This window comes from Sphingopyxis sp. (genome assembly GCF_050725655.1).
Lineage (GTDB): Bacteria > Pseudomonadota > Alphaproteobacteria > Sphingomonadales > Sphingomonadaceae > Sphingopyxis.
On the sequence record NZ_JBOHHT010000030.1, the window covers coordinates 1 to 46,685 of the forward strand.

The 46,685-nt window shown below is 65.6% G+C and carries 50 protein-coding genes; 35 read left to right on the plus strand and 15 right to left on the minus strand.

What is annotated here, in order from left to right; genetic code table 11:
- Positions 1-169 precede the first annotated feature (169 nt).
- The 6 genes from ACREBX_RS03640 to ACREBX_RS03665 all read right to left on the minus strand — a co-directional run bounded on the left by ACREBX_RS03640 (position 170) and on the right by ACREBX_RS03665 (position 8,386).
- The gene (locus ACREBX_RS03640; RefSeq protein WP_431560392.1) at positions 170-1,468 is read right to left on the minus strand and encodes a DNA-packaging protein; all 1,299 of its coding nucleotides are present in this window, start codon (positions 1,466-1,468) and stop codon (positions 170-172) included.
- A 77-nt stretch (positions 1,469-1,545) separates the two neighbouring features.
- Complete coding sequence (locus tag ACREBX_RS03645; protein ID WP_431560393.1) at positions 1,546-2,118, minus strand: hypothetical protein; 573 nt, start codon at positions 2,116-2,118, stop codon at positions 1,546-1,548.
- A gap of 183 nt (positions 2,119-2,301) precedes the next feature.
- Positions 2,302-3,483 (minus strand): chromate efflux transporter, encoded by a 1,182-nt coding sequence (chrA, locus tag ACREBX_RS03650; protein WP_431560394.1) that lies wholly within the window; start codon positions 3,481-3,483, stop codon positions 2,302-2,304.
- Positions 3,484-3,762: 279 nt separating this feature from the next.
- Positions 3,763-3,957 (minus strand): hypothetical protein, encoded by a 195-nt coding sequence (locus ACREBX_RS03655; RefSeq protein WP_431560395.1) that lies wholly within the window; start codon positions 3,955-3,957, stop codon positions 3,763-3,765.
- 399 nt (positions 3,958-4,356) lie between these two features.
- Positions 4,357-7,251 (minus strand): M16 family metallopeptidase, encoded by a 2,895-nt coding sequence (locus ACREBX_RS03660; protein WP_431560396.1) that lies wholly within the window; start codon positions 7,249-7,251, stop codon positions 4,357-4,359.
- 43 nt (positions 7,252-7,294) lie between these two features.
- The gene (locus ACREBX_RS03665) at positions 7,295-8,386 is read right to left on the minus strand and encodes a GGDEF domain-containing protein (protein ID WP_431560397.1); all 1,092 of its coding nucleotides are present in this window, start codon (positions 8,384-8,386) and stop codon (positions 7,295-7,297) included.
- A gap of 213 nt (positions 8,387-8,599) precedes the next feature.
- Between ACREBX_RS03665 and ACREBX_RS03670 the strand changes: the two genes are divergently transcribed.
- Entirely contained in the window at positions 8,600-10,588 is a 1,989-nt protein-coding gene (locus ACREBX_RS03670; RefSeq protein WP_431560398.1) for a lipoxygenase family protein, read from the plus strand.
- Positions 10,589-10,732: 144 nt separating this feature from the next.
- Here ACREBX_RS03670 and purC read toward each other — a convergent pair whose 3' ends face one another.
- Positions 10,733-11,512, minus strand: coding sequence for a phosphoribosylaminoimidazolesuccinocarboxamide synthase (gene purC / locus ACREBX_RS03675; protein ID WP_431560399.1), 780 nt, complete (start codon positions 11,510-11,512; stop codon positions 10,733-10,735).
- Between the two features lie 209 nt (positions 11,513-11,721).
- Between purC and ACREBX_RS03680 the strand changes: the two genes are divergently transcribed.
- Entirely contained in the window at positions 11,722-12,645 is a 924-nt protein-coding gene (locus tag ACREBX_RS03680; protein ID WP_431560400.1) for a crotonase/enoyl-CoA hydratase family protein, read from the plus strand.
- Between the two features lie 4 nt (positions 12,646-12,649).
- On the opposite strand, the gene ACREBX_RS03685 is transcribed toward ACREBX_RS03680, so the two are convergent.
- Genes ACREBX_RS03685 through ACREBX_RS03695 form a run of 3 tightly spaced genes read right to left on the minus strand, consistent with a single transcriptional unit; the run spans position 12,650 to position 13,632 of the window.
- Positions 12,650-12,865, minus strand: coding sequence for a hypothetical protein (locus tag ACREBX_RS03685; protein ID WP_431560401.1), 216 nt, complete (start codon positions 12,863-12,865; stop codon positions 12,650-12,652).
- 18 nt (positions 12,866-12,883) lie between these two features.
- Positions 12,884-13,309, minus strand: a complete 426-nt coding sequence (locus ACREBX_RS03690; protein ID WP_431560402.1) for an SRPBCC family protein — start codon at positions 13,307-13,309, stop codon at positions 12,884-12,886.
- A complete protein-coding gene (locus ACREBX_RS03695) occupies positions 13,306-13,632 on the minus strand; it encodes an ArsR/SmtB family transcription factor (RefSeq protein WP_248455533.1) in 327 nt (108 codons plus the stop codon). The genes ACREBX_RS03690 and ACREBX_RS03695 overlap by 4 nt, the downstream gene beginning before the upstream one ends.
- 234 nt (positions 13,633-13,866) lie before the next feature.
- Here ACREBX_RS03695 and ACREBX_RS03700 point away from each other — a divergent pair, with 234 nt between their 5' ends.
- Positions 13,867-14,235, plus strand: a complete 369-nt coding sequence (locus ACREBX_RS03700; RefSeq protein ID WP_431560403.1) for a RidA family protein — start codon at positions 13,867-13,869, stop codon at positions 14,233-14,235.
- On the opposite strand, the gene ACREBX_RS03705 is transcribed toward ACREBX_RS03700, so the two are convergent.
- Complete coding sequence (locus ACREBX_RS03705) at positions 14,232-14,648, minus strand: Lrp/AsnC family transcriptional regulator (RefSeq protein WP_431560404.1); 417 nt, start codon at positions 14,646-14,648, stop codon at positions 14,232-14,234. The genes ACREBX_RS03700 and ACREBX_RS03705 overlap by 4 nt on opposite strands.
- 116 nt (positions 14,649-14,764) lie before the next feature.
- Between ACREBX_RS03705 and ACREBX_RS03710 the strand changes: the two genes are divergently transcribed.
- On the plus strand, positions 14,765-15,667 hold the full coding sequence (locus tag ACREBX_RS03710; RefSeq protein ID WP_431560405.1) for a TolB family protein: 903 nt from the start codon (positions 14,765-14,767) through the stop codon (positions 15,665-15,667).
- On the opposite strand, the gene ACREBX_RS03715 is transcribed toward ACREBX_RS03710, so the two are convergent.
- Together ACREBX_RS03715 and ACREBX_RS03720 are read right to left on the minus strand one after the other, a co-directional pair.
- Positions 15,652-17,283, minus strand: a complete 1,632-nt coding sequence (locus ACREBX_RS03715) for an alkaline phosphatase D family protein (RefSeq protein WP_431560406.1) — start codon at positions 17,281-17,283, stop codon at positions 15,652-15,654. The two genes, ACREBX_RS03710 and ACREBX_RS03715, sit on opposite strands and share 16 nt — an antisense overlap.
- Before the next feature lie 57 nt (positions 17,284-17,340).
- Entirely contained in the window at positions 17,341-18,477 is a 1,137-nt protein-coding gene (locus ACREBX_RS03720) for a DUF3667 domain-containing protein (RefSeq protein ID WP_431560407.1), read from the minus strand.
- 79 nt (positions 18,478-18,556) lie between these two features.
- On the opposite strand from ACREBX_RS03720, the gene ACREBX_RS03725 reads away from it, so the two are divergent.
- The 11 genes from ACREBX_RS03725 to ACREBX_RS03775 all read left to right on the plus strand — a co-directional run bounded on the left by ACREBX_RS03725 (position 18,557) and on the right by ACREBX_RS03775 (position 26,379).
- Positions 18,557-19,843, plus strand: a complete 1,287-nt coding sequence (locus ACREBX_RS03725) for a glutamate-5-semialdehyde dehydrogenase (protein ID WP_431560408.1) — start codon at positions 18,557-18,559, stop codon at positions 19,841-19,843.
- A gap of 31 nt (positions 19,844-19,874) precedes the next feature.
- On the plus strand, positions 19,875-20,129 hold the full coding sequence (locus ACREBX_RS03730; protein ID WP_431560409.1) for a CopG family ribbon-helix-helix protein: 255 nt from the start codon (positions 19,875-19,877) through the stop codon (positions 20,127-20,129).
- Positions 20,126-20,413 carry a type II toxin-antitoxin system RelE/ParE family toxin gene (locus ACREBX_RS03735; RefSeq protein WP_431560410.1) on the plus strand — a complete coding sequence of 96 codons (288 nt, stop codon included), beginning with the start codon at positions 20,126-20,128 and terminating at the stop codon, positions 20,411-20,413. The genes ACREBX_RS03730 and ACREBX_RS03735 overlap by 4 nt, the downstream gene beginning before the upstream one ends.
- On the plus strand, positions 20,410-21,063 hold the full coding sequence (locus ACREBX_RS03740; protein ID WP_431560411.1) for a nicotinate-nucleotide adenylyltransferase: 654 nt from the start codon (positions 20,410-20,412) through the stop codon (positions 21,061-21,063). Before ACREBX_RS03735 ends, ACREBX_RS03740 begins: the two co-directional genes overlap by 4 nt.
- A complete protein-coding gene (gene rsfS, locus ACREBX_RS03745) occupies positions 21,060-21,470 on the plus strand; it encodes a ribosome silencing factor (protein ID WP_431560412.1) in 411 nt (136 codons plus the stop codon). Before ACREBX_RS03740 ends, rsfS begins: the two co-directional genes overlap by 4 nt.
- 33 nt (positions 21,471-21,503) lie before the next feature.
- Positions 21,504-21,932 carry a 23S rRNA (pseudouridine(1915)-N(3))-methyltransferase RlmH gene (locus tag ACREBX_RS03750; protein WP_431560413.1) on the plus strand — a complete coding sequence of 143 codons (429 nt, stop codon included), beginning with the start codon at positions 21,504-21,506 and terminating at the stop codon, positions 21,930-21,932.
- Complete coding sequence (locus ACREBX_RS03755; protein ID WP_431560414.1) at positions 21,929-23,143, plus strand: murein hydrolase activator EnvC family protein; 1,215 nt, start codon at positions 21,929-21,931, stop codon at positions 23,141-23,143. Before ACREBX_RS03750 ends, ACREBX_RS03755 begins: the two co-directional genes overlap by 4 nt.
- Positions 23,144-23,278: 135 nt before the next feature.
- Positions 23,279-24,676: a S41 family peptidase gene (locus ACREBX_RS03760; RefSeq protein WP_431560415.1), complete on the plus strand. Its 1,398-nt coding sequence runs from the start codon at positions 23,279-23,281 to the stop codon at positions 24,674-24,676.
- Between the two features lie 12 nt (positions 24,677-24,688).
- A complete protein-coding gene (locus ACREBX_RS03765; protein WP_431560416.1) occupies positions 24,689-25,171 on the plus strand; it encodes a disulfide bond formation protein B in 483 nt (160 codons plus the stop codon).
- Positions 25,168-25,695 carry a demethoxyubiquinone hydroxylase family protein gene (locus tag ACREBX_RS03770; protein WP_431560417.1) on the plus strand — a complete coding sequence of 176 codons (528 nt, stop codon included), beginning with the start codon at positions 25,168-25,170 and terminating at the stop codon, positions 25,693-25,695. The genes ACREBX_RS03765 and ACREBX_RS03770 overlap by 4 nt, the downstream gene beginning before the upstream one ends.
- A gap of 78 nt (positions 25,696-25,773) precedes the next feature.
- On the plus strand, positions 25,774-26,379 hold the full coding sequence (locus ACREBX_RS03775) for a hypothetical protein (protein ID WP_431560418.1): 606 nt from the start codon (positions 25,774-25,776) through the stop codon (positions 26,377-26,379).
- 55 nt (positions 26,380-26,434) lie between these two features.
- Here ACREBX_RS03775 and ACREBX_RS03780 read toward each other — a convergent pair whose 3' ends face one another.
- Positions 26,435-28,372 (minus strand): S9 family peptidase, encoded by a 1,938-nt coding sequence (locus ACREBX_RS03780; RefSeq protein ID WP_431560419.1) that lies wholly within the window; start codon positions 28,370-28,372, stop codon positions 26,435-26,437.
- A 374-nt stretch (positions 28,373-28,746) separates the two neighbouring features.
- Here ACREBX_RS03780 and ACREBX_RS03785 point away from each other — a divergent pair, with 374 nt between their 5' ends.
- The 7 genes from ACREBX_RS03785 (at position 28,747) to rplQ (ending at position 34,026) form a co-directional block, all read left to right on the plus strand.
- A complete protein-coding gene (locus ACREBX_RS03785) occupies positions 28,747-29,067 on the plus strand; it encodes a hypothetical protein (RefSeq protein WP_431560420.1) in 321 nt (106 codons plus the stop codon).
- A gap of 54 nt (positions 29,068-29,121) precedes the next feature.
- Positions 29,122-30,465, plus strand: coding sequence for a TldD/PmbA family protein (locus tag ACREBX_RS03790; protein ID WP_431560421.1), 1,344 nt, complete (start codon positions 29,122-29,124; stop codon positions 30,463-30,465).
- Between the two features lie 11 nt (positions 30,466-30,476).
- The gene (locus ACREBX_RS03795) at positions 30,477-31,268 is read left to right on the plus strand and encodes a 3'(2'),5'-bisphosphate nucleotidase CysQ (RefSeq protein ID WP_431560422.1); all 792 of its coding nucleotides are present in this window, start codon (positions 30,477-30,479) and stop codon (positions 31,266-31,268) included.
- 200 nt (positions 31,269-31,468) lie between these two features.
- A complete protein-coding gene (rpsM, locus tag ACREBX_RS03800; RefSeq protein ID WP_431560423.1) occupies positions 31,469-31,837 on the plus strand; it encodes a 30S ribosomal protein S13 in 369 nt (122 codons plus the stop codon).
- 102 nt (positions 31,838-31,939) lie between these two features.
- Complete coding sequence (gene rpsK, locus ACREBX_RS03805) at positions 31,940-32,329, plus strand: 30S ribosomal protein S11 (protein WP_003040416.1); 390 nt, start codon at positions 31,940-31,942, stop codon at positions 32,327-32,329.
- A gap of 103 nt (positions 32,330-32,432) precedes the next feature.
- A complete protein-coding gene (locus tag ACREBX_RS03810; protein ID WP_431560424.1) occupies positions 32,433-33,491 on the plus strand; it encodes a DNA-directed RNA polymerase subunit alpha in 1,059 nt (352 codons plus the stop codon).
- 112 nt (positions 33,492-33,603) lie between these two features.
- Positions 33,604-34,026: a 50S ribosomal protein L17 gene (gene rplQ / locus ACREBX_RS03815; RefSeq protein WP_431560425.1), complete on the plus strand. Its 423-nt coding sequence runs from the start codon at positions 33,604-33,606 to the stop codon at positions 34,024-34,026.
- Between the two features lie 71 nt (positions 34,027-34,097).
- Here rplQ and ACREBX_RS03820 read toward each other — a convergent pair whose 3' ends face one another.
- Complete coding sequence (locus ACREBX_RS03820; protein WP_431560426.1) at positions 34,098-34,586, minus strand: hypothetical protein; 489 nt, start codon at positions 34,584-34,586, stop codon at positions 34,098-34,100.
- A gap of 112 nt (positions 34,587-34,698) precedes the next feature.
- On the opposite strand from ACREBX_RS03820, the gene ACREBX_RS03825 reads away from it, so the two are divergent.
- The 13 genes from ACREBX_RS03825 to ACREBX_RS03885 all read left to right on the plus strand — a co-directional run bounded on the left by ACREBX_RS03825 (position 34,699) and on the right by ACREBX_RS03885 (position 46,644).
- Positions 34,699-35,283, plus strand: a complete 585-nt coding sequence (locus tag ACREBX_RS03825) for a GbsR/MarR family transcriptional regulator (RefSeq protein ID WP_431560427.1) — start codon at positions 34,699-34,701, stop codon at positions 35,281-35,283.
- Position 35,284: 1 nt separating this feature from the next.
- Positions 35,285-35,944 (plus strand): DUF4166 domain-containing protein, encoded by a 660-nt coding sequence (locus ACREBX_RS03830; RefSeq protein ID WP_431560428.1) that lies wholly within the window; start codon positions 35,285-35,287, stop codon positions 35,942-35,944.
- Positions 35,937-36,344 (plus strand): thiol-disulfide oxidoreductase DCC family protein, encoded by a 408-nt coding sequence (locus tag ACREBX_RS03835; protein ID WP_431560429.1) that lies wholly within the window; start codon positions 35,937-35,939, stop codon positions 36,342-36,344. Before ACREBX_RS03830 ends, ACREBX_RS03835 begins: the two co-directional genes overlap by 8 nt.
- Positions 36,341-37,996, plus strand: a complete 1,656-nt coding sequence (locus tag ACREBX_RS03840; RefSeq protein ID WP_431560430.1) for a DUF4166 domain-containing protein — start codon at positions 36,341-36,343, stop codon at positions 37,994-37,996. Before ACREBX_RS03835 ends, ACREBX_RS03840 begins: the two co-directional genes overlap by 4 nt.
- Before the next feature lie 88 nt (positions 37,997-38,084).
- Positions 38,085-40,244 carry a prolyl oligopeptidase family serine peptidase gene (locus tag ACREBX_RS03845; RefSeq protein ID WP_431560431.1) on the plus strand — a complete coding sequence of 720 codons (2,160 nt, stop codon included), beginning with the start codon at positions 38,085-38,087 and terminating at the stop codon, positions 40,242-40,244.
- Complete coding sequence (locus tag ACREBX_RS03850) at positions 40,244-40,732, plus strand: GAF domain-containing protein (protein WP_431560432.1); 489 nt, start codon at positions 40,244-40,246, stop codon at positions 40,730-40,732. The genes ACREBX_RS03845 and ACREBX_RS03850 overlap by 1 nt, the downstream gene beginning before the upstream one ends.
- Positions 40,733-40,847: 115 nt before the next feature.
- Positions 40,848-41,672 (plus strand): glycine zipper 2TM domain-containing protein, encoded by an 825-nt coding sequence (locus tag ACREBX_RS03855; RefSeq protein WP_431560433.1) that lies wholly within the window; start codon positions 40,848-40,850, stop codon positions 41,670-41,672.
- 195 nt (positions 41,673-41,867) lie between these two features.
- Positions 41,868-42,401: a hypothetical protein gene (locus tag ACREBX_RS03860; RefSeq protein ID WP_431560434.1), complete on the plus strand. Its 534-nt coding sequence runs from the start codon at positions 41,868-41,870 to the stop codon at positions 42,399-42,401.
- 183 nt (positions 42,402-42,584) lie between these two features.
- Positions 42,585-43,145, plus strand: coding sequence for a hypothetical protein (locus ACREBX_RS03865; protein ID WP_431560435.1), 561 nt, complete (start codon positions 42,585-42,587; stop codon positions 43,143-43,145).
- Between the two features lie 133 nt (positions 43,146-43,278).
- Positions 43,279-44,601, plus strand: a complete 1,323-nt coding sequence (locus ACREBX_RS03870) for a M20/M25/M40 family metallo-hydrolase (RefSeq protein ID WP_431560436.1) — start codon at positions 43,279-43,281, stop codon at positions 44,599-44,601.
- Between the two features lie 117 nt (positions 44,602-44,718).
- The gene (locus ACREBX_RS03875; protein WP_431560437.1) at positions 44,719-45,156 is read left to right on the plus strand and encodes a PilZ domain-containing protein; all 438 of its coding nucleotides are present in this window, start codon (positions 44,719-44,721) and stop codon (positions 45,154-45,156) included.
- 214 nt (positions 45,157-45,370) lie between these two features.
- The gene (locus ACREBX_RS03880) at positions 45,371-45,829 is read left to right on the plus strand and encodes a hypothetical protein (RefSeq protein ID WP_431560438.1); all 459 of its coding nucleotides are present in this window, start codon (positions 45,371-45,373) and stop codon (positions 45,827-45,829) included.
- Complete coding sequence (locus ACREBX_RS03885; protein ID WP_431560439.1) at positions 45,829-46,644, plus strand: ferredoxin--NADP reductase; 816 nt, start codon at positions 45,829-45,831, stop codon at positions 46,642-46,644. The genes ACREBX_RS03880 and ACREBX_RS03885 overlap by 1 nt, the downstream gene beginning before the upstream one ends.
- The last annotated feature ends 41 nt before the right edge of the window (positions 46,645-46,685 follow it).

Here is a 46,685-nt window from a genome sequence, read left to right on the forward strand (position 1 = left end):
GGGGACCGCCGAAGGTGGTGGAGGGGGTTGGCGGCCTGAAGCGACGTTGCGGGCGGGCGCCAGCCCCCTCCGTCAGCGCTTCGCGCTGCCACCTCCCCACAAGTGGGGAGGATCGGTACGTCCGCTTCCCACCCCATTCCAGACCTTCGTCGCCTGCGCCGCGCATAAATCAAACCCGCGTCACCCCCGGCTCCCGCCCCTTCCGCATTCCCTCCAGCAACGCCGCCAGCGCCCAGACGCACGCATCGGCCCGATCAGGCGACCGCCCCGGCCCGGCATAACCGCCGCCGATCTGAAGCCCGCAAAGCTGGTCCTCCAGCGCCGGAAACACCGCGCCATGCACCACCTGCCCGCGCTCATAGGCGATCGCCACCGGCTCCGCGCGCCGCGCCTTGCCGACGCTCGCATGCACCGGCACCACCGGCAGCGCGCAATCTGCCTGCGCCAGCGTGCTCGCCACCATATCGCCGCCCATATTGCTCTCGGCCACGACCCGGTCGGCGCCCCAGCGCGCCGCCGCGCTCGCCACCGCCTGCGCCCAGACATGCGGCGGCGGGTTCTCCACGCTCGCGTCCTCGACCACCGCCAGCCGCCCGTCGCGCAGCAAGGCCGCGACCACGATCCCGCACGCATCGCCATGCGCCATCGCCGGCGGATCGACGCCGATCACGACGCGCACCGGCTTGCCGATGCTTTTCGCGCTCACCCGGCACCGCTCGACCAGCGCACGCGTCCACAGCGCGCCCTCGACATCCTCGAGCATCTCGCCGTCCAGCTCCTGCCGCCCCAGCCGCGTCCCGCCATAGCTTTCGAGCATCGCGCTCACGAAAAATTCGGGCAGCCAGGGATTTTCGCCCGTCTTGCCCAGCGTCTCCACCTTTCCCGGCGCCGCCAGCACCCGCTGCATCGCGGCATTGACGCGCGGCGTCGTCGTCACCACGACGCGCGGCCGTTCGCCGAGCCGCATCCCCATCATCAGATTGTCCCACGCCGCCTCGCCTCGCCGCCATTTGGCCAGCTCGTCGCACCAGGCGAAATGATGTTCGGGTCCGCGCAGCTCCTCGCCCGCCTCGGCCGAATAGAGCGTCGCGACCGCCCCGCTCGAAAAGCGTAGCTCGCGCTTGCCCTTCACCCAGCGCGGTTCCTCGCCATGGCGCGCGACCGCGAGCAATCCGCTCGGCCCCTCGATCATCACGCGTTGCCCGTCGACCTGCGTCGCCGCGACCAGCGCGATGCGCGCATCGCCATTGCTCCGCGCAACCTCGCTCACCCATTCGGATCCCGCGCGCGTCTTGCCAAAGCCGCGTCCGGCGCGGATCAGCCAGATGCGCCAGTCGCCCGGCGGCGCACGCTGGCCGTCATTTTCGAACCCGTACCAGCGCCGCTCCAACTCGCGCATCTGTGCCCGGCTCAAATCGCGCAGCACCTGCCGGATGTCCTCGTCGCGCAATCCGGCAAGCTGGCGCATGATCGTGCGCGACCAGGCGCTCAGTCGCTGCGGTGTCCATCGCTTCCCGGTTCGCCCACTAGGGTGCCGCGGCATCCTCAGGCATCCTCGCCCGACACGACATCTCCGGCTCTTGGCAGCGGCAGAGCCGCCTGCCCGCCTGCATCCCCGATCGGCTGCCGACGCTGGCGCTTCACCATGCGGATACGGCGGATCAGGATCGCGTCGACTTCCTGTTGGGTCGCAACTTCGCGCGCCTGCGATCGCCGGCCCTTCGCATGGCCCAACTGGATGCTCGCGCGATGCTTGTTCAGGAAACCGATCGCCTGTTCGACGGTCATTTTTTCGACCGGCTCGGCAGCATCCTCGATCTCGATGGCTCCCGTCGCTTCGAGCGCTCTACGAAGCAGCGCGGTTTCCAGTCGCTCATAGCCGATCTCGAGCGCCGCCTGCCATTGCGCCGCAAATTCCGGATCGCGCCGCCGCAACTGATATCCCGTTGACCCGGACATGCCGACCACGGCCAGCGCGCGTCCGACGTTACAGCTCTGCGCAAGCTCGGCCAGGAACGCCGTGCGCCGCGCCTTGGTCCAGCCGTTCGACCTCGCGCGCTTCACCTGCACAGGGCGATGGCATTGCGGTCCGATCTCATCCTTCTCGCCATCGGTCATGGGCTGCTCCCTCAAAGCCATCGGGCCGGACGCCCCTCCGCATCGGAAGGGGCACCGGCCCGACTCGCAATTCTTCATGATGTGACACTTGTGCCATATCAGCGTGACGATGTCAATAGAAAAGAACCTATTTGGTTATCTGAATCTACGATCGGGCGCGCGCGGCGATCGGGTGACATTCCATCAGAGGTTCAGCGCCCACCCTGCAACTCCGCCCGCCAGCACGAGCGCCGGGGCGGTGAGCTTTCCCTTCCAGCGCCAAACCATCAGGACAGCGGCGGCAAAGAGAAGGCCCGCAGACACAAGGTTCGCGGAGCGTCCCGCCGTCGACCAGCCCAGTTGCAACAGCGTCGCCGCAATCACACCGACAACCGCCGCAGCCACGCCGCCAAGCACGCGGTGGAGTGCCGGATTGTCGACGACCGCCTCCAGCCGTTCGAAGAAAATCATCGAGAAGGCGAAGGCAGGCAGGAACATCCCCGCCGTGATCGCGACCGCGCCGGGCAGGCCCGCCGCGACATATCCCGCAAAGGTCGCAAAGATGACGAGCGGTGCCGGCAGCATGCCCGCGAACGCGACGCCGTCGAGAAAGCTCGCGTCGCTGATCCAGCCGCGCCCGACCGTGTCGGCGCGCACATAGGGGATCGCGGTATACGCGCCGCCAAAGGTCAACAGCCCGCCTTTCAGCCCGGCGATGAACAGCGCGACGATTCCCGCCTCGCTCGCGGCGACACTCGTCTTCGCCGGTAACGCGGCACCCGACACAAGGACGGCAAGCAGAACCGCCGCCACGAATATCGCCGCCGCCGCAACCGGCCGCTTCGCATATGTATAGATCAGCCCCGATGCGATCAGCGGAATCCAGAACGGCACGCCGGCCAGCGTCGCGACAAGCGCCGCGCCCGCGAGCAACCATAGCAGCCTGTCCTCCAGAATATGCGTCCCGATCCGCTGCACCGCGCGCAGGATGATCGCCAGCACGACGACTTGCACGCCCAGGAAGATTGGCGCCATCGCCGGATTGCCGACGATCCAGCCCTTATAGAGCCACGCCGCGCCCAGCATCAGCACAAAGCCGGGCAACATGAAGCCGAGCCCCGCGAGCAGCCCGCCGATCCGCCCGCGCGCGACCATCCCCAGATGGACGCACAGTTCATGCGCCTCCGGCCCCGGCAAGATCTGCATCACCGCGAGCAGCCGGTTGAAACGCACGGGCGAAATCCAGCGCTCCTCCTCGACCAGCGCCTGCTTCACCATCGCGATCTGCGCGACCGGCCCGCCAAAGGCGAGGAAACCGAAACGCAGGAAGCGGAGAAAAAGCCGGAACAGCGAAAGGCTGGGCGGAGAATAGTTATCGGTCGTCATTGCAAGAACGCTCCTTGCCGCAGTCGCGGCTTATGGAGCGGAACTTGGACGGCGCGCCGTCTGAACGGGCGTCCGCATTGCCCGCACCGCCTGTTTTACCGCGTCCGCCTGAAAGGGGAAGATGGACTTTGTTTCAGCGCGACGCATGAACGTCCGCAATGGGGTGGGAAGCGGAAGATTGTCGCCCCTCCACCACCACTTCGCGGCGGCCCCCCTCCCCACGGCTGCCCGCAGGGAAGATCAATGCCCGCAATCGGCCGCTAGCAGCCCTTCCGCCGCTTATTTCTCCACAACCGGCTCCGCAGTCAGGAAACCCTGCTTGCACACCGGGCTGTCATCGCCCGCGAGGCAATCCGGCCAGCGATAGAGTTTCTGGATGCTGAGGGTGGGGCCATCGGATCCGCCGCCGCCCATGCCGATATATTGCTTGCCCGTGACCTCGCCGATGATCGTGACATTGGTGTGCGCCTCCACAAGTTCCGGGTCATAAACGCCGGCCCCGCAGGCGACGAAGGTCTGGTAGGTCGGTTCGGGGTCCAGCGCGGCTCGCCATAATCGCCGCTCCGCGCGAAGAGGATCGTCAGGCAGGGTCCGTCGATGGCATAGACGCCGCCGGCCCAGCGCACGCGCTTGCCGATATGTCGTTCCTCGAGTGCCTCGTCGGGCGTCAGCGGGGCAACCTCCGCCGTCCTCAAGATTTCGATCTCCCGCACGAACTCGGCGTGCCTATCGGTCGCAAATGGCTCCGCCTCCGGAGGCTGGCTCCAGGCGGCGGAGGAGCCCAGCGCAAGCAACGCGCCGAAGAGCGACGCCGTCCCGATGGCGCGCGAACCTGTCGAATTTCCGTTCATGGCGGGCACCTACCGCGGCCCGTTATTTGCCCGCCTTGTCGCTAACCGCCTTGATCACCAGCGCTTTGTCATCGACCAGATAGCGCTTCGCGAGTGCCTGCAACTGCGCCGGCGTCGCCGCCTCGACCTCGCCGACCCCCTTACGGCTGCGGTCGAGGCGATCGGCGTGGCTTGCGGCTTCGGCGACATAGTTCAGCCAATAGCTGTTCTCGCGCCGCGACTTCACCATCGCTTCGAGCAGCGGCTTGCGCGCGCGGTCGAGCAGGTCGGGATCGACGGGCTTGTCGCGCAATTCCTTCGCGATGGCGAAGATCGCGGCGCGCGTCGTCGCGAGATCCTTATAGTCGACATTGCTCGCGGCGAAGAGATGGCCATAGCCGGGAAATTTGTCCGAGAGGCTGGCCGCGGCGCCCGGGCTGTAGCTTTCGCCGAGCTTTTCGCGCAGCTCCTCGGTCAGCATCAGTTGCATCGCGCGCGACAGCAGGGTGAGCTGCATCGCCTCGGCGAGGTCGCTGTCGTCGCGCGCCGGCCAATAAACACGCAGCTCGGCCTGTTCGGCGGGCCCCTTGTGGATCAGCGTACGTTCGCTGCGGTCGGTCGCGAACTGGCGGATACGCGCGTCGGTGCGCGGGTCGAAGGCAGCGCGGCGCTCTGGCAATGCCCCAAAGGTCGCGGCGATCGCATCGATCGCCGCCTGCTCGTTGATGTCGCCGACGACGCCGATCTCGATCGCGCCATGCGCAAAGCTGTCGGCGACGACGGGCTTCAGCTGCGCCCAGTCGAGCGTCATCAGCTTTTCGAGCGGCGGGGTTTGCGAGCGCGGGTCGTCGTTGGCGAGGATGCCGCCGACGTCGCGGCCGAGCACCGCCGCCGGGGTCGCGTCGTTCGCGGCATATTGCTGCGGCAGGACGCGGCGGATCAGCGCGAGGCCGTCGGGGCGATAGCCGGGGTGCGTCAGGAACGCCGCTAGCAGCTTCGCCTGCAGCGCAAAATCCTCGGGCGAGGTCAGCGCGCTGCCGCCGAAGGCATCGGTGCCCGCCCCGAAACTCGGGCTCACCGTCTTGCCCGCGAGCACCGAGCGCAGTTCGTCGACGCTGTGCGCCTCAAGCCCGCCGAGGACCATCGACCCCGCCAGCGACACCTTCGTCGGATCGTCGCGCGTCGCGAGGAGGTTGCCGCCATCGACGCGGAGCGACAGCATGACCTTGTCCTTCTGGAAATCGGTCGTCTTGATGTTGAGCATCACATTGTTCGCAAAGCGGATGCGGCGGATGCCGAGATCGTCGACACGCTCGTCGCCGACGATTTTGCCGGGCGTGCCAAAACTGTCGTACGCGAAGGCGGCGTTCGCGGCCTCGGTCGGCGCTGCGACGGCAACCTGCGTCGACGCACTCAGGCTCGCCAGGATCGCGCCCGTGCCGCCATCGAGCGGTTTCTTCGCGGTCACGCGCGCGAGCGGCGCGCTGAGCCCCTCCATGCGCTTCTGGAACGCTGCTGTGACCGCGGCGGCGGTCAGCGACGGTGCCGTGGCCTCGAACAGCGCCTGCGAGGTTTCAGGCCGGACGAGGACGAAATCGCCATCGCCGGCCGAGATCAGCGCGTCGGCGAGACCGTCGCTGCGCCGCGTTGTCACACCGGCAACGGCATTTTTTAGCGCGGTGCGGCGGTTCGCAAGCTGTTCGTCGACTTCGGCCTGGGTAAAGCCATGCTCGACGGCGCGGCGCTGTTCCTGCTCGGCGAGCGCGAGCGCTTCCTTCCACGCGCCTTCCTTGGCGACCGCCCCAACAGTGATCTGGTCGAATTTCTTCCAGCCCTCGGCATCGCTGAAATAGCCGGTCAGGATCGGCGAATCCTCATTGAGCGCGATTTTTGCGAGCCGGCGGCTGACGATCGCCTCGCCGACATCCTCGGCGAGCTTGCGCGCGCGTTTCGCCTTGGTGTCGGGTTCATCGACCCACGGTTTGAAGCTGGCGATGGTGACCGAATCCTGGATCGCCGGATCGACGAAATCGTCGGCAGCGGCCGCGCGCTGGTAATCGACATTGCCGATTTCGGGATCGGCCCCCGCGGGACCGCGCCCCTTCCAGTCCGAAAAGCGCGCCTTGATCTTCGCCTCGACCGCCGCAGGGTCGAAATCGCCAACCATCACGAGCGTCGCGCGTTCGGGACGGTAATAACGGTCGTACAGGTCACGCAGCCGCGCCGCGGGTGCGGTCTTGATCACTTCTTCGGTGCCGACCGGGATGCGGTTCGCGACATTCATCCCCTTCATCTGGAAATCGAGCTGATCGATCAAGCTGCGTAGCTGATAGGTATCGCGCGCGCGGCGCTCCGAAAGGATGATGCCGCGCTCGCGGTCGACCGCGGCGGGGTCGATCGTCAGATTGCCGCCCGTCTCGCGCATCAGCATCAACCCGGTGTCGATCAGATCGTCCGACGCGTTGGGCAGGTCGAGTTTGTAGATCGTCTCGTCGAAGCCGGTCGACGCATTGGTATCGGCGCCGAACGCCAGCCCCTTGCGTTCGAGCAGCTTGATCATTTCGCCCTCAGGGACTTTGGTCGATCCGTTGAACGCCATATGTTCGAGGAAATGGGCAAGCCCGCGCTGGTCGTCGGCCTCGGCAAAGCTGCCGACGGCAAAACGCATGCGCAGTACGACGCTGTCCTTGGGCGTGCTGTTTTTCAGCAGCGCATATTTCATCCCGTTGGGGAGCACGCCGAAGACGATGTTCGGATCGACCGGCACGTCGCTTGCCGCGAAGTTCCACGCCTTGGCCGCTTCGCTCTGCGGATTGACCGCCGCGGGCGCCGCGACCTTCGCGGGCGCTTCCCTGGCATAGGCCGGGGCGGTGCTCGCGATGAGGAAGACGAGGGGCGACAGCGCGGTCGAGACGCGCCAGACAAGGGATTTGGTCATGGAGCATGATGTGGCCACCGCCCTTCGGGCGGTCAAGCCACTGTTACGCGACGCGGCCGATGCTTTCGACAGACGACGTCTTTTCGCGATCGGCGGCTTTTGCGGCGTAGAGCGCGCGGTCGGCGACCTCGAGCAATTTGCGCGCGCTGTCGCCATGCTCGGGCCAGCTGGCCGTGCCGATGCCTGCACCAACGCCGATCGACCGGCCGCCGATGCGGTAGGGCGCGGCAAGCGCGGCGAGGACATGGTCGGCAAGCGAGGTTTTGAGCAGGATCGACCCCGCGGGCACGAGGATCGCGAACTCGTCGCCGCCCTGCCGCGCGACCACCGCATGGTCGCCGCACGCTCGGCGCAGGCGCTCAGCAAGCTCGCATAATACGCCGTCGCCGATCGCATGGCCGTGTTGATCGTTGATCGGTTTGAAGCCGTTGAGGTCGAGCAGCGCGATCGCGAACGGGTTCGCCGCGTCGCCCTTCGCAATTTCTTCGTCGAGCCGCATGTCGAACTCGCGGCGATTGGCGAGGCCCGTCAGCGGATCGGTGTGCGCAAGGTCGCGCATCTGGTGCTGGAGCTGGAGCAGGTCGATCAGCTGGTTGTGCTGCTGAAGGATCATGCGCAGGAGGAAGATCGTCGCGACGACGAGGCTAGTGCCCGCGGCGATTTCGGGCGGATTGCCCGAGGTCAGCATCAGGAACGAGATCGGCACCAGCCCGATGAGCAGGTTGATGAAGGTCGCAAGGCGGATCGACGACAGGCAATAGGCGGTCGCGAGCGAGCCCATCGCCATGATCATCGCATAGTAGCTATGAGTCGAGGGCGGCGCGGCGAGCCAGTTGATCACCGTCCAGCTGCTGCACATCGCTCCCGTGGTTCCCGACAGCCACATCGATTCTTTGATCATCCGCCGCGCGCGGCGCAGGCTCATCCGCCGACCGCGATTGTGCATCAGAAGGAGGAAACCGAGCAGGCCGATGATCGCGAGCGTGACCGGGAAACCGATGCGGACGATCGGGTGGACCGTCTGCACCCCGGCATAGATGGCGGTCGGCGTTGTCGCCGCCAGCATCAGGAAAAGCATCGGGGTCAGCGTTTCGACGCGATTGGCACGCAGCAAGGCGACGTCGTCCCGAATCACGTCCGGAATCGGCGGAAAGAAGCGCGAGCGCAGCCAGTGATAGACCCCCGTCATAGGGCCGGGATAGCAAGGCCGAGTAAAGCAGGGGTTAAGGAATGAAAGCTTGTCTTATCACTTACCTAACGGCTCCACATGGGAGCATGACTTGCGAAATATTAACCATGCTTGGCGATAGCGGCCGCCGAATTTATCGCGCCTGACAGGAGCCGTGCCATGTCTTATCCGATGCCGCCGTTGACTTCGCCTACTGCTGCGCCGATCGTGCCGATGCCGGCAAGCGACCCGACGCTGCCGCAGAATGACACCCCGGCCGAGCAGGCGGCGCGCGCGGCGCAGCTGACCGCGACGCAGGCCGTCTATACGTGGACGACCGAAGTCCCCACCTTGCCCGGCGTGCCGCTCGCGACCAGCGTGCCGAAGAATGACGAGCCGACGATCGCCTGGTTCGTGATCCTGATCGGCGTCGGGCTCGACATCGTGCGCAACGCATTGACGGTAAAGCTTGGCGGCGTGGACAAGGGCGAACTTAACAGCCCGCGCGCCGAATATGAGGCAGCATTGGTCGAATGCGACGCGATCGAAGCCTCGGCGGCGAAGATTGCGGCCGAGCATGGCGTCAACACCGGCGGCAATATCTTTGAGCGCATGGTGGGCGACATCGAAAATGCCGTCGCCGCGGCAGAACGCGACGCGCATGTCGCTCTGCTCAAGGGCTATAAGGAACGGCTCGAAGAGCTGATGAAGGTCGAGGATGCCGACGGCCTTGGCAGCAAGACGGTGCGCAGCATCGAAGCGTATCGCGCGCTGTTCAGGGCGCTGCCGGTTCCGGGCGTCAGCTATATGTTCCAGGACGACGGCGAATTCGCGCGGCTACGCGTGCAAGGGCCGAACTGCATGCTGATCACCGCGGTCGGCGATTCTCTGCCCGCCAATTTCCCGCTGAGCGACGCCAAATATGCCGCCGTCGTCAATGGCGACACGCTGGACGCTGCGCTCGCCGACGGGCGTCTCTTCATGCTCGACTATAAGCCGCTCGAGGTGCTCGATCCCGGCACCTATGGCAGCCTCGCCAAATATGCGTGGCAGCCGATGGCTTTATTTGCGGTGCCGCCGGGTGGATCATCGCTGATGCCTGTCGCGATCCAGTGCGGGCAGGATCCGGCCGACTATCCGGTCTTCACCCCCTCCCCCGTCGCCGACAAGATATGGGGATGGGAAATGGCGAAGTTCGTCGTGCAGGTCGCCGACGGCAATTATCACGAGCTGTTCGCGCATCTGGCACGCACGCATCTGGTGATCGAGGCGTTCGCGGTCGCGACGCACCGCCATCTGGCCGAAATCCACCCGATCTGGGCGCTGCTCGTCCCGCATTTCGAGGGGACGCTGTTCATCAACGAACAGGCTGCGACCTCGCTGATCGCGGCGAACGGCCCGATCGACCATATTTTCGCGGGCACGATCACGTCGAGCCAGTTCGCCGCGGTCGACGCGCGCCTCGCGTTCGACTTCTATGCCAAGATGCTGCCGGCCGACGTCGCGACGCGCGGCGTCGGCGTGGATTCGGCGCTTGCCGATTATCCGTACCGCGACGATGCGCTGCTCGTGTGGGACACGATCCACGAATGGGCGCGGCAATATGTCGATCTTTATTATGCGCATGACGCCGATGTCGTCGCCGATACCGAGCTGACCGCATGGGCGGCCTGTCTCGCCGGCGAAGCAAAGATCAAGGGTTTCGGCGCGATCGCGACGCGCGCGCGGCTCGCCGAAGTCTGCACGATGGTGATGTTCACCGCGAGCGCGCAGCACGCCGCGGTCAACTTCCCGCAAAAGGACATCATGGCCTTTGCCCCCGCAGTCACCGGCGCTGGCTGGCAGGCGGCGCCGAACGGGCAGCGCGGGCATGACAAGGGCGGCTGGCTCGCGATGATGCCGCCGATGGCGCTCGCGCTCGAACAGCTCAATGTGCTCGAATTGCTTGGGTCGGTGCATTACCGCCCGCTCGGCGATTATCGCAGCAACGCCTTTCCCTATCCCTTGTGGTTCCAGGACCCGCGCGTGACGGGGGCCGAAGGGCCGCTCGCCTGGTTCCAGGCGGCGCTGCAGGGCGTCGAAGCGGAGATCGCGACGCGCAATGCCGAACGGATGCAGCCTTACCCGTATCTGCAGCCGAGTCTGATCCCGACCAGCATCAATATCTGAGGCTTCCAAAGCCCCTCCCCTTCGGGGGAGGGGTTGGGGTGGGGGCTCGCGGCATAGCGCAAGGCCGATGGCCCCACCCGCTGCGACTAGCGAGCAAGCTCGCAAGTCTCGCTGCCCTCCCCTGAAGGAGAGGGCGTAAAGGGATCAGCTGCCCTTTTTCTTCCGGTGGCTTTCGAGGTCGAGCACGGCATTCTCGCCGCCCTCGGGCAGCAGGCCGAGGCGGCGCGCGACTTCCTGATAGGCTTCGACTTCGCCGCCGAGGTCGCGGCGGAAGCGGTCCTTGTCGAGCTTTTCGTTCGTCGTCATGTCCCACAGTCGGCAGCCGTCGGGGCTGATCTCGTCGGCGAGGATGATGCGGCTGAAGTCGCCTTCATAGAGGCGCCCGAACTCGAGCTTGAAGTCGACCAGACGAATGCCGACCGCGGCGAACATGCCCGACATGAAGTCGTTGATGCGGATCGCCATGTCCTGGATGTCGTGCAGCTCTTCCTGGCTGCACCAGTTGAAGCAGGCGATATGCTCCTCGGCGACGAGCGGATCGCCGAGCGCGTCGTCCTTGTAGCAATATTCGATCAACGTGCGGGGAAGCTGCGTCCCTTCCTCGATGCCGAGGCGCTTCGACAGCGTGCCCGCGGCGACATTGCGCACGATCACTTCGATCGGCACGATCTCGACCTGGCGGATCAACTGCTCGCGCATGTTGAGGCGCCGGATGAAATGGTGCGGCACGCCGATGTTGCCGAGCAGCGTGAAGACGTGCTCCGAAATCCGGTTGTTGAGCACGCCCTTGCCGCTGATCGTGCCCTTTTTCTGGGCGTTGAACGCGGTCGCATCATCCTTGAAATATTGGATCAGCGTGCCCGGTTCGGGGCCTTCGTACAGGATCTTCGCTTTGCCTTCGTAGATCTGGCGGCGACGGGACATGGCGTTCAAACTTTCTGTCGGAACCAAATGAATGGCCCCGGCAAAGCGACTCAGACGGAGGCGCGCCGCCGGGGCGATGGGGCGCCTATAGCGGCAAAGGTCGGGCGCGTCATCCCCGGCATGACACCCTTTGCCTTACGTTTACGTAAAGTGCTTGCGTTGGACGCCATCGCTTGCGACGCTGCGCGGGAAATCAAGGAGAGAGATGGATGAGCTTCGACCAGATTCGCCTCGACCGCCACGAAGGCATCGCGCTGCTGACGCTGCACCGCCCCGACCGGATGAACGCCTTTACCACCGAGATGATGCTGGAGATCGTCGCCGCGCTCGACGAATGCGACGCCGACGACGGCGTGCGCGCAGTGATCTTTACCGGATCGGGCGACCGCGCCTATTGCGCCGGCGCCGACCTGGGTCAGGGCGCCGCGACCTTCGATTACGACAAGCGCACCGACAAACAGGCGATCCTGCCCGACGGTATGGCGGTGAGCCCGGTCGCCGCCGACGGCACGATCGACTGGTCGCACCCGCTAATCCGCGATTCGGGCGGGCGCGTCTCGATGCGGATTTTCGACTGCAAGAAGCCGGTCCTGGGGGCGATCAACGGCGCCGCGGTCGGCATCGGCGCGACGATGACGCTGTCGATGGACGCGCGGCTCGCGAGCGAGACCGCGCGTTACGGCTTCGTCTTCGCACGGCGCGGGATCGTGCCCGAGGCGGCGTCGAGCTGGTTCCTGCCGCGGCTCGTCGGCATCCAGAACGCGGTCGACTGGTGCTATTCGGGGCGGCTGATCGACGCCGCCGAAGCCCATGAAAAGGGGCTGGTGCAATCGGTGCACAAGCCCGGCGAGCTCGTCGACGCCGCGATCGCCAAGGCGCGCGAGCTGACCGACCACAGCGCGCCGGTGTCGGTCGCGCTCACCCGCCACATGCTGTGGCGGATGCTCGGCGCGCCACACCCGATGAGCGCGCACCGCTGGGACAGCCGCGCAATCTTCGCGCGCGGGCGCAGCGCCGACGCCGCCGAGGGCGTGTCGAGCTTCCTCGAAAAGCGCCCCGCGAACTTCACCGTCAGCGTCGCGGACGATTATCCGTGGTTTGCCGAGTTCGAGGATACGCCGCCCTATAGCTGAGGATTCAGTCTGCCACCCCGCCGCGCTTCCTGAAATAGGGCCGGAAAAACATGTAGAGTCCGGAGAATATCAGCAGGAAGAGCGGCGGAAGCGGCAGGTAATAGACCCATTGGGCGGGCTCCTGTCCCGCCCCGAGCATCACGAAAATGGCGAGGACGATCGCCGAAAAGAGGATCGATACCCAGCGGTGAAACTGCCGGATCCATAGACTCCAGTTCATAACTCTCTCCCTGTTTGATTATGCGTCGAGACCCGCGACGACCTTCTCGAGATTTTCGAGGTGAATCTTCCAGCCGCCCTTGGCGCCGCCGAATGCCTGCTTCTGGTCGGGACGAAAACCGACCTGCTCCATGCGCAGCAGCGTTCCGGCGGGCGTCGGTTCGAGCGTGAAGGTCACGGTGCTGTCGAGCCGGTAGGCCGGATCGTCGTGCGCGTAGTTCCAGGTGTAGGAGAGGCTGCGGCCGGGATCGACGCCGAGGAGCTCGCAGTCGACATTCCCCCAGTCGCCGCGCAGCTGGAAGCGGTGGCCGAGGTCGAGACCGAAGTCGTTCTTCATCAGCCATTCCTCGATCAAATGCTGTGTCGTCAGCGCGCGCCAGATCTTTTCGGGCGGGTGAGGAATTTCGCGCTCCACAGTGACGGTGCGCACGTCGGTATCGGTCATTGATCCATCCTTTTGAGCAAATCTTCGAGATCGTCGAACCGCGCTTCCCAGAAGCGGTTCATGCGGCCGGTCCAGTCGACCAGCGGCGCGAGCGCGCGTTGCTGCGCGCTATAATGGGTCTGGCGCCCCTCGTGCCGATCGAGCACCAGCCCCGCCTGTTTGAGAATGCCGAGATGTTTCGACACCGCGGGCTGCGAAATGCCCGCGCCCGCGGTGAGCGCGCCGACCGTCTGTTCGCCGTCGAGGCAGAGCCGTTCGAACAGCGCACGCCGGCTGGGATCGGCGAGCGCCTTGAAGAGAAGGTCGGGCGAGGGTTGCATCATAATCCATAACTCATTGGCTATGCATTTTCTCATAACCATATAGTTATGGGTGTCAAGTGCCGCCGTTGCGGCGGTGCCGCCGCCCATCGGACGCTGGAGCACGCCGTCGCTTTAGCATTACATGTGGTGATGAACCGGTCCGGCCTGCCTTCCCTCCATCCTTCGCGCCGCATCGTCTGCGCCGGAGTGCTGGCGGGCCTGACCGTCCCACCCATTGGAATTGCGAGGCCCACCATGCCCAGTCGCGCGATCAATCCCACCGGCGTTTCCTATGCGCAGGCGCATCTTGTCGAAGCGCCGACGCGCTGGCTGTTCGTCAGCGGCCAGATTCCCGTCGACGAGAAGGAAAACATGCCCACCGGCTTCGAAGACCAGTGCCGGCTGGTCTGGCGCAATGTCGAAAAACAGATTCATGCGGGCGGGATGACCTTGCAGAATCTGGTCAAGGTCACCGTCTTCCTGTCGGACCGCCGCGATCGCGAGGCGAACTACAAGGTGCGGCACGAGGTGCTGGGCGGCCATTCGCCCGCGCTGACGATCGTCGTCGCCGACATCTACGACGAGGCGTGGCTGCTCGAGATCGAAGCGATCGCCGCCGCCTAGCGACCCTTGTCGCGTTTCAGGATGAGTGCGGTCGTCGTATCTTCTACCCCCGCGATCAGTGCGATCCGGTCGCGCGCGGCGTTGAGCCCGGCCGCGTCGGCCGCCTCGATCTCGACGAGCAGGTCGATCTCGCCGCTGAGCGAATAGCAGCGCGCGACCTCCGCCATGCCGGTTACGGCCGCGACGATGTCGGGCGAGGGGGTGTGCGCGAGCCGCAGTTGCAGGATCGCCGCGATGCCGCCCTCGTCGACGATCCGCGCGTGATAGCCGGCGATCGTTCCCGCGGCCTCCAGTTTCGACAATCGTTCGCGCACCGAACTGCGCGCGAGGCCCACGGTCGCCGCGATTGTCTTCAGCGGCAGGCGGGCATTGTCGCGCAGCATCGCCACGATTTGCCGGTCGATCGCGTCCATACCCTCTCCCCCGCCGCCCTTTTGGCGCCGCCACCGCCGATCGGACGCTGGCCAAGCGCTTGCGCTCCGGCAAAATTCGCCGCGCTTCTGCTAGCGTCTTGCCGGAGAGAAAGTCCATGATGTTTGCCAGCCGTGCGCCAATGCTCGTCTCCCTCGCCGCGCTCGCGGGATGCACTGCGGCGGCGGATACGCCGGTGCCGGGCAGCGCGAAGCTGTGGACCCCTACTGCAATCTCGGGACCGGGCTATGAATCCTCGCCTACTTTTGCGGCCGACGGGCGGACGATGGTCTACCTCGCGGCCGACAAGGATTTTCGGAACTACCGGCTGATGCAGTCGCAGTGCGAAAATGGCGCATGGGGCAAGCCCGTGCCGCCGCCCTTTGCGATGCCCCTGCCGGTGATCGAAGCCGACCCCTTCGTTACCCCCGACGGCGAGCGGCTTTATTATATCTCGTCGCGGCACGCGCCCGCGAAGGAGGATTTCGACATCTGGTACGTCGAGCGCGCCGCCGACGGCGGCTGGGGCGAACCGCAGCGCCTGCCCGAACCGGTCAATTCGCCCGCCGCCGAGCTTCTCCCACGCGTCGATGTTGCGGGCCGCCTCTACTTCGGGTCGAGCCGCGCGGGCAGTGCGGGCGGCGGCGACATCTATGTCGCGACCGAAGTCCGCCCGGGCAAATGGACGGTCGAAAACCTCGGCCCGCCCGTTAGCGCGGGTGGCTATGAGTATGAGGCGGAGATTTCACGCGATGGAAGGACGATAATCACCGTGTCCGATCGCGGTGTCCGGTCGCATCTCTACCGCTATCGCCGCGAGGGTGACCGCTGGGTCGAGGCCGGGCGTATTCCGGCCGACCCCGGCCAGTTCCAGGTCGGTCCGCTGCTGTCGCCGAAGGGTGACCGGTTGCTCTTCGCGCAGCGGCACGGCGAGCGGTCGGGCGAGATGTTCCTGATCGACCTGGCGCCCGAAGCCGACCGGTCGTGGCCGCCGACGTGCGGCGATCAGGCGGCGTTATAGACGCGCCGCCCGCGCTCCGCGGTCATGCTGTGCGTATCCTTCAGCGCAGGCGAACGCGCGCGGATCGTTTCGACGCTGTGCCAGTTCGCGGTCACCCGCTCGGGGGAGAATTGCACGGTCACATAGCCGCGATCCTCGGTATTCGCCCATTTGAGCTGCGGCGACGAACGGCGCAGCGCCGCGACGCGCGCCTCGTCGGTCACGCCCTTGATATAGCTTTCATAGCCCGGCGAAGTGACGCTCTGTCCGGCAATCTCGATCCCCGCCGGTCGGCCGTCCTCGGCGAGGTCGAAGGCCCAGGCGTTGTGCGTATCGCCGGTCAGCGTGACGAGGTCGGCGTCGGCGCGCTGCGCCGCGGCGAGCAGGCGCGATCGCGCAGCGGGATAGCCGTCCCACGCGTCGAGGTTGAGCGGCAGGCCCGCCTTCGCCGCAAGCTGGCCCGCCTCGACCCGGCGGCGGACATAGTCGGGCTGCTCGCCCGCAAACCAGTCGCGCGTCTCGGGCGGCGTGAACAGCGTACCCATCACGACCTGTTGCGCGCAGACCTGCCAGCGCGTTCCCGCCCTGGTCGATGCGGCGAGCCCGTCGAAAAGCCATTTCTCCTGCTCCGCGCCGAGCATCTGGCGCGCGGGATCGCGGTAGCCGGTTTCGGCGAACTGCTTGAGCTTCGCCGCAGCGTCGCCGCTACCGGCGGCGATCTCGTCGATCTCGAACTGCCGGTCGCGCGCCGTCACCCGCGTTTCGGGGAGGAAGATCGTCGCGAGGTCGCCGACCTGATATTGGCGCCAGCGCGTGTCGGCGACGGGCATCCACTCGTGATAGACGCGTTCGGCGGCCGCCATGCGCGCAGCCCAATCGCCTTCGCCCTCATTGTGATTTTCGGCGCCGCCCTTCCAGACGTCGTTCGCGAATTCATGGTCGTCCCACTGGGCGATCATGGGGAACAGCTGATGAAGCTTCTGCAGGTCGGGATCGGCACGATAGGCCGCGTAGCGAAGGCGATAGTCGGCGAGCGCGACGATCTCGTGCGCGGGCTGGATCTCGCGCCCCGGAAGCGCATCCTTTGCAGAGGGATAGTCGCCGGCCTTATATTCGTAGAGATAGTCGCCGACATGCGCGACAAGGTCGATGTCACCGCGCGCGGCGGCGTGGCCATAGGCGGTGAACCAGCCGAACGGCATGTTCGAACAGGAAAAGAGCGCCAGATTGAACGCCTTGGTCGATCCCTGTGGCAAGGTGCGCGTGCGGCCCGTTACCGACCTGGTGCCGTCGGGGGCGATAAAGCGATAATGATACCAGCGGCCGGGTTTCAACCCGTCGACGACCAGCTTTGCGGTATGATCGCGCTCGCCCGTCGCGACGACGCTGCCGCCCGCGACGACCTTGAAGAAATCCTCGCTTTCCGACAGCTCGGCGGTCAGCGTCGCGTTGTTCGCCGCGGCATAGCGCGTCCACAACAGCACCGAATGGGGACCCGGCTCGCCGCTCGCGACGCCATGGGTGAAACCCTGCGCCATCATCGCACGCGCGGCGCCGGGCAACGACAGCGCCGCCAGCCCCATGGTGCCAAGCTTGATCAGATGACGCCGGTCGATCTCGCCCCAATGATGATGCATCGCGAATCTCCTCCTCTTTGGCCGGGTCTTTGCCCCGCCTTTGTGACGATTCGGGTGCTATCCCATCACCCCGAGCGCGAGCAGCAGCAGCATGAACATGACGACCGCATACAGGCTGAAAAAGAGAAGTAAGGTCGCGCGAACAAGGGCACCGAACCGTGACGAACGATAGGCGCCGCGCAGCTGGCGATACATGTGAAAGGGTACATAGAGCATCGCGAACGCCGTCGCGACATCGCCGAATATCGTCAGGTTGAGCAGGCGCACGGCGACGAACAAAAGCAGCATGAAGCTGATCGAGTAAGTGACGAAGACGAAATGATCATAGGTGTGAAAGCGGCGGCTGAACGGAAAGAGCAGCCACATGAAGGGTAGCGACAGCGGGATCAGTGCCCATGCGAATTTATAGGCGTTCGCCTGCAATTTGTAGAATATGAGCGCGGGGTTCGCGATCGCCTTTTCCAGCCCATGGTCGATGAACGGGACGCCGGTGTTGACCTTGGTGCGCGAGAGGAACTCGACGCTGGTCATCATCTGCTTGGAGGGATCGTCGAGCACGGGCGGCCCCTTGTCGCGCTCCTCTTTGCTGAGGCTGCGCGCGACGCCGAGATAATCGGCGCTTTTCTGGAGCGTTTCGCGCTCTTCGACGAGCAGTTTCCGGTCGGCCGGTTTCAAATCCTTGGCCGCGAGGCTGGTGTCGACGCGCATGACCTCCTCCTCGAAACTTTCCTTGAGCGCATTCGAGCGCGTCTGCTCGGCCGCCGCCTTCGCAATCCCTTCGCCCACCCCGCCGCCGCTGCCGACGATGGCCAGGACCGCGTATGTCAGGAAGACGGCGAACAGGAACAGCGCCAGCGGCGAGATAAAACGCGCGCGTTCGCCATGGATATAGCGGCGCGTGAGGTCGCCCGGCCGCCAGCTGAGCAGCGGCAGCGTGTTCCAGACCTTGCCCTCGAAATGGAAGATCGCGTGGACCAGATCGTGCCCGATCGCGCCAAAGCTGCGATGCACGTCGGCGCGCTGCCCGCAATAATGGCAATGCGAGCCCGCGAGGCTGGTGCCGCAATTCAGGCAGCGCGCGCCGGCATGCGCCGCGCCCGTGCCTCCCCAGTGACTGCCATGCTGCGGCTCGACCGCATGCCCCGCCAACCCGGCGGTCACCGCCGCCCCGATGCCTTCGATGTCCCCGCTCATGGCGCCCTGCCTAAAGGCGCGCGACGCATGGCGCAACGGGACTTTCGGGGGTCACGTAAAACGTGATAGTGGCAGCGCCATGAACGCCGAAGCCCTCTCCGCCCCGCCGATGCCCGGCGATGCCGCCGCCCTGATCGCCGACATGGGCGCGCGCGCGCGCGCCGCGTCGAAGGCGCTCGCGCAGGCGCCGACGGCCGACAAGGCGGCCGGACTGGTTGCAGCGGCGGCGCAAATTCGCGCGCTGGCGGCGGACATCCTTTCCGCCAATGCCGAAGACATGGCCGCCGGACAAAAGAACGGCCTGTCGGACGCAATGCTCGACCGGCTGCGGCTCGACGAGGGTCGGCTTGCAGCTATCGCCGGCGCGATCGACGATGTTGCGGCGCTCCCCGATCCGTCGGGCGCCGAAATCGACCGCGTGACACGGCCCAACGGGCTGGTGCTGAGCCGTGTGCGGGTGCCGCTGGGCGTCGTCGGCATCATCTATGAAAGCCGCCCCAATGTGACCGCCGACGCGGCGGCGCTGGGGCTGATGTCCGGCAATGCCGTGATCCTGCGCGGCGGTAGCGAGGCGGTCCATTCGAACCGCGCGATCCATGCAGCGTTCGCGACGGGGCTGGTCGAAGCGGGCCTTCCCGCCGACGCGGTACAGCTCGTCCCGACGCAGGACCGTGCCGCTGTGGGCGCGATGCTGCGCGCGCAGGGGCTGATCGACATCATCATTCCGCGCGGCGGCAAGGGCCTCGTCGCGCGGGTGCAGGACGAGGCGCGCGTGCCCGTCCTCGCGCACCTCGACGGGATCAATCACCTCTATATCGACGGCGCCGCCGACCCGGGACAAGCGGTCGAACTTGCGGTCAACGCCAAGATGCGCCGCACCGGCGTCTGCGGCGCGACCGAAACGATCCTGATCGACCGCGCCTACCCCGCGCCGCTCGCCATCATCGACGCGTTGATCGCCGCCGGCTGCGAAGTGCGCGGGGACAAGGCGGTCGTGGCGCTGAGCCCGCACGTCGAACCCGCATCGGCGGGCGACTGGGACTGCGAATATCTCGACGCGATCGTGTCGATCGCCATGGTCGACGGCCTCGTCGGCGCGCTCGCGCATATCGACGCGCATTCGAGCAAGCACACCGACGCGATCGTCACCGAGGATGCCGCCGCGGCCGAGCGTTTCCTGTCCGAAGTCGACAGCGCGATCGTGATGCACAATGCCTCGACGCAATTCGCCGACGGCGGCGAATTCGGCCTCGGCGCCGAAATCGGCATCGCGACGGGGCGGTTGCACGCGCGCGGCCCGGTCGCGCTCGAAGGGCTGACGACCTACAAATGGCTCGTGCGCGGGAGCGGCCAGACGCGTCCTTGAATCATTTGTATACAAGTGATACATTGTGGTCATGACCAAGCATTCCGTCATTTCCGCCCGTATCGACGCCGAAACCCTGGAGTTGGTTGACAAGATCGTCGCCGAGCAAGGGCGGAGCCGGGCGTGGTTCGTTGCGCAAGCCGTTCGTCATGTTGCTGAACAGGAAGCGCGTTTCGCCGCTTTCGTTCAGGAAGGCCGTGATGACATTGCCGCCGGCCGGACAAAGGAGCATGCCGAAGTTCTGGCGATGATGGATAGCATGATCGCCAAGCACGAGGCCCGATGACCCGGATAATATGGTCGGACAAGGCAGTCGCGGATCTGGTTGCGCTGAACGGCTGGTTGACCGAATATCGGGAGCCAGATGAAGCTGCCGAAGCTATTCGGGCGATACGTAGCCAGATTGCCGGGTTGGATCAGTTTCCGGCCGTAGGCTCGCCTATCTTCGCAGGAACCCGCAAGCTGCTGATTAAGGGGCAGCCCTTTGTCCTCTTGTATGAATTGACCGCTGGTCAGCTTCACATACTTCGGCTCGTGCACAACCGAAGCGACTGGCTGTCGCTGATATGATCCCCACCGGCCTCCTCGGCGGCAGTTTCAACCCCGCGCATGGCGGGCATCGCGCGATCAGTTTGAATGCTATCGACGCGCTCGGCCTCGACGAGCTGTGGTGGCTGGTGTCGCCGGGCAATCCCTTGAAACCCAAGGCGGGCATGGCGTCGCTTCCCGCGCGCCTCGGCTCGGCGCAGCGCATGGCGCGGCGCTCGCCGATCCGCGCGACCGCGATCGAGGCGGAGCTCGGCACGCGCTACACGATCGACACGCTGAAAAAGCTCGTCCGCCGCTACCCGAATCGGCAGTTCATCTGGATCATGGGGGCCGACAACCTGGTCCAACTGCCCGAATGGCGCGACTGGCGGGGAATCGCGCGATTGATGCCGATTGCGGTTATCGCGCGTCCGGGCTATAATGACCGCGCCCACGCAAGACGTGCGATGGGTTGGCTTCGGCGCTTCGTCCGGCCCGTGGACCAGAAAACTCATTGGACGGACTGGAGACCGCCTGCCCTCGTGTTCCTGCGATTTTCGCCCGATGTGCGATCCGCAACTGCGATACGGCAGGCCAACCCCCGCTGGTTCGAACGCTATGAAGGCCGCGCTTTGCGCGACCCGCTGACCCGTTCGCGCCTTGCGGACCCGACTAGGAAAGGACGCATTTGATCTCCGCAACCCAGGATGCCGCCAATGGCGCCGCATCCGCCCCAAAGCCTTCTGGCGACAGTGTGGATACGCTCCACGCTCTGATCCTCCACCAGCTGGATGAGGACCAGGCCCAGGAAACCATCTCCATCCCGCTTGCCGGCAAAAGCAGCATCGCCGATCATATGGTGATCGCGAGCGGCCGGTCGACGCGTCATGTCTCGGCGATCGCCGAAAAACTGGCGCAGCGGATCAAGCAGGAAGCGGGCCGCCAGGTTCGCGTCGAAGGACTGCCCAATGCCGATTGGGTGCTGCTCGACGCGGGCGACGTCATCGTCCATCTGTTCCGTCCCGAGGTGCGAAGCTTCTATAACCTCGAGCGCATGTGGTCGTTCGGCGACGCACCGCCGGTTGCCGCCGCAAATTGACGCCTTAGCCTCGCTCAGGCTAGGCGAGGCGTCATGTTGCTGCACATCATCGCGCGCGGGCGCATCGGGCGTGGGCCCGAGGCCGAGCTGGTCGAGCGCTATATGAAGCGCGTGACCTGGGCGCAGAAGATTTCCGAGCTTCCCGACACCGGCGGGCGCATACCTGCCGCCGCCGATAACAGCCGGACCATATTGCTCGACGAGGGCGGCGATCAGATGTCGTCGCTCGAATTTGCCAAATTGCTGGAAAAATGGCGCGACGGCGGAGTGCGCGAGACGCGCTTCTGCCTTGGCGCCGCCGACGGCTTCACCCCCGAAGAACGCGAGGGCGCCGACAAAGTCATCGCCTTCGGCCGCGCGACCTGGCCGCATCTGATGGCGCGCGCGATGCTCGCCGAACAATTATGGCGCGCGACGAGCATCGTTGCGAACCACCCCTATCATCGCGAAGGGCGCCAGTGAGGCGCGCGCTTGCCGTTCTCGCGATCACCGCCGTTTTCGGCGGCGGGGCGCTCGCGCTGGCGCAGAGCGACATCTTCGATCCGCGGGCGATCGCGGCGCGCGAGCGCACGCAGTTGATCGACGCCAAGCAGCAGTCGGCGGCAGCGATGGCGCGCAGCGCGCTGCTCGAAAAGCAGGCGGTGGCGGCGAGCAGCGAAGCCGACCGGCTGAAGAAACGCAGCGCCGCGCTCGCGGCGCGCATCCAGTCGGCCGAAGCCGATATCAGCGCTGGCGAAGCGCGCGTCGCGCTCGTCAGCCGCCGCCTGTCGGCGCAGCGCGCGCGGCTGGCGCAGCAGCAGCAGCCTTTGCTCGAACTCGCCGCGTCGCTCCAGCAATTGAGCCGCCAGCCACCGGTGAGCGTACTCGCGCAGCCGGGATCGCTGACCGATATGGTGCATGCGCGCGCGGTGATCGATGCGGCAATGCCGGTGATCGAACGCCGCACCGCCGGGGCACGGCGCGAACTCGCGGCGCTGCAGCGGGTGCGGCAGCAGCAGGCGGTCGCGCTAAAGGCGCTTTCGGGCAGCAAGGCGCAGCTCGCACAGCGCCGCGATGCGCTCACCCGGCTCGAAAATGAAGGGCGGCTGCGCTCGCGCGAGCTGATGAGCAGCGCCCAGCTCGAGGCCGACCGCGCGCTCGGACTCGGCGAAAAGGCACGCGACATCGTCGACCTGATGGACTCGCTCGAAGCCGATAGCGCGGTGCGCGCTGAACTCGCACAGCTCGCCGGACCGCTGCCGCGCCCGCGCAGCCCTGAAGGCAGTGTGGCGGCCGCCTTGCCGCCCGCCGCCGCCGAGGCCGAACTGACGCAGGGCGCCTATCGCCTGCCCGTCGTTGGGCGCATCGTCTCCGGGCTGGGCGAGGTCAATGAAAGCGGCGTCCGGTCGCGCGGCGTGACGATCGCGGCGCGCCCCGGCGGCCAGGTCGTCGCCCCTGCCCCCGGCCGCGTGGGCTTTGCCGGCGACTATCGCGGCTATGGCAAGATCGTGATCATCGACCACGGCGGCGGCTGGGTCTCGCTGCTCACCGGCATGATCGCGCTGTCGGTCGGGGTCGGCGACACGCTCGATGCCGGGGCGCCCGTCGGCCGCGCGGGGTCCGACGACAGCCGCATCACGGTCGAACTCCGCCGCGGCGGTCGCCCCGTCGATATTGTCGCGATGATCGGCTGAGCGGCACCGTTAATCGCCTGTTCGGCCGCTGTCTCGCACTAGGGACGCACCGCTTGACGCCCGCACAAATGCGTAGGAGGATGGCGCGCCGGGGATTATAAGGCGGGATTGCTCTCGCGTGACTGAAAGACGCCCATGACCGAATCGACCAAGACCGCCGTGTCCCCGAAGCGCCGCTTCGCCTTGTGGCAGGGCGCCGCCGCGCTCTCGACGCTGGCGCTCGTTCCGCTCGCAACCGGCGCGATGGCGACCGTCGATTCGAAGACGCAGGAAGAAATTTCGCGCTTCATGGACGTCTATCTCGAAGTGAAATCCAACTATGTCGAACCGGTCGACGATTCGAAGCTGATCGAGGGCGCGATCAACGGCATGCTCGCCAGCCTCGACCCGCATTCGGGCTATCTCGACGCGCGCGGCTTTTCGAACCTGCGCACCCAGACCGACGGCGAATATGGCGGGCTCGGCCTGTCGGTGACGATGGAAGACGGCGTCGTGAAGGTGATCGCGCCGACCGCCGACACCCCCGCCGCCAAGGCGGGGATCAAGGCCGGCGATTATATCACCCACATCAACAAGGAACTGATCTTCGGCCTGACGCTCGACGAGGCGGTCGAACAGATGCGCGGGCGTCCGGGCACCGATATCGGGATCACCGTCGTCCGCGAAGGTCAGGACAAGCCGATCGAGATGACGCTGACGCGCGAGATCATCGACCTGAAGCCCGTGAAATGGGAAGTCAGCGGCGATGTCGGCGTGCTCACCGTCACCAGCTTCTCGGCCGACGCGACCACGGACCTCAAGGCCGCGATGATGGCGGTCGAAACATCGCTCGGCAGGAAACCGCGCGGCTGGATCCTCGACCTTCGCTCGAACCCGGGCGGGCTGCTCGACGAAGCCGTCGGGATCAGCGACCTGTTCCTCGAACGCGGCGAGATCGTCTCGCAGCGCGGCCGCAAGAAGGGCGATATCGAACGCTATTTCGCCGAACCCGGAGACCTCGCCGGCGGCGCGCCGGTCGTCGTGCTGATCGACTCGGGCTCGGCCTCGGCCTCCGAAATCGTCGCGGGCGCCTTGCAGGACCAGCATCGCGCGGTCGTGATGGGCGAACGCAGCTTCGGCAAGGGATCGGTGCAGACGGTGCTGCCGCTGACCGACACCACCGCGCTGCGCCTGACCACGGCGCGTTACTACACCCCGTCGGGCCGCAGCGTGCAGGAAGGCGGGATCGAGCCCGATATCCGCGTGCCGCAGATTTCGGATCCCGACTATGCCTCGCGGCCGAAGTTCCGCGAGAGCGACCTCCGCCGCCACCTGATCAACGAGAAGAAGGTCGACAACGGGCTGCTCGAAAAGGACGAAAAGGCCGATCCGCGCTTCACCGCGACCGCCGCCGACCTGAAGGCCAAGGGCATCGAGGATTTCCAGCTGCATTATGCGTTGCAGACGATCGGGCGGATCAACCCGATGGCTCCACGCATGGCGCAGGGCAGCAAGCCGCCGGTCAAGCCCGCCAAGCCGACCGCGCGCAACTAAGGGGCGCGGGACATGCTGAACTCGCGGCTTTCCGCGCCCGCCGTCGCGTTTCTGGCGCCGCTGCTGCTCTATGGCGGCGCGCTGGTGTCGCAATATGGCTTTGGCCTGCACCCGTGCGAGATGTGTTACTGGCAACGCTGGCCGCATCAGGCGGCGATCGTTCTGGCGCTGCTCGCGTTGCTGTTTCGCCGCAATGACAAGGCGATGCGCGCGCTCACCCTGCTCGCCGCGGTCGCGATTGCGGTGAGCGGCGCGATCGGAATCTTCCATGCCGGGGTCGAATATGGCTTTTGGGAAGGCATCACCACCTGCGCGACCGGCGGCGCTGGCCCCGTATCGCTCGACGCGATCATGAATGCGCCGCTGATCCGCTGCGACACCGCCCAATGGACGCTGTTCGGCATCTCGCTCGCGGGTTTCAACGCGATCTTCTCGCTCGGCGCCGCCGCGTTCGTCTTGACCTTGCTGCGCCGGAAGACCACATCGGCAGCATGACGCAAAACAAGACTGGCAAGCGCACCGCATCGATGATCCGCGTCGATCAGGCGGGCGAATATGGCGCGACGCGCATCTATGCCGGCCAGCTCGCGGTGATGGGCGACCGCCACCCGATGGCGCGCGAAATCGCGCATATGGCCGAACAGGAAGAGCGCCACCGCAAATTCTTCGACGATATGATCGCCAAGCGCGGCGTGCGCCCGACCGCGCTCCAGCCGTTCTGGAACGTCGCGGGCTTTGCGCTGGGCGCGGTGACCGCCGCGATGGGGCCGCGCGCCGCGATGGCGTGCACCGCCGCGGTCGAGACCGAGATCGATCGCCATTACCAGCACCAGCTCGACGAACTGGGCGACAGCGACCCCGAACTGAGCGCCGCCGTCGCCGATTTCCGCGCCGAAGAGCTGGAGCATAAGGAAGCCGCGCTCGCGGCGGGCGCCGAAAGCGCCCCCGGCTATCCGGTCCTCAGCCTCGCGATCCGCGCGGGCTGCCGTGCAGCCATCGCGCTGTCGAAACGTATCTGATAGAATAACCGCCGGCGCCGTTCACGGCGGATGCAGAGAGTGGCTGCCATGCCGCCTGAAACGACAAAGGAAGATACGATGACCCGCCTCCCCCTGTTCGCGCTGATCCTCGCCGGCAGTGCCGCCGCCATGCCCGCGGCGGCGCAGCAGCAGACGGTCGATGCCGAGAAGATCAACCAGGTCATCGTCTATGGCAACGACCAGTGCGAACAGTCGAGCCCCGACGAAATCGTCGTCTGTAACCGCCTGCCCGAAACCGAGCGTTATCGCGTACCCCAAATGCTGCGCGGCAATCCGCTCGACGTGCGCAACGAGGCGTGGGCGAACAAGGTCGTCGCGATCGAACGCGTCGGCCGCTTTGGCACCGACAGCTGCTCGCCGACCGGCCTCGGCGGCTTCACCGGCTGCACGCAGGCACTGGTCGCAGGCGCGCGCGCCGAACAAAAGGCGGCCGACAAGACCGACTGGCAGGCGATGATCGCCGACGAACGCGCCAAGCGCATCGCGGGCATCGACGCCGCATCGGACGAAGTCGAAGCCGCGGTGGTTGCCGAGGAACGCGCGCTTGCCGAACGACAGAAGGCGGCCGAGGAACTCGAGCGTCAGGCGAGCGGCCAGGCCCCCGCGCCGACCGCCCCCGACGAAGCCGACGTACAGCCGCTGCCGACCCCGCCGAAGAACTGAGCCAGCTTTCCGGCGACGGTCGCGCCCGGCATTCGCCGGAGGGTGACGCCCGCCGTCAGTTCAGCAGATATTTCTGCCAGAAGAGCAGCGAAGACCAGAATGTGTAGTCCACATTCTCCTTCTTGCCCCACTGATGCCCCTCGTTCGTGGCCACCAGATGCCAGGCGGTGCCACCCCCCTTGCGCACCGCGGCCACGACCTGATCCGCCTCGGACGCGGGCACGCGCGGGTCGTTGGCGCCGGTGACGACAAACAGCGGCTTCCGGATGTCGGCAACGCGCGTGAGCGGCGAGATTTCCATCAGCTTGCGGCGCTGCGACGGATCGCGCTCGTCGCCATATTCGACGCGGCGCAGATCGCGGCGATATTCCAGCGTATTCTCGAGGAAGGTCACGAAGTCGGAGATGGCCACGACGCAGAGGTTCGCGCGCAGCTTGTTCGCGAAATGCGTCGCGGCGGCATAGCACATATAACCGCCATAGCTGCGCCCGGTCAGGCCGAAGCGCGACGCGTCGAGTCGCGTGTCCTTTGCGAGGGCATCGAGGAACACCCCCATATCCTTGACGCTGTCCTCGCGCTTGAACGGCCCGTTATCGAGCCCGACGAAGCGCTTGCCATAGCCGGTCGAGCCGCGGACGTTCGGATAGAAATAGGCGACCCCCAGCTCGTTGACGATATAGTTGGTGCTGCCGAGATATTCGGGGCGCCACTGGCTTTCGGGCCCGCCGTGGACGTGCATGATCAGCGGCCGTTTGCCTGGAAATTTTGCAGGATCGGGGCGATAGAGAAAGCCCGACATCTCGGTGCCGTCGAAGCTCTTGATGCTGACCAGCTCGGGTTCGACGTTACGCGCGACGTCCAGCCCGCCGGTCTCGCTCTGCGTCCAGCGCGTCACGGCGAGCGTTTCGGGGTCGATACTATAGGCATCGGCCGCGCCGTGCGCCGACGTGAAACCGATGCCGATCGCGCCCCACGGTGCGATGTCGATATGCCCGATGACGCCCGCGGGCAGCGCATCGACCGTGCGCGCCCGGCCGCTCGCGACGTCGAACACGCGCAGCCGGCTCACGCCCGCCTCGTTGACCGCATAGGCAATGAATCGCCCGTCGCCCGAGATGTCGAATGCCTCGACATCCCATTTTTCCGCCGGGCCGCGCGGCGTGAACCCGCCAGTCGCGGGATCGAGTGTACCGAGGCGCTGTACGTCGTCGCCGTCGTCGCTCGCCACCCAGATCGTGCCGTCGGGTGCGAAGGAGGCGCCGCTGAAAGCGATCTTCTTTCCGTGATTACCGACCGGCGTCATCTTTCCGTTCGCAAGGTCGAGACGGAACAGATCGGTCTTTTCGACCGACGCCGAGCGCGCGACGAGCGCCCAGCTCTTGTCGGGCGCGAAACTTGCGACCGACCAGCCGTTGCTGTCGACCTGCCCGGCCAGTCGCGCCGACGCGGGGTCGCGCGGGTTCATGACATAGATATCATTGTCGCGGCCGTTGCGGCGGGTCGAAGTGAAAGCGACGAGGCTGCCGTCCTTGCTCCACGCGTCGAGCGAATTGCGGCTCTTGCCGTCGGTCAGCATCGTCAGCCGGCCATCCTTCATCGCGAAAATCTGATAAAATTCGCTGCCTCCGATGTCCTTTTCGATCACCATCACATCGCCGGTTCCGGGCGCCCAGCCGCCATGCGAAACCGGTTCGGCCTCGAAGGTCAGCTGCTCGCGCGCGCCGAGGGGCCGCGCGACGCGGTGAAGCTGTGCCGTGTTACCGAAACGCGTCGCGATAAGCATCGACCGGTCGGCGGGGTTCCAGCCGACGAACGCCGCGGTGCGATATTCAAGATAGGGCCGGGTCGCCGCCGCCAGCGCCGCGGGCACCTCGGGCACACCGTCGGCGACAAGCGCGGCGGGCTTTGGTTCGGCGGCCGGCGCATCTCCTCCGGCGGCCAGCGCGGGTGCAAAGGGCAAGGCAAGGGCGGCCAGAACGGCGAGATGACGCATGATTGATTTCCCCGGTTTCCTGAAATGGACAGATATGGCCTAGACGCTACCGCCGCGAGGCCCGGAAGCAAGTCGACCAACCGCGCACATGGCTCGACCATTGACCGCATTTGTGAGCCGATAAGGCGATGAATATGGCCGTTTTTGCGGTATTTTTGCAGCCCAACGCGATTCAGTTGCGAATCCGCGCCGAACCGAGTGCAAAAATTAACGAATCGCTGGCAAGCTGTCTTGACTTGGGAGTTTTTGAGGCAAAACGTGCGGTTCTGGGAATCGCCAGCCTAGGGGGCTGTAATATGGCATCAGCATTTGGACCGCGCCTGTGGAGGCGCACGGCAGTCAGCGTGCCGCCGGCACGGAGTCTGGGTCGCCGAATGACGTGGCACGCCGCCGCCGCCCTCCTCGCTTTTGCCGCCTTGCAGATTTGGCTCGTGATGAGCGCGGTTGCCGCCGGGGCGTCGTCTGCGTTTATCGTCGTGGCACTCGTCATGCTGCTCGCGCTCGCCCTTCCCGTCGCGCGGTCGACCGAACGACACTGGTATCGCCTCAGCCGTCAGGCACTCGCGAGCTGGGGCTTGCACGCCCGCTTCCGCCGCGACGTCCGCCGTCTGTGGGTCGCCGCGCTGACCCTGCCTTTCCTGTGGATCAGCGGCGCAATGGCTGCCACCGACGCGATCGCCGCGATCACCGGCTGACCTCTTTTCAGCGCTTGCTTTGATTTTTTGGCGCGCGCCGTATAGGGCGCGGCCATGCTGACCGTTTCCGAAGCCCTCGATCGTGCGCAGATGCTGTGCGACGCCGCCGCGAAAGCCGGCGCCGATGCCGCCGACGCGCTCTACTATTGCAATGCCGCGACCTCGGTCTCGATGCGGCTCGGCGCACTCGAAGATGTCGAGCGGTCCGAGGGACAGGATATTTCGCTGCGCGTCTTCGTCGGCCAGCGCAGCGCGAGCGTGTCGACCGCCGACATGGATGCCGGCGAGCTCGCCAAATTGGTCGAACGCTGCGTCGCGATGGCGCGCGAGGCGCCCGAGGATCCCTATGCTGGCCTCGCCCCCGAAGAGCTGTTGTTCAAGGGCACCATCCCCGATTTCGATCTCGACGACGGCAGCGAAGCCGATCCCGCCGCGCTGCGCACCGCTGCGCTCGCAACCGAGGAAGCCGCGCGCGCCGTTACCGGCGTGACGAACAGCGAAGGCGGCAGCGCGAGCCACAGCCGCACGCGCTTCGCGCTCGCGACCAGCCACGGCTTCACCGGCGGTTACGGGTCGAGCGGCCACAGCCTGTCGGCGAGCGTCATCGCGGGCGAAGGCGCGAACATGCAGCGCGACTATGGCTGGCATAGCGCGCATCACCTGACGGACCTCGAAGGCGCGGCCGACATCGGTAACCGCGCGGGCACTCGCGCCGTCGCGCGGCTTAACCCGGGCAAGGCGCCGAACGGCAAGCTTCCCGTGCTGCTCGACCCGCGCGTCAGCGGCGGCATTGTCGGCCATCTGCTCGGCGCGATCGCCGGACCCGCGATCGCGCGCGGCACCAGCTTCCTGCTCGGCAAGGAAGACCAGACTTTGTTCGACAGCAGCATTATCATTCGCGACGAGCCACATCGCCCGCGCGGAATGCGCAGCCGCGCCTTCGACGGCGAGGGCCTGCCGACCGCGGCGCGCGATATCGTCGCCGATGGCAAGATCACCGGCTGGCTGCTCGACACCGCATCGGCGAAGCAGCTCGGGCTGACCCCCACGGGCCATGCGAGCCGCGGCGGCGGTGCTTCGGGGGTCGCCGCGAGCAACCTGCACCTCGCGGCGGGCAGCGTGACGCCCGCCGCGCTGATGGAGGGCATCGCCGACGGCGTCTATATCACCGAGCTGATCGGCCACGGCGTCAACCCCGTGACCGGCGATTACAGCCGCGGCGCATCGGGTTTCCTGATCAAGGATGGCGTGCTTGCCGGGCCGATCGCCGAATTCACCATCGCGGGCAATCTGATCGATATGTTCGCGGCGCTGATCCCCGCGAACGACCTCGAATTCCGCCATGGCACCAACGCGCCGACGCTGCGCATCGACGGCATGACCGTCGCGTCGAGCTAGGACCGACGCCGATGCCGGGCCGCAACCTCGAAGCCGCGATCGCCGCGACCCGCGAAGTCGGCGACATGGCGATGGCGCGCTGGCGCGGCGAGGGACAAGCGGTCAATGTCTGGAACAAATCACACGACAATCCGGTCAGCGACGTCGATCTGGCGGTCGATGCGCGGCTGAAGGCGGTGCTCGGCGCGATGGTGCCCGAGGCGGGGTGGCTGTCCGAAGAGACCGCCGACAATGCCGACCGCCTGTCGTGCCGCGCGATGTGGTGCGTCGACCCGATCGACGGCACCCGCGATTTCATCCGTGGCCGGCCCGGCTGGTGCGTGTCGGTCGCGCTCGTGATCGACGGCACGCCCGAATTCGGCATCCTCTATGCCCCCGCACTCGATGAACTATGGGTGGCGCAAAAGGGCCAGGGCGCGCTGCTCAATGGCGAAACGCTGCACGCCAGTCAGCGCACGACCTTCGCGGGATCGCGCGTCCCCGCCGATGCGCTGCCCAAGGTCGACAGCGATCTTGTCATCGTGACCAAGCCGAACAGCATCGCGCTGCGCATGGCGCTCGTCGCCGACGACCGCGCCGATCTGGTCGCAACTTTGCGCTGGGGGTTCGAATGGGATGTCGCCGCCGCCGCCCTGATCGCGACCGAGGCGGGCGCCGCGGTCACCGACGCGTTCGGCGCGCCGCTCGCGTTCAACACGCCGCGCGCGCAGGCGTTCGGCGTCATCGCCTGTGCACCTGGAATCCACGCCGCGGTCGTCGACCGCTTGCATGATCGGGCGGTCGCTCTTACATCGCTATCCTGAGCAGTAATCCACGGCCTCAAACCACCGCACTTCGCTTGACAATCGGGCCGACTCACCTTAGTTGCGCGTCCATTCCGACAGCCTGACCGGACGGCGAAGCGCCCTCATGCGCATCGTGGTCCGTTTTTTGCGTTGGAAAATCAGACGCTTTGAGATGGGGCCGAATGCCAACGGCCCTGTGGAGCAGGAGAAAGTTACCAATGGCACGTATTGCGGGCGTCAACTTGCCCACCAACAAGCGCGTAATCATCGCGCTCACCTATATCCACGGCATCGGTCGCAAGAGCGCTGTCGACATCGCCGACAAGCTGGGCATCGACCACGCACGTCGCGTTCAGGATCTTTCGGATGCCGAAATCCTGCAGATCCGCGAAACGCTCGACGCCGACCACACGGTCGAGGGTGATCTTCGCCGCAACACGGCGATGAACATCAAGCGCCTGATGGACCTCGCCTGCTATCGCGGCCTGCGTCATCGCAAGGGCCTTCCGGTCCGCGGCCAGCGCACGCACACCAATGCGCGCACCCGCAAGGGCAAGGCCAAGGCGATCGCCGGTAAGAAGAAATAAGGTTCGAGCGCGTCCATTCGGGCGCGCTTCCTTATTTCCCCTGCCGGGGCAGCGGCGCATCGCCCGCCACCGGCCATTCAGGATTTAGGTTAGGAATACATCATGGCTCGTGAACCGCAGCGCCTTCGTCGGCGCGAACGCAAAAACATCTCGTCGGGCGTCGCCCACGTCAACGCGACCTTCAACAACACGATGATCACCATCACCGACGCACAGGGCAACGCGATTGCCTGGTCGAGCGCCGGCATGATGGGCTTCAAGGGAAGCCGCAAGTCGACCCCGTATGCGGCGCAGGTTTGCGCCGAAGACGCCGGCAAGAAGGCCGCCGAACATGGCGTCCGTACGCTGGAAGTCGAAGTCAAGGGCCCGGGCGCCGGCCGCGAATCGGCGCTCCGTGCGCTGCAGGCCGTCGGGTTCCACATCACGTCGATCCGCGACGTGACGCCGATCCCGCACAATGGCGTCCGCCCGGCCAAGCGCCGCCGCGTCTGACGTCTTTTTTCGGGCACGCTCCGCCGGAGCGCCGCCCGTATAAAAATCCTCGCTGGACAGGTGGCCGACCCCCACCCGTCCCGCCCAAAGCAAAGGGAAATCCATGACTGTCAATATCCGGAACTGGCAGGAATTGAAGAAGCCCAGCAACCTGGAAATCAAGGCTGGCAGCGACGGCAAGCGCAAGGCGACCTTCGTCGCCGAACCGCTCGAGCGTGGCTTTGGCCTGACGCTCGGCAACGCGCTGCGCCGCGTGTTGCTCTCGTCGCTCCAGGGTGCGGCTATCACGTCGATCAAAATCGAGAACGTGCTCCACGAATTCTCGAGCCTGGCCGGCGTGCGCGAAGATGTCACCGACATCGTCCTCAACGTGAAGCAGATCGCGCTCAAGATGGAAGGCGAAGGCCCGAAGCGGCTCCAGCTTTCGGCGACCGGTCCCACGACCGTCAAGGCCGGCGACATCATGGTGTCGGGCGACATCAAGGTGATGAACCCGAACCACGTCATCTGCCATCTCGACGACGGTGCGACGCTGAACATGGAACTCGTTGCCGACACCGGCAAGGGTTATGTCCCCGCGACCGCCAACCGTCCGATCGACGCGCCGATCGGCCTGATCCCGGTCGACTCGCTCTACTCGCCCGTGCGCCAGGTCGCCTACAAGGTCGACAATGCCCGCATTGGCCAGGAACTGGACTATGACAAGCTGAACCTGACCGTCGAAACCGACGGCACGATCACCCCGGAAGACGCCGTCGCTTACGCCGCGCGCATCCTCCAGGACCAGCTCCAGGTCTTCGTCCACTTCGAAGAAGCGATGAACGACAGCGGCATGATCGGCATGGCGGCTTCGCCGACCACTGCCGACGAGTCGGACGTCAACCAGCTCAACCGCTTCCTTCTCAAGAAGGTCGACGAGCTCGAACTGTCGGTCCGTTCGGCCAACTGCCTCAAGAACGACAATATCATCTATATCGGTGATCTCGTTCAGAAGACCGAAGCCGAAATGCTCCGCACCCCGAACTTCGGCCGCAAGTCCTTGAACGAAATCAAGGAAGTGCTATCGTCGATGGGCCTGCGCCTCGGCATGGACATCCCCGGCTGGCCGCCGGAGAATATCGAAGAAATGGCCAAGAAGCTCGAACAAGAGCTGCTGGGTTAATCTAGATAGCGCCCCGGTTCGCCGGGGCGCATCCAACGGGAATGGGTCGGCCCGCACATCGACCTGGTCTGGGCTACCTCACACGGGCCCTTAACGAACGAAGGAAAGAATTATGCGTCATAAATCGGGTGGCCGGAAGCTTCAGCGCACGAGCGCGCATCGCACGGCCCTGTTCCGCAACATGTCGGCTTCGCTCATCAAGCATGAGCAGATCACGACGACCGTCGCCAAGGCGAAGGAACTGCGTCCCTATATCGAAAAGCTGGTGACGCTCGCCAAGCGCGGTGGCCTTGCCAACCGTCGCCTCGCGAACAGCCGCCTGCTCGATGACACGCAGCTCAAGAAGCTGTTCGACGTCATCGCCGAACGCTACAAGGACCGCGCTGGCGGCTACACCCGCGTGATCAAGGCCGGCATCCGCGCCTCGGACGCGGCGCCGATGGCGATCATCGAATTCGTCGACCGCGACGTCGATGCCAAGGGCCAGGATTCGGGCCCCGTCGAGCAGTATGACGACGAGGCGGAAGCCGCGTAAGCGCGCTTTCAGCGACACGAGAACAGGGGCGGCATCCGAAAGGATGGCCGCCCTTTCTATTTTCGTACGCCTCACTGGAAATGGGGTGACACGGGATCGGAAGGTGAAGGTTCGATGCCTTGTGCGCTCACGATCAAACCTTGGCTGATCATAAAATTCACCCGCGCAGCGTCCTGAAATCCGGTTAAGGAAAGCGGATCGCCATCGGCGCCTTCGGGTATGAGCACCACGCCATAAGTGCCCCGATCCTGTGAGAACACATAATCTTTCGGGGCATAGATGGGACACCGCGACGGCGGTAGCGCATAACGCATCTTGAGGCGCTGCCCCGGCATCAGATCGCCTTTATAGACGTGAAGAATGTGGAGAATGCCGACACTGCCCTCGCGAGTCGTAATCGGACGTTCGACCACGCCATAGACGATCGCTTTCGAGGCAATGACCTGCTCCCGGAAAGCCTCCACCCGCTGCGCCACCGCTATGGGATGCCCATTGAGCGGCGGACAGGCCCACCCCGCGGTCGGTACAGCAAGCAAGGCCATCAGGATCAATCGCTTCATGTCTGCCTCCATAACCGGCGATACAACCCGATGATCAACGTCGCGTAAAAGTGGCGTCGGGGAAATATCGAATGCGCTTGACTTCGGATCCGCATTGCCTGACATTTCTGTTATGACAGAAATTATCGAACAAGGATCGAAACTGTCCCCGGCCGCGACCGAGTTCATCCTCCATTGGGGCAATCTCGGCGGCCAATGGGGCGTCAACCGCTCGGTGGCGCAAATTCATGCCCTGCTGTTCATCTCCGACCGTGCGCTCCATGCCGAGGAGATCGCCGAGATGCTCGGCCTCGCGCGCTCGAACGTCTCGAACTCGATCAAGGAATTGCTCGGCTGGCGGCTGATCGAGCGCGTTCCGCTGCTCGGCGACCGGCGCGACCATTTCGCGGCAGAGAAAGATATCTGGGAGATGGTCACGCGAATCGCCGCAGGACGCAAGGCACGCGAGGTCGATCCCGCCGAGGCGGCGCTGAAAGCGTGCGTCGCGCGCGCCGCGAATGACCCCGGACTCAGCCCCGATGCCAAGGCACGCCTTTCCGACATGCTCGACTTCGTGACGACGATGGGGCGCTGGCACGACGAAATGCTGAGCGTGCCCAAACCGGCGCTGATGCGGTTGATCAAGCTTGGCGCCGGGGTGACCAAGCTGATCAACTGGCGTCCGGGTAAGAGCAAGGACGCCGGTCAGGAGCGGTAGAATGCGAAGCGGAGCGCAGCGGCAGATCAAGGTGGTGGTTCCGGCGGCAAGCGATGCGCTCACCGATGACCGCTTCCGCCGTCTCGTCCCGCGCGCAGACTGGGACGCGCTGCCCGCCGACGTGCGGCGCCGCTTTTCCAAGCGTCTCTCGGGGACGGCGGTCGTAAGCTACAGCGGCGAGATCGTTTGGACGCGCCTGTCGGGCATCGGCTGGCTGCTTGCGCAGCTCTGCCGCCTGATCGGCGCGCCGCTGCCGACAAACGACAGCGGCCCCATGCCCGCAGCCGTCATGGTGAGCGAGGATCGTGGAAGCAGCGGCCAGTGCTGGACGCGCCTCTATGGCCGGACGCGCGACCATCCGCAGGTGATCCACAGCGCGAAGAGCTTCGCAGGCCCGACGGGGCTTGAAGAGCATATCGGCGGCGGCTTCGGCATGGCGCTCACTGTCCGGGCCGAGGCCGATGCGCTGATCTTCGCCTCCGATCATTATTTCTGGCAGCATAGGAGGCTTCGGTTCCGCCTTCCTCGCTGGTTCGCTCCCGGCGCAACGACGGTGATGCACCAGCATCTGGGCAGCGGCCGCTTCGCCTTCGACGTTAAGGTGACACATCCGATGTTCGGCGAGTTGCTCAACCAGCACGGACTGTTCCGCGATGCCTGACGAGGCCGGCCCGATCATCCTGTTCGATGCCGAATGCGTGCTGTGCTCGGCCAACGCGCAGTTCGTGCTGCGGCACGACAAGGGCGCGCGATTCCGCCTTGCGTCGATCCAGGGGGTGGCCGGCACCGCGCTAAGCCGCGAACACGGCCTCGATCCGCGCGACCCGACGAGCATTCTGGTCATCGATGACGCACGTGTACGGCGCGACAGCGACGCCGTGCTCGCGATCTACGAGGGCCTCGGCTGGCCGTGGCGGCTGCTTTCGCTCCTCCGGCTGGTCCCGGCATTCCTCCGCAATCCGGCGTATCGATGGATCGCGCGCAACCGCTATCGCCTGTTCGGCAAGCGTGCGACCTGCTGGGTCGCGCCGCCCGAATATCAAAACCGGATATTGCCATGAAGATATTGATCCTCGGCGGCTATGGCGTGTTCGGCGGGCGCCTTGCGGAACTGCTCGCCGATGTGCCCGACCTCGACCTCTTCATCTGCGGCCGCGACCTCGGCCGCGCGAAAGGCTTCTGCGCCGCCTATCGCGGCATCGCGCGCGTCCATCCGCACGCGCTCGACCGGCGCGATACCGCCGGGGCGCTGGATCGGCTCCGGCCCGACTTGGTTGTCGACGCATCTGGGCCGTTCCAGGATTATGGCGCCGACTGCTATCGGGTGGTCGAGTCATGCCTCGCGGCGAAGGTCGACTATCTCGATTTCGCCGACGGCGCCGATTTCGTCTTCGGCATCGACCGCTTCGATGCCGCGGCGAAGACCGCGGGCATCTTTATCCTGTCCGGGGTCAGCAGTTTCCCCGCGCTCACTGGCGCGGTGCTCCGCGAAATGGCAAAGACGATGGACCTCCGTGGCGTCGAGGGTGGCATCGCCCCGTCGCCCTTCGCCGGCATCGGGCTCAACGTGATGCGCGCGGTCGTCGGCTATGCCGGCGCACCGGTGAAGCTGCGGCGCGGCGACAAGGACGCGCACGGCGTCGGGCTTGCCGAGAGCCTGCGCTACACCGTCGCGGTCCCCGGTCGCCTGCCATTGCGAAACATCCATTTCTCGCTTGTCGACGTCCCCGATCTCCAGCTCATCCCGCGCACCTGGCCTGCGCTCACCGACATCTGGATGGGCGCGGGCCCGGTTCCCGAGATTCTGCACCGCGTCCTGAACCTTCTGGCGAAGGCCCGCGCGCGTTTTCGCCTGCCGTCTTTCGAACCCTTCTCGCGTCTTTTCTATGCGGTGCTCAACCGCATGCGGTTCGGCGAGCACCGCGGCGGGATGTTCATCCGCGCGCGCGGACTTGCCGAAGGTAAAATGGTCGAGCGGAGCTGGCATCTTTTGGCCGAGGGCGATGACGGGCCCTATATTCCGTCGATGGCGATCGAGGCGATCGTCCGCAAATTGCACGACGGCGACCGCCCCGAGCCGGGCGCGAGATCGAGCGTCGATGCGCTGACCCTCGCCGATTATGACGCGTTGTTCGCGAACCGCTCGATTCATACCGGTTTTCGCAGCGAAGAACCCGACGCGCCGCTCTATCGTCAGCTTCTCGGGACCGCCTTCGACACGCTGCCGCCGAAGCTTCAGTTGCTGCACGGAAGCAAGGCTGAACGCCGGTGGCAGGGTCACGCCGAAGTGCGCCGCGGCACCGGACTGCTCGCGCGGATCGCCGCCGCGATTGTCGGCTTTCCGAAAGCGACCGCGCATGTGCCCGTCATGGTCGCCTTCGCCCCCGAAAAGCACGGCGAACGCTGGACCCGCGATTTCGGCGGCAAGCGCTTCGCGTCGCTGCAATCGCGCGGCACAGGCCGGAACGACTATCTGCTCGTCGAACGCTTCGGCCCGCTGTCGTTCGCGATGGCGCTCGTGGTCGAGAAGGACCGCCTTCATCTCGTCCCGCGCCGCTGGTCGGCGTTCGGTATCCCGATGCCGCGCTGGCTGATGCCCCACGGCCCAAGCTTCGAGACCGAGGCCGACGGCAGCTTTCGCTTCGATGTCGAAATCGCAGCGCCGCTTGTCGGATTGATCGTCGCTTATCGGGGATCGCTCGATCGCGTCTGACGGGCATCAAATCCCCTTGCCCGCCCCTTGCCGATGCTTACATATCGGCGCACGATAATGTCTTCCAGAGAATGAGGATCGCCTTGTCATGTCCCGTAAAGCCCTGTCCGCGCCGCTGGCGCTGGTTGCCCTGACGATGATCCCGGGCGCAGCACAGGCGGCCGATGCCGCCGCGACATCGGCGACGGCCAAAGCATTGACCTATCCCGACACCGCGCGCGGTGACACGGTCGATCCACAGTTCGGCGTCGACATTGCCGACCCCTATCGCTGGCTGGAGGACGATGTCCGCGTCAATCCGAAGGTCGCTGACTGGGTCGCGGCGCAGAACAAGGTCACCGACACCTATCTCGAAACGCTGCCAGGCCGAGACAACTTCAAGGAGCGGATGACGGAGCTCTATAATTATGAACGCTTCGGCCTGCCGACAAAGGCGGGAACGCGCTATTTCTACAGCCGCAACGACGGGCTGCAACCGCAGTCGGCGCTCTATGTCCGCGAAGGACTGAAGGGCGAAGGGCGCGTGCTGATCGATCCCAACACCTGGGCGAAGGACGGCGCGACCGCGCTTGGCGAGTGGAACCCGTCGGAGGACGGCAAGCACCTCCTCTATTCGGTGCAGGACGGCGGCACCGACTGGCGCATCGTGCGCGTCAAGGACGTCGCGACCGGGCAGGACCTGTCCGACGAGGTGCGCTGGGTCAAATTTTCGGCGCTCGACTGGGCGAAGGACGGCAGCGGCTTTTATTACTCGCGCTTCCCAGAGCCCGCCAAGGGCGCCGCGTTCCAGTCCTTGAACGAGAACCACAGCGTCTATTTCCACAAGCTCGGAACGCCGCAGAACGCCGATGTATTGATCCACGCGACCCCCGACAAACCCAAGCTCAACAACAGCGCGGTCGTCACCGACGACGGGCAATATCTGCTCGTCGTGTCGTCCGAAGGCACCGACGAACGCTATGGCCTGACGCTGCATCCGCTCGGCAAGCGCGGCGCCAAGCCGATCACGCTCGTCGACGACTTTGCGAACAACTGGGAATATGTGACCAACGAAGGCACGCGCTTTACCTTCGTCACCAACAAGGGCGCGCCGCGCGGCCGCATCGTGTCGATGGACATCAAAAAGCCCGCCGAGCTGACGCAACTGGTCGGCGAGAATGAGGCGACACTGGTGGGCGCATCGCGCGTCGGCAATCGCCTGATCCTCTCCTACCTCGGCGATGCGAAGTCGGAGGCACGCATGGTCGCATTGGACGGCAAGCCGGTCGCGAACATCAAGCTCGCCGACATCGGCGCGGCATCGGGTTTCGGCGGCAAGTCTAGCGACCCTGAAACCTTCTACAGCTTCTCGAGCTATGCGCGGCCGACGACGATCTACCGCTTCGACACGCAGACCGGGAAGAGCGAGATTTTCGCCGAGCCGAAGCTGACCTTCAAGCCCGCCGACTTCAGCGTCGAGCAGCGCTTCTACAAGTCGAAGGACGGCACCGAAGTGCCGATGTTCATCGTGATGAAAAAGGGTCTCGACCGCAGCAAGGGATCGCCGACGCTGCTTTACGGCTATGGCGGCTTCAACGTGTCAATGACACCCGGCTTTTCGCCGACCAAGCTCGCCTGGGTCGACAAGGGCGGCGTGCTCGCGATCGCGAACCTGCGCGGCGGCGGCGAATATGGCAAGGCGTGGCACGACGCCGGCCGGCTCGACAAGAAGCAGAATGTCTTCGACGATTTCATCGCTGCGGGCGAATATCTGATTGCCAGGGGGATCGCGGGTAAGGGCCAGATCGCGATCGAGGGCGGGTCGAACGGCGGCCTGCTCGTCGGCGCGGTGATCAACCAGCGCCCCGACCTGTTCGCTGCAGCGCTGCCTGCCGTCGGGGTGATGGACATGCTGCGTTTCGACCGCTTCACCGCCGGCCGCTATTGGGTCGACGATTACGGCTATCCGTCAAAGGAAGGCGATTTCCGGAACCTGCTCGCCTATTCGCCGTACCATAATATCAAGGACGGCACCGCTTATCCGGCGGTGCTGGTGACGACCGCCGACACCGACGACCGCGTCGTGCCGGGGCACAGCTTCAAATATACCGCCGCGCTCCAGCATGCGAAGGCGGGCGACAAGCCGCACCTGATCCGCGTCGAAACGCGCGCCGGCCACGGATCGGGCAAGCCGACCGACAAGATCATCGCCGAGGCGGCCGACAAATATGCCTTCGCGGCGAAGTGGACGGGGCTGAGCGTCGAATAATGACCTATGCCCTCGCCTTCTCCGCGACCGACCCCGCCGAACGCTGGGCCGAGGCGGGCGACGCCGCCGCCGCGCTTGTCGCGGGTGAGCCCGATGGCATCGCCAATATGGCGAATGTCGCGGCACTGATCTGGCAGGCGATCCCCGACCTCAACTGGGCGGGCTTCTACCGCTTCGACGGGACCGAGCTCGTGCTCGGCCCGTTCCAGGGCAAGGCGGCGTGCATCCGCATTCCGCTCGACAAGGGGGTGTGCGGCGCCGCCGCGCGCCTTCGTTCCACCCAGCGCGTCGACGACGTCCACGCCTTTCCCGGTCATATCGCGTGCGACGCCGACAGCCGCAGCGAACTGGTGGTGCCGGTGATCGCGAACGACCGGCTGGTCGGGGTGCTCGACCTCGACAGCCCGATCCCCGAACGCTTTACCGCCGCCGACCAGGCGGGCGCCGAAGCGCTCGTCGCGCGCATCGCGGCCGCGCTCGCAACCTGAAGCCCGCCCCAAATAGGGACAGATTCTTCACGGTTAACGGATTCGCGAAAAGTCGCTAATTTTGCTAACAAACTGTTAACCAATCGGTTCGGGCCGAGGGAACAGGGAGTTTAGCATGCGCACGTTTGTGTTGTTGGGAATGGCCGCAGGGTCGTTGTTGCTGGCGGGGCGCGCCGGAGCCGAACAGCCCGCGCTCGACTATGGCGTTCCCTCCGATCCCGATACCCGTGTTTACACCGGCTATCTCGACCGCGTGCCGAGCGAAGTCGATTATCGCCACGTCAACGGCACCTACGACGCCGAGGGCCGCTGGACCGGCACCTGGGACGGCACGTACGAGACATCCGACGGCCGCCGCTACGAGGGCCGTTATGAAGGCACGATCGAGGGCCATGGCGCCGGCTATCCGCCGCCGCCCGCTTACGACCCCCGTTATCACGGCGGGTATGACGCCCGTTACGACGAAGAGATGGAACGCCGCTGTGGCCGGGGGGGCACAGTGGGCGGCGCGGTTGTCGGCGGGCTCGTGGGGGGCATCGCCGGCAACCGCATAGCCGGACGCGGCGATCGCACCGCGGGCACGCTGATCGGTGGCGGGCTCGGCGCGCTCGTCGGCTCGGCGATCGGCAATGCCTCGGACAAGAAAAGATGCGAGCAACATTGGTCGAGCCGCGGCGCCTATTACCAGGGCGGTCACCAGCAGGGCGGCTACTATCCCGGCGGCTATGCGACGACCTACCAGCATGGCGGCTATGGTTATGGCTACGGCTATTACACGCCCGGCGTTGTCGTCACCACGATCATCACCAACGGGGCGCCGATCGTGACCGAAACGGTCGAGACGAGCACGCGCAGCTATTATGAAAATGTCCCGGTGCGGAAACGCTATGTCGCGAAGAAAAAGTGGAAGCCACGGCCCAAGCCGCGCTGCGTCTGCTGATACCCAAGAATAGGTCTGGTCACCTATAGTTGGTTCCAAGGCCCGCCATCCTCCCGGATGGCGGGCCTTTTCCATATCGCGCGCTCCCCTCATCGCGCGGTAGCCACGGTTCAGCGGCGCGAAAGCATCGCGCGCGTAAGGCGAGGACATTGCGGGCTGGACCATCCCGAGCCCGCCGAAGGGGAGTTTCCCTCGATGCGTAAATTGACCAGCTTCACCACCGCAGCGGCGATCGTCCTGACCTCGGTTGGGCTCAGCGCCGTTCCCGCCGAAGCGCGCGGCCGCCATCATGGCGGCTGGGGTTATCGCGACCGCGACAATATCAGCACCGGCGAGGTGCTCGGCGGGCTCCTCGTCATCGGCACCATCGCCGCAATCGCGAGCTCGGTGAGCAAGAACAAGCGCGAGCGCGCGCCCGATTATCGTTACGAGCCGCCCTATCGCGGCGACGAGCGGCAAGAGGTGCCGCGCTACGAACCCGACGCACAGAATGACATCGCCCCCGGCGCCTATGGCCGCGACGAGGCCGAAGGGCGCGCCGCCGACGCCTGCAGCTGGGCGGTCGAGGGCGAGATGGGCGACGACGCCCGCGTCGACAGCATCACCGGCACCGAGCCGAACAACGGCGGCTGGTACGTCACCGGCACCGCCTCGCGCCTCGGCGGCGAGGTGAGCAGCTTTGGTTGCAGCTACCGCAACGGCCGCGTCGTCGACGTCAATTTCGGCTGACGCTATTCAACACCGGTAAATGGCCTCTCGCCCCGTGGCGAGGGGCCTTTTCCTTTATGAACGCCGGCAAAACCAAGTCTGAACCCCAGATAAGCGGGTGGTTCAGCGCCCTGTCACAGCCGAATCGGTAAACCGTCTTCAACAGGCCGCGAGGAAGCCGCCTGCGCTTAAGGAGACCGAACCATGGCTATCAAGACAAACCTGACCAAGGCCGCAATTGGTGCGGCCACCGCCGGCGCGATGCTGATGAGCGCCGCACCCGCCGCCGCGCGTGATCGTTATGACCGCGACGGAATCAGCGCGGGCGAAATCATTGCCGGTGCCGTCGTGATCGGCGGCCTCGCCGCGATCCTGTCGAGCGGCGACAACGACCGCTATGATCGTTACGACCGCGACGGCCGTTACGACCGCGACGGCCGTTACGACGATCGTTATCGCGGCCGCTATGACGATGCCCGCTACGGCTATGGCTATGATTATAATCGCTATGGCAACAGCCGCAGCGCGATCAGCCAGTGCGTCAACTCGGTCGAGCGCGGCAGCCGCCGCTATGGCCGCACCGACGTGACCGAAGTGACGAGCATCGACCGCAAGCGCGACGGCTATCGCGTCAAGGGCCGCGTGATCGTCCGCGACGGATACGGCGGCCGCTGGGGTCGCGGCGGATCGTACGACAAGGGCAAGTTCACCTGCGAGATTCGCTATGGCCGCGTCCAGGACATCCGCTTCTCGGGCCTCGGCTAAATATCTTGAACTCCTGACCAATCGGCCCGCCCGTGCCCCGGCACGCGGCGGGCCTTTTGTTGCGGCGCGATCAGCCACTCGCGTCACCGTTACGCCGCCTTGCATCCACCGGGACCGCAGCGCATGAAGCGCCATGATCAAACGCACCCTGCTCGCCGCCCTGCTGCTGACTGCGCCCGCCGCAGCCTTTGCCAAGGATGAAACGCCCGCCGCCGACCCGGCACGGCTGAAGGCATCGGTCGAGAAGCTCGTCTCCTTCGGCACCCGCCACACGCTGTCGTCGGCGACCGACCCCAAGCGCGGCATCGGAGCGGCGCGCAGCTGGGGCGCCAACGAGTTCGCGCGCATTTCGAAAGCCTGTGGCGGCTGCCTGAAGGTCGAGCGCATCGCGGACCGTTTCGAAGGCCCGCGCGCACCCGCGGGCGTGATCGTCGAAAATGTCCTCGCGGTTCAGAAGGGCACGGGCGATCCCGCGCATGTCATCATGATCGCCGGTCACATCGACAGCCGTGTTACCGATCCGATGAATTTCACCGACGATGCGCCCGGCGCCAACGACGACGCCTCGGGCACCGCGTTGGTGATCGAGGCCGCGCGCCTGCTGTCGCAGCAGAAGCACCGTGCGACGATCGTCTATGCGCTGCTCTCGGGCGAGGAACAGGGCCTGTGGGGCGGCAAACTGCTCGCGCGCCATGCCAAGGAGCAGAACTGGCAGGTCGCGGCGATGCTCAACAACGACATCGTCGGCGGCACCCACGGCACCGACGGCTCGATCGTCGACAATCGCGTGCGGGTGTTCAGCGAGGGCATCCGCGCGTCGGAGGATCTGGCCGCACAACTCGCGCGGCGCGGTATAGGCGGCGAGGACGACGGCCCGTCGCGCGCGCTTACCAAGGCCGCGATTCGCGCCGCGGAGAATAGCCCTGCGATCGGTCTCGAGGTGCTCGCGGTGCGCCGCCCCGACCGCTTCCGCCGCGGCGGCGACCATCTGCCCTCGCTCGAGCTTGGCTATCCCGCGATCCGCTTCACCGTCGGCGTCGAAGATTATGACCATCAGCATCAGGATCTGCGTACCGAGGGGAGCCGCAAATATGGCGATACGGTCGACGAGATGGACTTCCCCTATCTCGCGCGCGTGACCGCGCTCAATGTCGCACTCGCGGGCGAACTCGCCGACGCGCCGCCGGCTCCGGCGAGCGTCAGCATCGACGGCGCGGTCAGCTCGAGCACCACGGCGAAATGGGCGCCGGTCAAGGACGCTGCCGCCTATCGGCTCCACTGGCGCCGCGCCGACCGGGCCGACTGGACCGACAGCCGCGTCATTCCGTCCAGCGCGCCGACCGAGCTCGTCCTGCCCGGCGTCATCGTCGACGATAATTTCTTTGGCGTTTCAGCCGTTTCCACCGATGGCGCCGAAAGCATCGTCACCTTCGGCGGCCTCCCGCCGGCCAAATGATCGTGGATATTATCAAACACGATATACGAAAATTTACCTTCCTCGTTTAGAACTGCCGCCGGGACCAATCAGATAACCGTCCGAGGTGGGAATCGGACGACAATTGTTGAGTCGCGCATGTCGAATCCCGAGGCTTCCCCTGCCGCCTCACCGGCCCCAGATGAAAAGCGCCAGCCACGGCAGTCGCGGCTGGTCAAGGCGGCGCTCGCCTGTCAGCGGCTGGGTCAGTTCGATGTCACCATCCGCAATGTTTCGCTGACCGGCGTCGGCGGCCAAGGGCCGCACGCCCTGCAGATCGGCGAACGGATCACCGTCTTCCTGCCCGGCCATGAAGCGATGCTCGGCACGGTGCGCTGGGTCGCGGGCAACCGATTCGGGATCGAAACCGACAAGCCGATCGAAACCGTTCGCCTACGCGCCGCGCATGGCGACCAGCTTGTCACCGCCGACAGCAAGGCCGATTTCCAGATCGTCCCGGCACCGAAAATCTCGACCTGGCGGCCGGGTCTGTCACGCGCCACCAGCCTTCCCGGACATTTTGGGACGAAGCGCTGAAGAAGGTCGGTTTTGGGGTGGAAGCGGACGTTCCTTTCCGTCATCCCGGGCTTGACCCGGGGTGACGTCGTTTGGGTTGGCAACGTCTGCTATCGGTCGAAAGCCGCCATATCCCTTAAGCTGGCCGCAAATCTTGCTCGAATAGAAATTGCAAATGACTCGCAATAACATATAAGCCGCCGGCGCCGCATGTTGCGCGCTGGAAAGGGTTCCGATGTACGCCTTTGTCGATCGGCCGGTGAAAAGCCTGTGCAATGGCGGTCGTTTCCTGCTTTGGGCGATGCGCGCATGGGTCCATGCCGCCGAGCGCGGGCGATGTCCGCCGCAGGTGCTGCACCGCGGCTTTGCCGCGGTCGATGCCGCGAGCGCCCTGCCCGACTTCCACGTCGCGATGGCGCTGCTCGCCGGCGACGCAGTCGAAACATTGCTGCTCGCGCCCATGCCCTGTCTCCAGATTTCAGAGGATGAAGCAATTCTGCTTGGACTCTGGCGCGATTTTTCGCTTGGGAGCAGCGCAAATGCCCGCGCGACGCTGGCCTTTCTGGCCGAGGGAGAAAGCGTCGGCCCGATCGCTAACGCCATGGGCGCCGCGGTCTACAGGCTGGTCGCCGCGGGATTCGATATGCCGGCCCTCGCGGCCGGCGCCATGACACATCAGGAAAGTCCAAAGTGATGAGTGACCGTATTGCCGAAGCCGCCAAGCTGGCCCCCTCCGCCTCGCTGACCGTCGAGGAGGTGCGTTCGGTGCGCCACTGGAACGAGCATCTGTTCAGCTTCACAATCACGCGCCCGCCGAGCTTTCGTTTCCGATCGGGCGAGTTTGTGATGATCGGCCTGCCGGGCGAGGGCCGGCCGCTGCTCCGCGCTTACTCGATCGCGAGCCCCGCCTATGCCGACGAGCTCGAATTCCTCTCGATCAAGGTGCCCGACGGCCCGCTGACTTCGCGGCTGCAGCAGATCCAGCCGGGCGATCCCGTCTATCTGGGCCGCAAGCCGACCGGGACGCTTGTCGCCGACGCGCTGCTTCCGGGCCAACGGCTGTTCCTTCTGTCGACCGGGACTGGCCTCGCCCCCTTCCTGAGCCTTGCGCGCGATCCCGACATCTACGAACGCTTCAGCCAGATCCAGCTTGTCCATTGCGCGCGGCAGGTCAGCGACCTTGCCTTCCGCGACGAACTCGAAAGCCAGCTTGCGGGCGACCCGCTGGTGCAGGATCAGGCGCTGCTGCAATTCCATTACCTGCCGACAGTGACGCGCCAGCCCTTCCGCACCGAGGGGCGCATCGACGCGCTGATCGAAAACGGCGGCTTGTTCGGCCATCCACTGTCCGGCCCCGCGCACTTCGACCCCGCGATCGACCGCATCATGATGTGCGGCAGCATGGCGATGATCCGCGACCTCGAAGCGCGCTTCGAGGCGCTCGGCTTCAAGGAAGGCTCGAACGCCGCGCCCGGCGACTTCGTGATCGAGCGCGCATTCGTTGGTTGAAACGGCACCGGCCCGCTCCCCCTCCCGGCCTCCCCAACGAT

What these genes read in the sequence shown, in the direction of transcription:
- ACREBX_RS03640 (WP_431560392.1), bottom strand. Translation starts at nt 1,468, where the DNA reads ATGCGCCAGCTTGCCGGATTGCGCGACGAGGACATCCGGCAGGTGCTG.
- ACREBX_RS03645 (WP_431560393.1), bottom strand. Translation starts at nt 2,118, where the DNA reads ATGACCGATGGCGAGAAGGATGAGATCGGACCGCAATGCCATCGCCCT.
- chrA (WP_431560394.1), bottom strand. Translation starts at nt 3,483, where the DNA reads ATGACGACCGATAACTATTCTCCGCCCAGCCTTTCGCTGTTCCGGCTT.
- ACREBX_RS03660 (WP_431560396.1), bottom strand. Translation starts at nt 7,251, where the DNA reads ATGACCAAATCCCTTGTCTGGCGCGTCTCGACCGCGCTGTCGCCCCTC.
- ACREBX_RS03670 (WP_431560398.1), top strand. Translation starts at nt 8,600, where the DNA reads ATGTCTTATCCGATGCCGCCGTTGACTTCGCCTACTGCTGCGCCGATC.
- purC (WP_431560399.1), bottom strand. Translation starts at nt 11,512, where the DNA reads ATGTCCCGTCGCCGCCAGATCTACGAAGGCAAAGCGAAGATCCTGTAC.
- ACREBX_RS03680 (WP_431560400.1), top strand. Translation starts at nt 11,722, where the DNA reads ATGAGCTTCGACCAGATTCGCCTCGACCGCCACGAAGGCATCGCGCTG.
- ACREBX_RS03685 (WP_431560401.1), bottom strand. Translation starts at nt 12,865, where the DNA reads ATGAACTGGAGTCTATGGATCCGGCAGTTTCACCGCTGGGTATCGATC.
- ACREBX_RS03690 (WP_431560402.1), bottom strand. Translation starts at nt 13,309, where the DNA reads ATGACCGATACCGACGTGCGCACCGTCACTGTGGAGCGCGAAATTCCT.
- ACREBX_RS03695 (WP_248455533.1), bottom strand. Translation starts at nt 13,632, where the DNA reads ATGATGCAACCCTCGCCCGACCTTCTCTTCAAGGCGCTCGCCGATCCC.
- ACREBX_RS03700 (WP_431560403.1), top strand. Translation starts at nt 13,867, where the DNA reads ATGCCCAGTCGCGCGATCAATCCCACCGGCGTTTCCTATGCGCAGGCG.
- ACREBX_RS03705 (WP_431560404.1), bottom strand. Translation starts at nt 14,648, where the DNA reads ATGGACGCGATCGACCGGCAAATCGTGGCGATGCTGCGCGACAATGCC.
- ACREBX_RS03710 (WP_431560405.1), top strand. Translation starts at nt 14,765, where the DNA reads ATGATGTTTGCCAGCCGTGCGCCAATGCTCGTCTCCCTCGCCGCGCTC.
- ACREBX_RS03715 (WP_431560406.1), bottom strand. Translation starts at nt 17,283, where the DNA reads ATGCATCATCATTGGGGCGAGATCGACCGGCGTCATCTGATCAAGCTT.
- ACREBX_RS03720 (WP_431560407.1), bottom strand. Translation starts at nt 18,477, where the DNA reads ATGAGCGGGGACATCGAAGGCATCGGGGCGGCGGTGACCGCCGGGTTG.
- ACREBX_RS03725 (WP_431560408.1), top strand. Translation starts at nt 18,557, where the DNA reads ATGAACGCCGAAGCCCTCTCCGCCCCGCCGATGCCCGGCGATGCCGCC.
- ACREBX_RS03730 (WP_431560409.1), top strand. Translation starts at nt 19,875, where the DNA reads ATGACCAAGCATTCCGTCATTTCCGCCCGTATCGACGCCGAAACCCTG.
- ACREBX_RS03735 (WP_431560410.1), top strand. Translation starts at nt 20,126, where the DNA reads ATGACCCGGATAATATGGTCGGACAAGGCAGTCGCGGATCTGGTTGCG.
- ACREBX_RS03740 (WP_431560411.1), top strand. Translation starts at nt 20,410, where the DNA reads ATGATCCCCACCGGCCTCCTCGGCGGCAGTTTCAACCCCGCGCATGGC.
- ACREBX_RS03750 (WP_431560413.1), top strand. Translation starts at nt 21,504, where the DNA reads ATGTTGCTGCACATCATCGCGCGCGGGCGCATCGGGCGTGGGCCCGAG.
- ACREBX_RS03760 (WP_431560415.1), top strand. Translation starts at nt 23,279, where the DNA reads ATGACCGAATCGACCAAGACCGCCGTGTCCCCGAAGCGCCGCTTCGCC.
- ACREBX_RS03765 (WP_431560416.1), top strand. Translation starts at nt 24,689, where the DNA reads ATGCTGAACTCGCGGCTTTCCGCGCCCGCCGTCGCGTTTCTGGCGCCG.
- ACREBX_RS03770 (WP_431560417.1), top strand. Translation starts at nt 25,168, where the DNA reads ATGACGCAAAACAAGACTGGCAAGCGCACCGCATCGATGATCCGCGTC.
- ACREBX_RS03775 (WP_431560418.1), top strand. Translation starts at nt 25,774, where the DNA reads ATGACCCGCCTCCCCCTGTTCGCGCTGATCCTCGCCGGCAGTGCCGCC.
- ACREBX_RS03780 (WP_431560419.1), bottom strand. Translation starts at nt 28,372, where the DNA reads ATGCGTCATCTCGCCGTTCTGGCCGCCCTTGCCTTGCCCTTTGCACCC.
- ACREBX_RS03785 (WP_431560420.1), top strand. Translation starts at nt 28,747, where the DNA reads ATGACGTGGCACGCCGCCGCCGCCCTCCTCGCTTTTGCCGCCTTGCAG.
- ACREBX_RS03790 (WP_431560421.1), top strand. Translation starts at nt 29,122, where the DNA reads ATGCTGACCGTTTCCGAAGCCCTCGATCGTGCGCAGATGCTGTGCGAC.
- ACREBX_RS03795 (WP_431560422.1), top strand. Translation starts at nt 30,477, where the DNA reads ATGCCGGGCCGCAACCTCGAAGCCGCGATCGCCGCGACCCGCGAAGTC.
- rpsM (WP_431560423.1), top strand. Translation starts at nt 31,469, where the DNA reads ATGGCACGTATTGCGGGCGTCAACTTGCCCACCAACAAGCGCGTAATC.
- rpsK (WP_003040416.1), top strand. Translation starts at nt 31,940, where the DNA reads ATGGCTCGTGAACCGCAGCGCCTTCGTCGGCGCGAACGCAAAAACATC.
- ACREBX_RS03810 (WP_431560424.1), top strand. Translation starts at nt 32,433, where the DNA reads ATGACTGTCAATATCCGGAACTGGCAGGAATTGAAGAAGCCCAGCAAC.
- rplQ (WP_431560425.1), top strand. Translation starts at nt 33,604, where the DNA reads ATGCGTCATAAATCGGGTGGCCGGAAGCTTCAGCGCACGAGCGCGCAT.
- ACREBX_RS03820 (WP_431560426.1), bottom strand. Translation starts at nt 34,586, where the DNA reads ATGAAGCGATTGATCCTGATGGCCTTGCTTGCTGTACCGACCGCGGGG.
- ACREBX_RS03825 (WP_431560427.1), top strand. Translation starts at nt 34,699, where the DNA reads ATGACAGAAATTATCGAACAAGGATCGAAACTGTCCCCGGCCGCGACC.
- ACREBX_RS03830 (WP_431560428.1), top strand. Translation starts at nt 35,285, where the DNA reads ATGCGAAGCGGAGCGCAGCGGCAGATCAAGGTGGTGGTTCCGGCGGCA.
- ACREBX_RS03835 (WP_431560429.1), top strand. Translation starts at nt 35,937, where the DNA reads ATGCCTGACGAGGCCGGCCCGATCATCCTGTTCGATGCCGAATGCGTG.
- ACREBX_RS03840 (WP_431560430.1), top strand. Translation starts at nt 36,341, where the DNA reads ATGAAGATATTGATCCTCGGCGGCTATGGCGTGTTCGGCGGGCGCCTT.
- ACREBX_RS03845 (WP_431560431.1), top strand. Translation starts at nt 38,085, where the DNA reads ATGTCCCGTAAAGCCCTGTCCGCGCCGCTGGCGCTGGTTGCCCTGACG.
- ACREBX_RS03850 (WP_431560432.1), top strand. Translation starts at nt 40,244, where the DNA reads ATGACCTATGCCCTCGCCTTCTCCGCGACCGACCCCGCCGAACGCTGG.
- ACREBX_RS03855 (WP_431560433.1), top strand. Translation starts at nt 40,848, where the DNA reads ATGCGCACGTTTGTGTTGTTGGGAATGGCCGCAGGGTCGTTGTTGCTG.
- ACREBX_RS03860 (WP_431560434.1), top strand. Translation starts at nt 41,868, where the DNA reads ATGCGTAAATTGACCAGCTTCACCACCGCAGCGGCGATCGTCCTGACC.
- ACREBX_RS03865 (WP_431560435.1), top strand. Translation starts at nt 42,585, where the DNA reads ATGGCTATCAAGACAAACCTGACCAAGGCCGCAATTGGTGCGGCCACC.
- ACREBX_RS03870 (WP_431560436.1), top strand. Translation starts at nt 43,279, where the DNA reads ATGATCAAACGCACCCTGCTCGCCGCCCTGCTGCTGACTGCGCCCGCC.
- ACREBX_RS03875 (WP_431560437.1), top strand. Translation starts at nt 44,719, where the DNA reads ATGTCGAATCCCGAGGCTTCCCCTGCCGCCTCACCGGCCCCAGATGAA.
- ACREBX_RS03880 (WP_431560438.1), top strand. Translation starts at nt 45,371, where the DNA reads ATGTACGCCTTTGTCGATCGGCCGGTGAAAAGCCTGTGCAATGGCGGT.
- ACREBX_RS03885 (WP_431560439.1), top strand. Translation starts at nt 45,829, where the DNA reads ATGAGTGACCGTATTGCCGAAGCCGCCAAGCTGGCCCCCTCCGCCTCG.